This is a genomic window from Salinicola lusitanus (assembly GCF_003206045.1).
GTDB lineage: Bacteria > Pseudomonadota > Gammaproteobacteria > Pseudomonadales > Halomonadaceae > Salinicola > Salinicola lusitanus.
In genome coordinates this window covers 1-57,671 of sequence record NZ_PZJM01000006.1, presented here as the reverse complement: position 1 = coordinate 57,671, position 57,671 = coordinate 1, and the positions used below count along the sequence as shown (strand labels likewise).

The 57,671-nt window shown below is 65.3% G+C and carries 50 protein-coding genes (1 of these 50 running past the window's edge); 12 read left to right on the top strand and 38 right to left on the bottom strand.

Going from position 1 to position 57,671, the window contains the following annotated elements; translation table 11 throughout:
• From DOM45_RS11410 to DOM45_RS11360, 11 genes are all read right to left on the bottom strand, one after another.
• On the bottom strand, positions 1-768 hold the 5' portion of the coding sequence (locus tag DOM45_RS11410) for an adenylosuccinate synthase (protein ID WP_110600644.1). 525 nt of this gene lie to the left of the window's left edge; 768 of the gene's 1,293 nt are visible here — the first part of the coding sequence; it begins with the start codon at positions 766-768; the stop codon falls past the left edge of the window.
• An 88-nt stretch (positions 769-856) separates the two neighbouring features.
• Positions 857-2,038, bottom strand: a complete 1,182-nt coding sequence (locus DOM45_RS11405; RefSeq protein WP_110601108.1) for an ATP phosphoribosyltransferase regulatory subunit — start codon at positions 2,036-2,038, stop codon at positions 857-859.
• A gap of 275 nt (positions 2,039-2,313) precedes the next feature.
• Positions 2,314-3,279, bottom strand: a complete 966-nt coding sequence (gene hflC / locus DOM45_RS11400) for a protease modulator HflC (protein ID WP_110600643.1) — start codon at positions 3,277-3,279, stop codon at positions 2,314-2,316.
• Positions 3,279-4,511, bottom strand: a complete 1,233-nt coding sequence (gene hflK, locus DOM45_RS11395) for an FtsH protease activity modulator HflK (RefSeq protein WP_110600641.1) — start codon at positions 4,509-4,511, stop codon at positions 3,279-3,281. Before hflK ends, hflC begins: the two co-directional genes overlap by 1 nt.
• Before the next feature lie 194 nt (positions 4,512-4,705).
• Positions 4,706-6,028 (bottom strand): ribosome rescue GTPase HflX, encoded by a 1,323-nt coding sequence (gene hflX / locus DOM45_RS11390; protein WP_110600639.1) that lies wholly within the window; start codon positions 6,026-6,028, stop codon positions 4,706-4,708.
• 14 nt (positions 6,029-6,042) lie between these two features.
• Positions 6,043-6,294 (bottom strand): RNA chaperone Hfq, encoded by a 252-nt coding sequence (gene hfq / locus DOM45_RS11385; protein ID WP_110600638.1) that lies wholly within the window; start codon positions 6,292-6,294, stop codon positions 6,043-6,045.
• A gap of 127 nt (positions 6,295-6,421) precedes the next feature.
• Complete coding sequence (gene miaA / locus DOM45_RS11380) at positions 6,422-7,402, bottom strand: tRNA (adenosine(37)-N6)-dimethylallyltransferase MiaA (RefSeq protein ID WP_240612367.1); 981 nt, start codon at positions 7,400-7,402, stop codon at positions 6,422-6,424.
• Between the two features lie 4 nt (positions 7,403-7,406).
• Entirely contained in the window at positions 7,407-9,389 is a 1,983-nt protein-coding gene (mutL, locus tag DOM45_RS11375; RefSeq protein WP_110600634.1) for a DNA mismatch repair endonuclease MutL, read from the bottom strand.
• Positions 9,390-9,426: 37 nt separating this feature from the next.
• Positions 9,427-10,779 carry an N-acetylmuramoyl-L-alanine amidase gene (locus DOM45_RS11370; RefSeq protein WP_240612389.1) on the bottom strand — a complete coding sequence of 451 codons (1,353 nt, stop codon included), beginning with the start codon at positions 10,777-10,779 and terminating at the stop codon, positions 9,427-9,429.
• A gap of 269 nt (positions 10,780-11,048) precedes the next feature.
• On the bottom strand, positions 11,049-11,531 hold the full coding sequence (tsaE, locus tag DOM45_RS11365) for a tRNA (adenosine(37)-N6)-threonylcarbamoyltransferase complex ATPase subunit type 1 TsaE (protein ID WP_110600632.1): 483 nt from the start codon (positions 11,529-11,531) through the stop codon (positions 11,049-11,051).
• Positions 11,515-13,032, bottom strand: a complete 1,518-nt coding sequence (locus DOM45_RS11360; protein WP_110600630.1) for an NAD(P)H-hydrate dehydratase — start codon at positions 13,030-13,032, stop codon at positions 11,515-11,517. The genes tsaE and DOM45_RS11360 overlap by 17 nt, the downstream gene beginning before the upstream one ends.
• A gap of 167 nt (positions 13,033-13,199) precedes the next feature.
• On the opposite strand from DOM45_RS11360, the gene queG reads away from it, so the two are divergent.
• Positions 13,200-14,291, top strand: a complete 1,092-nt coding sequence (queG, locus tag DOM45_RS11355) for a tRNA epoxyqueuosine(34) reductase QueG (RefSeq protein WP_110600629.1) — start codon at positions 13,200-13,202, stop codon at positions 14,289-14,291.
• A 25-nt stretch (positions 14,292-14,316) separates the two neighbouring features.
• Here queG and orn read toward each other — a convergent pair whose 3' ends face one another.
• Positions 14,317-14,886, bottom strand: a complete 570-nt coding sequence (gene orn / locus DOM45_RS11350; RefSeq protein WP_110600627.1) for an oligoribonuclease — start codon at positions 14,884-14,886, stop codon at positions 14,317-14,319.
• A 168-nt stretch (positions 14,887-15,054) separates the two neighbouring features.
• Here orn and rsgA point away from each other — a divergent pair, with 168 nt between their 5' ends.
• Positions 15,055-16,098: a small ribosomal subunit biogenesis GTPase RsgA gene (rsgA, locus tag DOM45_RS11345; RefSeq protein ID WP_110600625.1), complete on the top strand. Its 1,044-nt coding sequence runs from the start codon at positions 15,055-15,057 to the stop codon at positions 16,096-16,098.
• Positions 16,099-16,483: 385 nt separating this feature from the next.
• Here the strand turns inward: rsgA and DOM45_RS11340 are convergent, their stop codons facing one another.
• Positions 16,484-17,812, bottom strand: coding sequence for an NCS2 family permease (locus DOM45_RS11340; protein WP_110600623.1), 1,329 nt, complete (start codon positions 17,810-17,812; stop codon positions 16,484-16,486).
• Positions 17,813-18,180: 368 nt separating this feature from the next.
• Here DOM45_RS11340 and DOM45_RS11335 point away from each other — a divergent pair, with 368 nt between their 5' ends.
• Both DOM45_RS11335 and asd read left to right on the top strand, forming a co-directional pair.
• Positions 18,181-19,011 carry a sulfurtransferase gene (locus DOM45_RS11335; RefSeq protein WP_110600621.1) on the top strand — a complete coding sequence of 277 codons (831 nt, stop codon included), beginning with the start codon at positions 18,181-18,183 and terminating at the stop codon, positions 19,009-19,011.
• A gap of 238 nt (positions 19,012-19,249) precedes the next feature.
• Complete coding sequence (gene asd / locus DOM45_RS11330; protein ID WP_425353334.1) at positions 19,250-20,095, top strand: archaetidylserine decarboxylase; 846 nt, start codon at positions 19,250-19,252, stop codon at positions 20,093-20,095.
• A gap of 15 nt (positions 20,096-20,110) precedes the next feature.
• Here asd and DOM45_RS11325 read toward each other — a convergent pair whose 3' ends face one another.
• Positions 20,111-20,713, bottom strand: coding sequence for a TetR/AcrR family transcriptional regulator (locus tag DOM45_RS11325; protein WP_162302620.1), 603 nt, complete (start codon positions 20,711-20,713; stop codon positions 20,111-20,113).
• Between the two features lie 190 nt (positions 20,714-20,903).
• On the opposite strand from DOM45_RS11325, the gene DOM45_RS11320 reads away from it, so the two are divergent.
• The 3 genes from DOM45_RS11320 to arfB are packed head-to-tail and all read left to right on the top strand — an operon-like array spanning position 20,904 to position 23,086.
• A complete protein-coding gene (locus tag DOM45_RS11320) occupies positions 20,904-22,181 on the top strand; it encodes an FAD-dependent oxidoreductase (protein WP_157958408.1) in 1,278 nt (425 codons plus the stop codon).
• Positions 22,181-22,627 (top strand): nucleotide triphosphate diphosphatase NUDT15, encoded by a 447-nt coding sequence (locus tag DOM45_RS11315; protein WP_110600614.1) that lies wholly within the window; start codon positions 22,181-22,183, stop codon positions 22,625-22,627. Before DOM45_RS11320 ends, DOM45_RS11315 begins: the two co-directional genes overlap by 1 nt.
• Before the next feature lie 42 nt (positions 22,628-22,669).
• Positions 22,670-23,086, top strand: coding sequence for an alternative ribosome rescue aminoacyl-tRNA hydrolase ArfB (gene arfB / locus DOM45_RS11310; protein WP_110600612.1), 417 nt, complete (start codon positions 22,670-22,672; stop codon positions 23,084-23,086).
• Positions 23,087-23,111: 25 nt separating this feature from the next.
• Here arfB and DOM45_RS11305 read toward each other — a convergent pair whose 3' ends face one another.
• The 7 genes from DOM45_RS11305 to DOM45_RS11275 form a co-directional block, all read right to left on the bottom strand.
• Positions 23,112-24,248, bottom strand: a complete 1,137-nt coding sequence (locus DOM45_RS11305) for a M20/M25/M40 family metallo-hydrolase (RefSeq protein ID WP_110600611.1) — start codon at positions 24,246-24,248, stop codon at positions 23,112-23,114.
• On the bottom strand, positions 24,245-25,441 hold the full coding sequence (locus tag DOM45_RS11300; protein WP_110600609.1) for a M20 aminoacylase family protein: 1,197 nt from the start codon (positions 25,439-25,441) through the stop codon (positions 24,245-24,247). Before DOM45_RS11300 ends, DOM45_RS11305 begins: the two co-directional genes overlap by 4 nt.
• Before the next feature lie 57 nt (positions 25,442-25,498).
• On the bottom strand, positions 25,499-27,019 hold the full coding sequence (locus tag DOM45_RS11295; RefSeq protein WP_110600607.1) for a M81 family metallopeptidase: 1,521 nt from the start codon (positions 27,017-27,019) through the stop codon (positions 25,499-25,501).
• Positions 27,020-27,083: 64 nt separating this feature from the next.
• Complete coding sequence (locus tag DOM45_RS11290; protein WP_110600606.1) at positions 27,084-28,808, bottom strand: dipeptide ABC transporter ATP-binding protein; 1,725 nt, start codon at positions 28,806-28,808, stop codon at positions 27,084-27,086.
• Positions 28,805-29,704: an ABC transporter permease gene (locus DOM45_RS11285; protein ID WP_110600604.1), complete on the bottom strand. Its 900-nt coding sequence runs from the start codon at positions 29,702-29,704 to the stop codon at positions 28,805-28,807. Before DOM45_RS11285 ends, DOM45_RS11290 begins: the two co-directional genes overlap by 4 nt.
• The gene (locus DOM45_RS11280) at positions 29,701-30,648 is read right to left on the bottom strand and encodes an ABC transporter permease (protein ID WP_110600602.1); all 948 of its coding nucleotides are present in this window, start codon (positions 30,646-30,648) and stop codon (positions 29,701-29,703) included. Before DOM45_RS11280 ends, DOM45_RS11285 begins: the two co-directional genes overlap by 4 nt.
• Positions 30,649-30,712: 64 nt before the next feature.
• Positions 30,713-32,350, bottom strand: a complete 1,638-nt coding sequence (locus DOM45_RS11275; protein WP_205909448.1) for an ABC transporter substrate-binding protein — start codon at positions 32,348-32,350, stop codon at positions 30,713-30,715.
• Positions 32,351-32,698: 348 nt separating this feature from the next.
• On the opposite strand from DOM45_RS11275, the gene DOM45_RS11270 reads away from it, so the two are divergent.
• Entirely contained in the window at positions 32,699-33,649 is a 951-nt protein-coding gene (locus DOM45_RS11270; protein WP_162302619.1) for a LysR family transcriptional regulator, read from the top strand.
• 15 nt (positions 33,650-33,664) lie between these two features.
• On the opposite strand, the gene epmA is transcribed toward DOM45_RS11270, so the two are convergent.
• From epmA to efp, 3 genes are all read right to left on the bottom strand, one after another.
• A complete protein-coding gene (gene epmA / locus DOM45_RS11265; RefSeq protein ID WP_110600599.1) occupies positions 33,665-34,642 on the bottom strand; it encodes an EF-P lysine aminoacylase EpmA in 978 nt (325 codons plus the stop codon).
• 2 nt (positions 34,643-34,644) lie between these two features.
• Positions 34,645-35,415: an SDR family oxidoreductase gene (locus DOM45_RS11260; protein ID WP_110600597.1), complete on the bottom strand. Its 771-nt coding sequence runs from the start codon at positions 35,413-35,415 to the stop codon at positions 34,645-34,647.
• Between the two features lie 169 nt (positions 35,416-35,584).
• Positions 35,585-36,151, bottom strand: a complete 567-nt coding sequence (gene efp, locus DOM45_RS11255) for an elongation factor P (protein ID WP_035469951.1) — start codon at positions 36,149-36,151, stop codon at positions 35,585-35,587.
• A gap of 89 nt (positions 36,152-36,240) precedes the next feature.
• Here efp and epmB point away from each other — a divergent pair, with 89 nt between their 5' ends.
• The gene (gene epmB / locus DOM45_RS11250; RefSeq protein WP_110600595.1) at positions 36,241-37,266 is read left to right on the top strand and encodes an EF-P beta-lysylation protein EpmB; all 1,026 of its coding nucleotides are present in this window, start codon (positions 36,241-36,243) and stop codon (positions 37,264-37,266) included.
• On the opposite strand, the gene DOM45_RS11245 is transcribed toward epmB, so the two are convergent.
• The 3 genes from DOM45_RS11245 to DOM45_RS11235 are packed head-to-tail and all read right to left on the bottom strand — an operon-like array spanning position 37,261 to position 39,706.
• The gene (locus DOM45_RS11245; RefSeq protein WP_110600593.1) at positions 37,261-37,599 is read right to left on the bottom strand and encodes a DUF2834 domain-containing protein; all 339 of its coding nucleotides are present in this window, start codon (positions 37,597-37,599) and stop codon (positions 37,261-37,263) included. The two genes, epmB and DOM45_RS11245, sit on opposite strands and share 6 nt — an antisense overlap.
• 50 nt (positions 37,600-37,649) lie before the next feature.
• Positions 37,650-39,047, bottom strand: coding sequence for an ATP-binding protein (locus DOM45_RS11240; protein WP_110600591.1), 1,398 nt, complete (start codon positions 39,045-39,047; stop codon positions 37,650-37,652).
• Positions 39,044-39,706, bottom strand: a complete 663-nt coding sequence (locus tag DOM45_RS11235) for a response regulator (protein WP_110600589.1) — start codon at positions 39,704-39,706, stop codon at positions 39,044-39,046. The genes DOM45_RS11240 and DOM45_RS11235 overlap by 4 nt, the downstream gene beginning before the upstream one ends.
• A gap of 258 nt (positions 39,707-39,964) precedes the next feature.
• Between DOM45_RS11235 and DOM45_RS11230 the strand changes: the two genes are divergently transcribed.
• On the top strand, positions 39,965-40,693 hold the full coding sequence (locus DOM45_RS11230; RefSeq protein WP_110600587.1) for a glycosyltransferase: 729 nt from the start codon (positions 39,965-39,967) through the stop codon (positions 40,691-40,693).
• Positions 40,694-40,764: 71 nt separating this feature from the next.
• Here DOM45_RS11230 and DOM45_RS11225 read toward each other — a convergent pair whose 3' ends face one another.
• The 9 genes from DOM45_RS11225 to pgi all read right to left on the bottom strand — a co-directional run bounded on the left by DOM45_RS11225 (position 40,765) and on the right by pgi (position 53,046).
• Entirely contained in the window at positions 40,765-41,247 is a 483-nt protein-coding gene (locus DOM45_RS11225) for a DUF3465 domain-containing protein (protein WP_110601102.1), read from the bottom strand.
• A 283-nt stretch (positions 41,248-41,530) separates the two neighbouring features.
• Complete coding sequence (locus tag DOM45_RS11220) at positions 41,531-41,884, bottom strand: protealysin inhibitor emfourin (protein WP_110600585.1); 354 nt, start codon at positions 41,882-41,884, stop codon at positions 41,531-41,533.
• Entirely contained in the window at positions 41,881-42,933 is a 1,053-nt protein-coding gene (locus DOM45_RS11215; RefSeq protein ID WP_240612366.1) for a M4 family metallopeptidase, read from the bottom strand. Before DOM45_RS11215 ends, DOM45_RS11220 begins: the two co-directional genes overlap by 4 nt.
• A gap of 186 nt (positions 42,934-43,119) precedes the next feature.
• Positions 43,120-44,868 (bottom strand): HD domain-containing phosphohydrolase, encoded by a 1,749-nt coding sequence (locus DOM45_RS11210; RefSeq protein WP_110600584.1) that lies wholly within the window; start codon positions 44,866-44,868, stop codon positions 43,120-43,122.
• A gap of 101 nt (positions 44,869-44,969) precedes the next feature.
• Positions 44,970-46,190, bottom strand: coding sequence for a phosphoserine phosphatase SerB (gene serB, locus DOM45_RS11205; RefSeq protein WP_110600582.1), 1,221 nt, complete (start codon positions 46,188-46,190; stop codon positions 44,970-44,972).
• A gap of 113 nt (positions 46,191-46,303) precedes the next feature.
• Positions 46,304-48,556: a DNA topoisomerase IV subunit A gene (parC, locus tag DOM45_RS11200; RefSeq protein WP_110600581.1), complete on the bottom strand. Its 2,253-nt coding sequence runs from the start codon at positions 48,554-48,556 to the stop codon at positions 46,304-46,306.
• A 170-nt stretch (positions 48,557-48,726) separates the two neighbouring features.
• Positions 48,727-50,607 carry a DNA topoisomerase IV subunit B gene (parE, locus tag DOM45_RS11195; protein ID WP_110600580.1) on the bottom strand — a complete coding sequence of 627 codons (1,881 nt, stop codon included), beginning with the start codon at positions 50,605-50,607 and terminating at the stop codon, positions 48,727-48,729.
• Between the two features lie 116 nt (positions 50,608-50,723).
• The gene (locus DOM45_RS11190; protein WP_110600578.1) at positions 50,724-51,371 is read right to left on the bottom strand and encodes a YqiA/YcfP family alpha/beta fold hydrolase; all 648 of its coding nucleotides are present in this window, start codon (positions 51,369-51,371) and stop codon (positions 50,724-50,726) included.
• 25 nt (positions 51,372-51,396) lie between these two features.
• Positions 51,397-53,046, bottom strand: coding sequence for a glucose-6-phosphate isomerase (gene pgi, locus DOM45_RS11185; RefSeq protein WP_110600576.1), 1,650 nt, complete (start codon positions 53,044-53,046; stop codon positions 51,397-51,399).
• A gap of 119 nt (positions 53,047-53,165) precedes the next feature.
• Here pgi and cmoA point away from each other — a divergent pair, with 119 nt between their 5' ends.
• A complete protein-coding gene (cmoA, locus tag DOM45_RS11180) occupies positions 53,166-53,948 on the top strand; it encodes a carboxy-S-adenosyl-L-methionine synthase CmoA (RefSeq protein WP_110600574.1) in 783 nt (260 codons plus the stop codon).
• Positions 53,941-54,954, top strand: a complete 1,014-nt coding sequence (gene cmoB / locus DOM45_RS11175; RefSeq protein ID WP_110600572.1) for a tRNA 5-methoxyuridine(34)/uridine 5-oxyacetic acid(34) synthase CmoB — start codon at positions 53,941-53,943, stop codon at positions 54,952-54,954. Before cmoA ends, cmoB begins: the two co-directional genes overlap by 8 nt.
• Positions 54,955-54,964: 10 nt before the next feature.
• Here the strand turns inward: cmoB and epsC are convergent, their stop codons facing one another.
• Together epsC and cysN are read right to left on the bottom strand one after the other, a co-directional pair.
• Complete coding sequence (gene epsC, locus DOM45_RS11170) at positions 54,965-55,876, bottom strand: serine O-acetyltransferase EpsC (protein WP_110600570.1); 912 nt, start codon at positions 55,874-55,876, stop codon at positions 54,965-54,967.
• Between the two features lie 124 nt (positions 55,877-56,000).
• A complete protein-coding gene (gene cysN, locus DOM45_RS11165) occupies positions 56,001-57,464 on the bottom strand; it encodes a sulfate adenylyltransferase subunit CysN (protein WP_110600568.1) in 1,464 nt (487 codons plus the stop codon).
• Positions 57,465-57,671: the final 207 nt, after the last annotated feature.

Genomic DNA, 57,671 nt, shown 5'->3' with positions numbered 1-57,671 from the left:
ACCCACACCGGAACCGGTCGCGGTGCCGCCGGCGGTGGTGTTGGAACTGGTGACGTACGGATAGGTACCGTGATCGATGTCCAGCAGCGAGCCCTGGGCCCCCTCGAACAGAATGTTCTCGCCGGACTTGCGGATATCGTGCACCAGAGAGACCGTGTCGCAGACCATTGGCCGCAGCTCTTCAGCGAAGGCCATCGCCTGATCCAGCACTTCCTGGAAATCGACCGCCGGCTCGCCGTGATACCGGGTGAGCACGAAGTTGTGGTAGTCGAGCACCTCGCCCAGTTTTGACGCGAAACGCTCGCGATGCAGCATGTCGCCGAGCCGCAGGCCACGTCGCGCGACCTTGTCCTCGTACGCCGGGCCGATGCCGCGACCGGTGGTGCCGATCTTGGCGATCCCGCGGGCCTTCTCGCGCGCCTGGTCGAGACGGACGTGGTACGGCAGGATCAGCGGGCAGGCAGGCGACAACCGCAGGCGCTTGCGCACCGGCACGCCCTTGGCCTCCAGTTCCTTGATCTCCTCGATCAACGCTTCCGGCGACAGAACCACGCCGTTGCCGATCACGCAGATCTTGTCGTCGCGCAACACGCCGGAGGGAATCAGGTGCAGAACCGTCTTCTGACCATCGATCACCAGCGTGTGGCCGGCGTTGTGTCCACCCTGGAACCGCACCACGGCACTGGCAGACTCGGTCAGCAGATCGACGACCTTGCCCTTGCCCTCATCGCCCCACTGAGTACCCAATACGACTACGTTCTTGCCCATTGCTCTCGTCTCTTGATCAACCCGTCGCGATCCCGTCGTTCGTCGCGATCCATTCGCTGTCACCTTGTCGGCATCTCGCCGTCATCGGTCAATCCAGCGGCTCGGTACGCCACTCTCCCTCCTGGAGCACCAAATGGCGATTGCATCGGTGTGCACCCGGACCGGTCCGCTGGTCGGGCAGTGCCTGGATCACGCGCTCTCCCTGTGCCCTCAGGCGATTGATGGCGTCGTTCAGCGCCGCATCCTCGCGGTTCGGCGCCCAGATGCCATCGGTTGGCGGCTCGCGCTCGGCCAGGGTCGCCAACTGTTTGAGATCCATGGAAAAACCGGTAGCTGGGCGAGCTCGACCGAAGGCCTTCCCGGTATCGTCGTAGCGCCCGCCCTTGCTCAGTGCCTGGCCGTAACCCGGCACGTAGGCGGCAAACACCATACCGGTGTGGTACTGATAGCCACGAAGCTCGGCCAGATCGAAGTAGAAAGAGACCTCGGGGTGCTCCGCCACCACGCCACGATGCAACCGCACCAACTGGTCGAGGGCTTCCCGCACGGCGTCCGGCGCATCGGCCAGTGCCAGCCTGGCGTGCTCGAGAATCTCCGCGCCGCCATGTAGCCTGGGCAGCTCGCCGAGCATCCGCGCCAGGCCCGGGTCCGCGACGTTCGCGGCGACCAGCTCGTCGATGACGACGTACGCCTTGCGCTCGATGGCGTCGAAAAACGCCCGCTCGACCTCTTCGTTCCAGCCGATGCCGCGCACCAGTTCGCGATAGATCGCGATGTGGCTCAGGGCCAGATGGATCTCGCTGGCGCCCGCCGCTTCCAGGCTGGAAAGCGCCAGCCTCAATACCTCCAAATCGGCGTCGAGACCGGCATGACCGAAGAGCTCGACGCCGACCTGCATCGGACTCCGCCCGCCCTGGTGCTTGTCGGCCTGAGCACGCAGCACGGTCGTGCAGTAACAGAGTCGAACCGGACCCTGGCGCTTCAGCGAATGGGCATCCATCCGCGCCACCTGCGGCGTGACGTCGGCACTGGCCCCCATCATCCGACCGGTCAACTGGTCGGTCAGCTTGAACGTCTGCAGATCCAGATCCGTGCCGGTGCCCGTCAGCAGCGAATCGAGAAACTCGACCGGCGGCGGCATGACGAGGTCGTAGCCCCAGCGGTCGTACAGGTCGAGCAGCGTCCGACGCAACTCCTCCATCCGGGTCGCCTGCGGCGGCAATATTTCATCCATGCCGTCGGGAAGCAACCAGCGGTCAGCGATCGTCATGAGCTTGTCCTGCCAAGCGGTGATTCGGTAGTGATCGGGTGCCAAGGCGAACTTGCCCACCCCGTGATAGTCGCGGCCGAGGCGCCATGGGGCGTGGCCCCGCGGCGCATCCCGGACTCGCGCCAGCGCCTGGCTCGGCGTCGCCGAGAGTGATGGCACCGATACAGGCCGCACAAAAAAGCCGGGCGAAACCCGGCTAGACGATGTTACCACGAAACGCCCGCGGAAAAATCCCGCGGGCGTCCGTTTTCCACACTATTCGCGGCTGATGCCACTCACGGCGCCGAGGTCCCGTCAGGGGTCGGATTCTTCAGGTAGCGGAAGAAGTCGCTGTTGTCGGGGCTCAACACCAGCAGATCCTTTCCTTCGCCACTGAAGCTGTCGCGGTAGGCCTGCATCGAGCGGTAGAAGGAGAAGAAATCCGGTGCCTGCTGATAGGCACTGGCGTAGATCTTCGCCGCCTGGGCATCGCCCTCACCTCGCGTGGTCTCCGCTTCCTGACGTCCATTCGCCAGAATTTCCTGGCGCTGACGGTCGGCATCGGCACGGATCGCCTCGGCCTGCTGAGAGCCCTCCGCACGATAGGTCCGTGCAGCGCGCTCGCGCTCCGAGTTCATCCGCTCGTAGACGGCCTGGGTCACTTCGGGCGGAAGCTCGATACGCTTGACGCGGATGTCGAGGATATGGACGCCAAGCTCGTCGCGCATGGCCTGATCGAGCTGTTGCACCGGCTCGACCATGAGCTCTTCCCGGGCACCCTCGACGGTATCGGCCCCCTTGTCCTCTCCCACCAGTTGCTGGTTGTCGCTCTCTGCCGCGATCCGCTCCTGGATGATGGATGACATCTCGGTCTGACCGAACTTGTTGCGCAGCGCCTCGTCGGTTCGCGGCGCGATCAGGTTCTCGGCGACCTGGATATTGCCCCGGGTCGCTTCGTAAAACTGCTGCGGATCGGCGATCTTCCATTTCACGAAGGAGTCGACGATCACCGCCTTGGAGTCGGCAGTCAGATAGCGCGTCGCACTGGAGTCCACCGTCTGCACGCGGACGTCGAAGATACGAACCGTGTTGAACACCGGCAGCTTGAAATGCAGGCCGGGGCCGATATCGTTTTCGATCACTTCACCAAAACGCAGCTTGATGGCGCGTTCGGTCTCGTTGACGACGTAGAAACTGGCGCTGGCGAACCATGCCAGCAAGGCCAGGATGATGACGCCAATCAGGGCGCGGTTATTAAACATTAGCGACCCTCCCGCAGGCTGGAACTACGCGTCGGCTGCTGCGAGCCACTGTTCATGTGATCGACTACCTGGCGTGATATCTGTTCGAGCTGCTGCATGCTCATCGACGATGAACCGCTTTTGCCACTGGCATTGCCACCCGCCTGCATCTGGTTGAGCGGCAGTACCGTCACGGCATTGCTGTCACCCAGGTCGACGAGCGCCTTCGGCGTATTGCTCAGCACCTGGCTGATGGTTTCCAGATAGAGGCGTTGCCGGGTCACGTCCGGTGCCTGGCGGTATTCGCCCAGCAGCGAGTTGAAGCGATTGGTCTGGCCGGTGGCATCCGACACGATGGCCGCCTTGTAGCCGTTGGCCTCCTCGACCAGCCGCTGTTTCTGACCCTTGGCCTCGAGCACGACGGCCTGGCTGTAGGCATTGGCCTGGTTGATCGAGCGTTGACGCTCCTCGCGGGCGCGGATGACGTCGTCGAAGGCATTCTGGACCTGGTCCGGTGGCGCCGTCGATTCGACGTTGACCGTCTGCAGGCGCAGGCCAGTGCCGTAGGCGTCCATGTAGGCGGTCAGGCGATCGAAGATGCGCTGCCCCAGCCGATCCCGGCCAGTGGTGAGAATCTCCTGCAGATGCATGTTGCCCACTTCCTGGCGCAGGGCAGAGTCCATCGCGTTCTGCAGCGTCATTTCCGGCTCGTTGACGTTGACCAGGAAGGCATGCGCATCGCTCACCACATACTGGGTCGACACGCTGACGCGAACGATATTCTCGTCGCTGGTCAGCATCGAGTCCGTCTGCGTGGCGGAGCGAATGCTGGTCACGTTGACGTTGTCCACCCGATCGATGATCGGCGGATTCCAGTGCAGGCCGGGATTCAAGGTGTCGGTGTACTTGCCGAGACGGAACACCACGCCGCGCTCGGACTGGTCGATCAGGTGGAAACCCGAACCGGCCCAGATCACGGCCGCAACGATCAGCACCAGGATCGGCAGCACGAACGGGTTGCGCTTGCCGCCACCGCCGCCAGCGCTATCCCCGCCCCCGGAGCCCGAACGCTTGCCGCGCCCGCCCAGCAGACGATTGATCTTGTCCTGAAATTTCTTCAGCGCTTCATCGAGGTCCGGCGGCCCCTGATTGCCGCCACCGTTGTTGCCACCATTACCACCCGGACGCCGGCCCCCTCCGCCGCCCCAGGGGTCCTGCTGGTTGTTGCCACCACCAGGCTCATTCCAAGCCATACCTAGTCTCCAATGATGCGATCAAAGCGTTGCGTCAGGCCGAAGCATTACGCATGGCATCGGGAGCGTGAGCCGCCGTGGCGTTGCACTCGCGTGCAAAGGGTTTGTTCGAACCGAGATCGAACCCTCGTTACCCTGCATCGTTCGGGTCCGGTTCCCGGACCACGAAGCTCCCCTGCGTCGTTTTTGTCACCTCAAACCCGTTGCCAATCGGCAACCGGTGTCTTTTCCGAGGTGGGTAAATAGTCGTCGGCGCGTTCGCCCAAGCGAGCCATCATCTGCATAAACTCCCGCCGGGGCAAGCGAATCTCCAGATTCGAATGTCCCTGTTCGTCGAACGCTTCGTTCTGCACCGCCTGCAAGTCGTGCAGCGCCGCTCGTAGTCGACCCTGCTCGGGTGTCAGCGTCAAGCGGATATCCAGGATATCCTCGGCCAGCCACTCGCCGAGCGCCTCGCGCAGCAGCTCGAGCCCCTCGCCGTCGCGGGCGGAGAGCCATACGACCTGGGGGAATCCATGCTCGTCGCGCTCGATGCGCGGCGACGTTCCCAGCAGGTCGATCTTGTTCATCACCAGCAGACGGGGTACTTCATCGGCGTCGATCTCCGACAGCACGCTGTCGACCTGGGCGACGTTGAGCTCGCGGTCCGGGTCGGCGGCGTCGATCACGTGGACGATCAGGCTCGCCTCCGTGGCCTCCTGCAGCGTGGCCTGGAACGCCTCGACCAGCTTGTGCGGCAGGTGCCGGATGAACCCGACCGTATCCGCCAGCACCACGTCGCCGACATCCGGCACGTCGAGCCGGCGCAGAGTCGGATCGAGCGTGGCGAACAGCTGATCGGCGGCGTACACCTCGGAGGCGGTGATCGAGTTGAACAGGGTCGATTTGCCAGCGTTGGTGTAACCCACCAGCGACACGCTGGGCACCTCCGCCCGCGCTCTGGCACGGCGGTTCTGATCGCGCTGCTTGCGTACCTTGTCGAGGCGCTTGTGGATCGACTTGATCCGGCCACGCAGCAGGCGACGGTCGGTCTCGAGCTGGGTCTCGCCGGGCCCGCGCAGACCGATACCGCCCTTCTGCCGCTCCAGGTGCGTCCACCCTCTCACCAGGCGCGTGGACATGTATTCGAGCTGGGCCAGCTCGACCTGGAGCTTGCCTTCGTGGGTTCGCGCGCGCTGCGCGAAGATATCGAGAATCAGGCCCGTTCTGTCGAGCACGCGACACTGGAGCGTACGCTCGAGGTTACGCTGCTGGGAGGGAGACAGGGCATGATTGAAAATGACCAGTTCGGCATGATGGGCCTCGAGCGCGGTCTTGACCTCGTCGAGTTTGCCACTGCCGATGAAGGAACGAGGATCGGGGCGGCGCCGACTGCCCTGAATCAGGGTAGCCGACTCCGCCCCGGCGGAGCGCACCAGTTCCAGGAGTTCACCCGGATCTTCGCGCTCCTGCTCGTCCTGAAAGTCCACATGGACCAGAATCGCCGTTTCGCCGGCGTCGGGACGTTCGAAAAACAATCACAACCTCTCGATTAGCTATCGAGTCCGGGTGCTGCGTTGGGATCCTGCGGCGGCAACCGGACGTTACGGGACGGCACGACCGTCGAAATGGCATGCTTGTAGACCATCTGACTGACGGTGTTGCGCAGCAGGATGACGAATTGATCGAAGGACTCGATCTGACCCTGCAACTTGATGCCGTTGACCAGAAAAATGGAAACCGGGATGCGCTCCTTGCGCAGAATATTCAGGTACGGATCCTGAAGGGACTGTCCTTTGGACATGTTGCTCTCCCTAATGCTGTTATGAATAGTGCTGTTTTAGTTGGGCGGCGATTCGTTCTGACTCGGCATCACACCGGCGGCATCGCTTGCCGCAAGTATAGGTCTGGACGAAGCCCGCCATTTTACGCTAACTGCCGTGCTCACGCACGATTTTCGCAATCTTCCCATCGACGTCCGGTGCGCAGCTGTCGACCCAGTGCAGATCGGGCCAGCGCCGCAACCAGGTCAACTGACGCTTGGCCAGTTGACGCGTGGCGGCGATGCCACGCTCACGCAGTGCGTCGCGATCATAGGCACCTTCGAGATGCTCCCAAGCCTGCCTGTAGCCGACGCTGCGCATCGATGGCAGATCCGCGTGGAGATCGCCCCGCTGTTTCAATGTAGCCACTTCCGCGACGAATCCACCAGCGAGCATGGCATCGAAACGCCGCGCGATGCGTTCGTGCAGCACGCTGCGCTCGGCAGGCGCGAGAGCTATGGACAACAGTCGCCAGGGAAAGTTTTCCGGCTGCTGGCGCCGCCAGTGCTCGGAGAGCGTCACGCCACTGAGCCGAAACACCTCGAGCGCCCGGATCAGGCGTTGCCGGTTGCGCGGATGGATCGCCTCGGCGGCCTGGGGATCGACTTGCGCAAGTTCCGCGTGGAGCGTCTCGAAGCCCTCGCGCTCGCCGCGCCGACGAAGTCGCTCGCGCAGCTGCGGGTCGGCGGCGGGCATGGCGGCCACCCCCTCGACGAGACGCTTGGCGTACATCATGGTCCCGCCCACCAGCAGCGGCATTTTGCCGCAGGCGCTGATCTTCTCCATCTCGATCAGGGCGTCGCGGCGAAAATCAGCGGCGGTGTAGATCTCCGCCGGATCGCGAATGTCGATCAGCCGGTGCGGCGCCCGCGCCAGCTCGGCCGGAGACGGCTTGGCCGTCCCGATATCCATGCCCCGGTAGACCATGGCGGAGTCGACGCTGATCAGTTCGGCCCCCAGCCGCTCGTGCAGCGCGATAGCGCTGTCGGTCTTGCCCGAGGCGGTCGGGCCGAGCAGCAGAATCGCCAGCGGTCGGTCGTCCCGGCGCGAATGCTCCGACGATGGCAAAGCGGACGAGGCGTCGTTCACGCGGTCACTGCCCCCGAAGAAACAGCTTGTCGAGCTGCGCCATCGACATCTCGGTCCAGGTGGGTCGACCGTGATTGCACTGCCCGCTGCGCTCGGTTCGCTCCATGTCCCGCAGCAGCGCGTTCATCTCCGGCAGGGTCAGCAGCCGGTTGGCGCGCACGCTGCCGTGGCAGGCCATGGTGCTGAGCAGCTCGTTGATGCGGGTCTCGAGACGGTCGGAGCGGCCAAACTTTTCGAGATCGCCGAGCATGTCCCGCACCAGCGGCTCGATGTCCGCGTCGGCCAGCAGTGCGGGAACCTGGCGGATCAGCAGTGTCTCCGGACCGGCAGCATCGAGCACGACCCCCAGCCGGGCGAACGCTTCGCGCTCCTGTTCCGCCACTTCTGCCTCACCCGCGCTGACCGCCATGGAGACCGGCACCAGTAGCGGCTGGGCATCGAGCGCGCCCGCGTGAATCTGCTGCTTCATGCGCTCGTAGACGATCCGTTCGTGGGCGGCATGCATGTCGACGATCACCATGCCGCGCTCGGTCTGCGCCAGGATATAGACGCCATGCAACTGCGCCACTGCGTACCCCAGCGGCGGTGCCTGGGTGTCGTCCGTCGCCGGCAGGGTGGTCACCGCTGCCGGCGAGCGCTCGTCCTGGGCGACGCTGGCCGCTTCGCCGCCGGGCGCGCCAGCGCCTGCTTCCCGCGGCGTGAGAAGCGTCGATTCATGATCCGGATGCAGCGCGTGATAACCGGCCATGAATTCGCGAATGCGCTGCGTCCCGGGCCGGCTCTGCCCCACTTGTGCCCCCGGCGAGTGCTGCCCGGCCAGCGCCATCCGCTGTTGCTGCCAGTCCGGGGAGTCGTCCCCGGCCAACGGGTGTGCCGGATTGCCCGGCCGTGGCGAGGCCGTGGCGACCGTCATGTCGGCGGCAGACTCGTGCGCGCCCTCCTCACCGCTTTCCGCCACCGCATCACTGGGCTTCACCGAGGCCAGCGCGCGGTGCAGGCTCGAGAACAGGAAATCGTGGACCAGGCGCCCGTCGCGGAAGCGCACCTCGTGCTTGGTCGGATGGACATTGACGTCCACCACCCGCGGATCGAGCTCCAGGTAGAGTACGAACACCGGGTGTCGGCCGTGAAACATCACGTCGCGATAGGCCTGACGAATGGCATGGGCGACCAGCCGGTCCCGGACGATGCGGCCGTTGACGAAGAAATACTGCTGATCGGCCTGGGCCCGCGAATGGGTCGGCTGGCCGACCCAGCCCCACAGGCGCAGCCCTGTGGCTTCCAGGTCGACGTGAAGCGCTTCATCGAGGAAACGTCTGCTCAGCAGGGAGCCGATTCGGCGCTCGCGCCCGGCCTGATCCGACGCCACGGCGGGCAGCTGATGCACCACCTTCTGGTTGTGCCGCAGCACCCAGGCAATATCGAAACGGGACAACGCCAGCCGCCGGAACGCCTCCTCGACGTGGCCGAACTCGGTCTTCTCGGTACGCAGGAACTTGCGCCGCGCGGGCGTGTTGAAGAACAGGTCGCGCACCAGCACCGAGGTACCCCTCGGGTGGGGCGCGGGGGTGACCCGGGGCTCCATCTGGCGCCCCTCGGCGACCACCCGCCAGCCTCCGGCGGGGTCGTCGGCGGCGTTGGAAATCAGTTCCAGCCGCGAGACCGAGCTGATCGAGGCCAGCGCCTCGCCACGAAACCCCAGGCTGGAGACGTCCTCGAGATCCTCGAGCGAGGCGATCTTGCTGGTCGCGTGGCGGGACAGCGCCAGCGGCAGATCCTCCTCGCCGATGCCGATGCCATCGTCGCGCACCCGGATCAGCCGGGAACCGCCCGCCTCGAGCTCCACCTCGATGCGCTGGCTGCCGGCATCGATGGCGTTCTCGACGATCTCCTTGACCACCGACGCCGGACGCTCGACGACCTCCCCCGCGGCGATCTGGTTGGCCAGGCGGGGGTCGAGTATGCGGATGCGTGACGACTCGCTCATCGACGGTCTCCTGCGGCTTTCGCTTCGATTGCCCTCATCATGGAATGGTCAACACCTGCCCTACCCGCAGGATATCGCTGTCCAGTCCATTGGCCTGCTTCAGCGCCTTCATGCTGATGTTGTGGCTCGCTGCCACCTGGGACAAGGAGTCGCCTCGCTGGACGCGGTATTCATTGCTGGCACCGCCACGCCCCTGATCCCGCTGCCACGCCAGCAGACTCGAGGGCGGCGGATGCTGGCGGAAGTGGGCCACGATCCCGTCGTAGATCGCCTGGGCCAGCTTGGCCTGGTGCGCGGAGGACTTGAGCTGGGCCTCCTCGCGCGGGTTCGAGATGAACCCGGTTTCCACCAGCAGCGACGGAATGTCGGGTGACTTCAGCACCACGAAACCGGCCTGCTCGACACTCGACTTGTGCAGCTTGTTGATTCGCCCGAGCTGGTCGATCACCTGCCCGCCGGTCGCCAGCGAGTCGTTCATCGTCGCGGTCATGGTCAGATCGAGCAGCACGCCGCGCAATACCTCGTCCTTGTCGTCCAGGCTCAAGTTGCCATCGACACCGCCGATCAGATCCGACTGGTTCTCGCTTGCCGCCAGCCACCGTGCGGTCTCCGAGGTCGCCCCCCCTTGAGAAAGCGCATAGACCGAGCTGCCGGATGGCTGGCTGCTGCGCACCGCATCGGCGTGCACCGAGACGAAGAAATCGGCTTTCTGCTGGCGCGCGATCAGGGTGCGCTGGCGCAGGCCGATGTAGTAGTCGCCATCTCGGGTCAGAAAGGCCTTGAATCCCGGCGTCTGATCGAAGCGCTGCTTGAGCTTGCGTGCGATATCCAGCACGACGTCTTTCTCCCGGGTACCGTGGGGACCGATCGCACCGGGGTCCTCGCCGCCATGACCGGGGTCCACGGCGATGATGATGTCCCGCTTGGGATGGGGCTGGGCCTCGACGGCGGATGCCACCACTTCGGCCTGCTCCGGATTGCCCTCGGCCACGGCCTCCTTCTGCGCCCGCTGCGCGGCGATCTCCTGATCCCGGATCATCGCCTCGATCGGATCGATGGGATTCTTGACCGCGCTGGCGCCGGGATAGTCGAGGTCGACCACCAGCCGAGCGCTGTACTGCTCGTTGGGCGGCAGCGTGAAACTCTTGGGTACCACGGCCCGATTGACGTCGAGCACGACCCGCAGCCCACCGCTCTCGCGTACACCGGTGCGCACCTTGGAGATGGCGCTGTCGTCCAGATCCAGCTTGTCGACATCGAAATCCAGGTCGGTGCTGTCGAGATCGATCACGACACGGTCCGGGCCGTCGAGCGTGAAGACGTTAGCGTTGACCGGCCCCGACATGTCGAATACCAGTCTGACGTGATCGGGCGCCGACCACAGCCGCATGTTGTGGACTTCCACCGCCTGCGCCTGCACGGCCGTGCCCAGGCAGCAGAGAGACACCAGCGCCGTCACCGCTGCCCGCCCATACCTCCCGAGACGATCTATCCGGCTTCCGACGAAACGGTTCATGGCCGACCCGGCCAACCTCACTGACATGGCCAGCGAGCAGATCCACACCAGTAGCAGTAGCGCATACCCGATCCCACCGGCGATTCGTGACGGGACCTCGCGACGGACGGTCACGACCGCGGCCGACATCTCTCGAGCGTCTTTCAGCATTCATCTTCCTTGTGACTCAAGCTCGCCGGCATTGCCGCCAAGACGGCTCTTCCCTGTTGACTGTAAGCAGTTCCCGACACCCGCCGGCCACCACCGGAGACCAGTTGCAGATGAATCTCCAGATCCGGGGCCGGCAACCAGCCCGCGCCACGGCTCGGCCACTCGATCAGGCACAGTGCGTCGCTGCCCAGCATGTCGCGAGCGCCCATGAACTCCAGCTCTTCGGGGTCACCGAGGCGATAGAGGTCGAAATGAAAGATTCGGGCCGACGCGGTCTCGTAGGGCTCGACGAGCGTATAGGTCGGACTCTTGACCGCACCCCCATGGCCATAGGCCCGGAGTATGCCCCGCGCCAGCGTGGTCTTGCCGGCGCCAAGCTCACCGATCAGATGAACCTGACCACGACCGGCCAGGGCCCGGCCCAGCGTTTCACCAAAGGCCACCTGGGCGGCTTCGTCGTTAAGCGTGATCGGCATGACTCGAGACAGGTTGAGGGTTGACCAAAGTTCGCGCATAGGATGCCAGATCAGTCGCCAGCAAACCACGCTCGCCGGCATCCAGCGCCGCCGCGTCCGCCGCGAGGGCATGGACCAGCACGCCGATCCGTGCAGCCTCCTCGAGCGATCCGAGCTGGCCGGCCAGCCCGGCGATGATGCCGGTCAGCGCATCGCCCATCCCGCCGCTGGCCATGCCGGGATTGCCGAACGGACAGAGCGTGAGCCGCTCGCCGTCGTAGACCAGCGTACCCGCGCCCTTGAGCACGATCGTGCCACCCCAGCGCCGTTGCAGGGCGATCACGGCTGCCGGCCGATCCCGCTCCACCTCGGCGGTGGACATTCCCAGCAGTCGTCCTGCCTCCCCGGGATGCGGCGTCAGCACCCAGTCGTCGCAGTGGCCGCCGCTCTCCTCCCGAGCCAGCAGGTTGAGCGCATCGGCGTCGACCACGCAGGGCTTGTCGGCGTCGAGCACGCTCTGAAGTGCCGCCTGCCCCCAGGCACCGCTACCGATGCCCGGACCGATGGCCACCGTGTCGGCGGAGTCGATCATCGTGGCCAGATCCGGCGCGCCACGCACGCCTCGCGCCATGATCTCGGGGAACCGGGTCAGGCTGGCCGAGACATGAGCGGCGTCGGTGGCCAGACTGACCTTGCCGGCACCGACGCGTGCCGCCATCTCGCTGGTCATCAGCGCCGCCCCGCCCATTCCCGGTGCGCCGGCCACGACCAGTACGTGGCCGTAATTCCCCTTGTGGCCGCTGGGCTTCCGCGGTGGCAGGGCCCGGGCCAGATCCTCACGCGTCTGCAGCCAGGCGACCGGTGTGATATCGCCATGTGACTGGGGATCGACGCCCAGCGAGGCGCAGATCACATCGCCGACCACGTCCAGCGCCGCGCCGGTGTGCAGTCCCAGCTTGTCGCCGATGAAGGTGACCGTCAGCGTCGCCACCACCGCTTCCGTCTCGACGTGACCGGTATCGACATCGACTCCCGACGGTACATCCAGTGCCATCACCGGGCAGCCGCTGGCATTGACCTCGGCGATCGCCGCGGCATAAGGCGCGCGCGGTGCGCCTTGGGCACCGGTCCCCAGCATCGCGTCGACCATCAGCTCCCCGTCCAGCGTCAGCTCGTCATTCCACGCCACCGGCACGACGCCCGCTTCCGCCGCCAACTCGGCGGCTCGCCGCGCATCGCCCTCGAGCTCGGCCACCGGCTTCAGCGCCACCAGTTCGACCGCTACACCATCGGCGGCAGCCAGCGCGGCGACCATATAGCCATCGCCCCCATTGTTGCCTCCGCCGCAGAGCACACAGAGGCGACGGATACCCGGCCACCGGGCACATAACGCCTCGTAGGTCGATTCGCCGGCGCGCCGCATCAAGGCGAAGCCCTCGCCCTCGGCCTCGATGGTGCGGCGATCCAGTTCACGGACCTGACCGGCGAGATAGAGCGGGCGCTGAGAAGAGGAGGCGGACATGGAGGCTCCTGTCGTGTTCCGAAAGATGGCGAACAATCCTGGTGTGGCTATCGATGAACGACGCCGCCAAACGCCGTGACCGGCATCCGGCGGACGTTCGACCGGCTGGTGCTGGTGGTGTAGGGTAGCGCACCCGACACTCCCACCTCTGCGTGCACTCCTGCGCTATGTCACAGCCATCCAGCGTCGATTTCAACGATCTCGCCTCACGCGTCAAGCAGTGGGGACGAGAACTCGGCTTCCAGGCGATCGGTATCACCGATACCGATCTACAGACCCATGAGCGCTATCTGCAGCGCTGGCTGGAGGCCGGACACCATGGCGAGATGGACTACATGGCCAAGCACGGGACCAAGCGAACACGGCCCGAGGAGCTGGTTCCCGGAACGCTGCGCGTGATCAGCGCGCGCCTGGATTATCTGCCGCCCGAGGTCGAGACCACCCGGGTACTGGGACAACCGCACAAGGCGTACGTTTCACGCTATGCCCTGGGGCGCGACTATCACAAACTGATCCGCAAGCGTCTCGACCAGCTGGCGCGCAGGATCGAGCAGGAGGTCGGCCGGATCGGCTATCGCGCCTTCGTCGACTCCGCCCCGGTCATGGAGCGCGCCCTGGCCCAGAAGGCCGGCCTGGGCTGGTTCGGCAAGAACGCCATGCTGTTGAATCCCCAGGCCGGCTCGCTGTTCTTCCTCGGGGAGCTCTACACCGACCTGCCGCTGCCGGTGGACCCGCCGTTCGAGCGCGAGCACTGCGGCTCCTGCAACAGTTGCCAGACCGCCTGCCCGACCGGGGCGATCATCGACGACAAGGTGATCGATGCGCGGCGCTGCATCTCCTACCTGACCATCGAGCTCCACGGCAGCATTCCGCTCGAATTTCGCCGTGCCATGGGCAACCGCGTCTACGGTTGCGACGACTGCCAGCTGTTCTGTCCTTTCACCCGCTTCACCCGCGTCAGCGCCGAGCCGGATTTCGCCCCGCGCCACGATCTCGACCGCGCGGAACTGATCGACCTGTTCGCCTGGAGCGAGAGCGAATTCCTCAAGCGCACCGAAGGCAGTCCGATCCGGCGCATCGGTTACCCGCGCTGGCTGCGCAACCTGGCCGTCGGCCTGGGCAATGCGCCCTGGAGCGAGCGCGTCGAGCACGCCCTGCGAGCTCGTCTGGCCTACCCCTCCGACCTGGTACGCGAGCACGTGCGCTGGGCACTGGAGGAGCAGCGGCACAAGCGTGAGGCGCGCATCGCCAGCGGCTGAGCGAGCCGCGCGGTTGAGGCGGCGATCAGCCGGGCAGCTTCAGAAACGTCTCGCGGTAGTGCTTGAGTTCCGCCAGCGACTCGCGAATATCGTCCAGGGCCTGATGGGTGTTCTGCTTGGTGAAGCCGTTGGCCGCCGCCGGATTCCAGCGCTTGGCCAGCTCCTTCAGCGTCGAGACGTCCAGGTTGCGATAGTGGAAGAAGTTGTTGAGCGTCGGCATCTCGCGCTCCAGGAAGCGCCGGTCCTGGTGGACGCTGTTGCCGCAGACTGGAGAGGTGCCGGGCACGACGTAGGTGGCCAGGAACGCCAGCGTGCGCCGCTCCGCCTCCGAGGTGTCGATGGTGCTCTCACGTACCCGCCGAACCAGTCCGGACTCGCCGTGCGTCTTCTGGTTCCATTCGTCCATCCCCTCGAGCAGTGCATCCGGCTGGTGCACTGCCAGTACCGGGCCTTCGGCGATCAGATTGAGCTCGCCGTCGGTGATCAGGGTCGCCACTTCGATGATGCGCTCCCGATCCGGGTCGAGACCGGTCATTTCCAGATCGATCCAGATCAGCAGATCGCGGCGGGCGCCAGCGGCGGATGGTTCAGACATGAACAACTCCAGAGTCGGTGTCCCCGGCCACACGGACGCGAGCGGACACGGCAGGTCGGTAACGGCTACAATGCCGCCATTCTACCCCCGTGACACGAGGAAGGGGCAAACGCCTGAGGTGAGCTTTCCCTCTCCTGAGCTGCAGACAACCGTGAGTCGACGCCAACCATGAGCCGCCGCAAACTGACCCGCCAGCAGCGCTGGCGGGTCGAGAAGATCCAGGCCGAGCGTGCCGAGCGCGCCTCGAAGAAGGACGAGCGCGACGGCGAGCGCCTCGATGCCGGCGAGTACAGCGCCGAGCGCCCGGGGCGTGTCGCCGCCCATTTCGGCCGCTCGCTGGAGGTCGAATTCGTCGAGGGCAACAGCATCAGTCGGCACCGCTGCCATCTGCGTGCCAATCTGGAGGGACTGGTCACCGGCGATGCCGTGATCTGGCGGGAAGCGAGCGATGGCAGCGGCGTCGTCGTCGCTCGCGGCGAACGCACCAGCGTGCTGGAGCGCCCGGATCTTCATGGCCAGTTGCGTCCGGTGGCCGCCAATATCGACCAGATCCTGATCGTGGTCGCGACGGAACCGGAGCCACATCCGAACCTGATCGATCGCTATCTGGTGGCTGCCGAGAATACCGGCATACCACCGGCGCTGATCCTCAACAAGAGTGACCTGCTGCCAGCCGAGGGGGGTCCGTTACGTACCATGCTGGCACGCTATCTTGAGCTAGGGTATCCGCTGATCGAAGCCTCGGCGCGGGGTGATAACGGTCTCGACGCGCTGCACGCGCAGTTGACGGACCGCACCTCCGTCTTCGTCGGTCAGAGCGGGGTCGGCAAGTCGTCGCTGATCGACAAGCTGCTACCGGAGGAGACACTGCGCATCGGCGCTCTGTCGGCGGACACCCGCAAGGGTAGGCACACCACCACCACCGCCCGGCTCTACCCGCTACCCGAGGGCGGTATTGCGGGGCGCCCCCGCGAGGGGGACCTGATCGACTCGCCCGGCATTCGCGAGTTCGGGCTGTGGCACCTCGACGAGCGCGAGCTGGCCGACGGTTTCATCGAGTTCCGCCCCTTTCTCGGCCACTGCCGTTTTCGCGACTGTCGCCACCGTCAGGAGCCCGGCTGCGCGTTGCTGGAGGCCGTCGAGCGTGGCGAGATCCATCCTGAGCGCTTCGCCAGCTTCCAGCGCATCAGAGACGACATCACCGCGTCCTGAGAGTCACCAAGGTTTATCGAAGCCGCCGCCCCAGGCGCCTTGCAAGACGATACTGAGCGGCTCCCGTTGAGCCGGGTCTTGTGGCACGGATGCCACAAGAGGCGCGCCGGGACAGGGATATCCTTGTGCGCGGACCCAGGCGCAAGCGGAGAGTCGTTCAGGGTTTCGTCGTCTTGTGGCGCAAAATAGAGGGGGAGCGACGATGGGGCGAGCGTCAAGCCCCCTCGTCACGGTGAGCCATAGGCTGGATTGGACTCGGCAGTCGTCGTCCCACTGCAGAGGACACGTCACCCGGCAGAACTCCAACGACCATGAGGATCGTCGTGTTCTGAGACGCCGCGAAGATTTGCGAGGCGCTCGAAATCATCGAGCGCCTGGCTAAGTATCAGCCCTCGAACAGCATCAGGATCGACAGCAGGAACAGCACCCACATCGCCGGGCGCACTTCCTTCGCCTTGCCCACGCCGACCTTGACCACGACGAACGTGAGGAACCCGAACACCACGCCATGGGTGATCGAGTAGGTCAGCGGAATCAGCATCATCGCCACGAACGCCGGGATGGCATCGTCGTACTGCTGCCAGTCGATGGTGCGAATCGGCGAGAGCATGAATACCCCGACCATGATCAGCGCTGGCGCGGTGGCGATCGCCGGCACCAGCGCCAGCAAGGGCGACAGGAACAGGAACGGCAGGAACAGCAGCCCGGCGACTACGGCGACGAGGCCCGAACGCCCGCCCTGGCTGATACCGGCGGCGGACTCGACATAGGCGTTGGCCGGGCTGGTACCCAGCGGCGCCGAGATCAGCGCGGAAGCCGCATCGACCATCATCGAGCGGCGAATGTTGCGCGGCTCGCCGTCTTCGTCGAGCAGGTTCCCCGCCTGGCAAACCCCGATGAAGGTCGACATCGCATCGAAGAAGGTGGTGAACAGGATCACGAAGATGAACGGCCAGTAGGCCACCGCCAGCGCGCCGCTGAAATCGACCTGACCCATGGCGCTGAAGTCCGGCCAGGCGAAGATACCCTGGAAGTTGACCAGCGTCGGGGTGCCGGCCGGCGATACCGCGCTGGCATCGCCCCACAGGCGACCGATCGGGATCGCCAGCAACGTGGTGACGACGATGCCCAGGATCAGCGCCCCCTGGACGCGCCGCGCGACCAGTACCGCGGTGATGCCGAGTCCGATCAGAAACGTGACGAGCGCCGGGGTCATTTCGCCCAGCCCGACCACCGTGGCCGGATTGGACACCAGCATGCCGGCGTTGACCAGCCCGATCACGGTAATGAACAGACCAATCCCGCAGGCAATGGCGTGACGCAGCGTGGCGGGAATGGCATCGACCACGTAGCGGCGAACGTTGAACAGCGCCAGGATCCCGAACAGCACCCCGGACCAGAACACGCAGCCAAGCGCCGTCTGCCAGGGAATACCGGCCCCCATCACCATGGTGTAGGTGAACAGCGCGTTGATCCCCATCCCGGGGGCGACCAGAATCGGATTACGCGCGTAGAGCCCCATCATCACGCTGCCGAAGAAGCTGATCAGCACAGTGGCGGTCAGCGCCCCGGCGAAAGGCACGCCGGCGGCGGAGAGAATCGAGGGATTGACCACGATGATGTACATCGCCGCCAGGAACGTGGCGACGCCGGCCAACACCTCGGTTTTTGGCGTCGTCTCCAGTGAACGGAGGGAAAACAGTTTTTCTAGCACGCGACTATCTCCTGGGCGGTACTGTCATTGTTGTTGGCGGTGTCGTCGGCGGCGTCTCGGCATCCCCACGTACAGCGTTGCCGGGCCTGCAAGATCCGCGACGACGGGCGACACCCCCGCCAGCGAGGGCGTTGCATCGTCATTTTGTATACAAGAATGAAGGCAATGAAAAGCCAAAAGTTGACCAACCTGTCAACTTTTACTCCCAGGCGCCACCGCCGATCGCCAAGCGCGGCGTAGTATAACGAAAGCCTATCCGGTCCGGCAGGCCGTCCAGCTACCGGGCCGACGGCGGGCTATGTCATCATCGCCGGTGTGCCGCCTGTGAATCCGCTTCAGACGTGATATCGATCCCAAGGAGAAAGCCCATGAGTTCCGAAACGCCGCAACTGCCGCTGATTCTGGATCCGGCCACGCTGTCACGACATCTCGAGGACCCGCACCTGCTGATCATCGACGTGCCGCTGAAGGCGGACAGTTACCCAGCCGGCCACGTGCCCGGGGCGATCTTCCTCGACTCCCGCCGTCTGCTGGCGGGCTCCGGCGAGGTACCCAACGACGTGCCAACCGAAGCCGCGCTGAGCACGCTGTTCTCGGAACTCGGGCTAACGCCGGAAACCCACGTCGTCGCCTACGACGATGAAGGCGGCGGCTGGGCCGGGCGCCTGCTGTGGACGCTGGAGCTGATCGGACACCGCCGCTACTCCTACCTCAACGGCGGCATTCATGCCTGGCGCGCCGACGGCTACCCGCTCTCCACCACCCCGTCCACGCCGACCCCGAGCGATTATGAAGCCGCCTATCTCAATCCGGCACTACAGATTCGTCGCGAAGAGCTGATCGAGCGCCTCGACGATCCGCAGCTCGCGATCTGGGACGCCCGCTCCGCGGAAGAGTATCGCGGCACCAAGGGCGACAACCGGAAACTTGGCCATATCCCCGGCGCGGTCAATTTCGACTGGCTCGACGTCATGGACAAGCATAATGATCTGCGCCTGCGCGACTACGCCGAACTGATCACCGAGCTGGAAGCCCGCGGCCTGACGCCGGACAAGGAGATCGTCACCCACTGCCAGAGCCACCATCGCAGCGGACTGACCTGGCTCGCCGCCAAGGCGCTCGGCTACGACAACGTGCGTGCCTATCCCGGCTCGTGGAAGGAGTGGGGAAATCGCGACGACACGCCGGTGGAGAAATAAGAGCTGGAAGCTGGAAGCTGGAAGCTGGAAGCTGGAAGCTGGAAGCTGGAAGCTGGAAGCCAAGATAGAACCACCTCCACCTGTCAAGTGAAACCGTTTTGGTTTTGGGTTTTGACCTTTCTTCCAGCTTCAAGCTGATGACTTACCGCTCCGAGCGAAGCTCGGTTGCACCGGCCGGGCAGTCTCGCTACCTTGTCCGCCTTCCGTCAGTCCCTCTTCTTTCACCGGGGTCGTTATCGTGGATCGCCAGGAACTCTTCGCCCGAATTCAGTACCCGCTCCCCCACCACGCGATCTCGCGACTGATCGGCCGGATCGCCGATAGTCGGATCCCCTGGGTCAAGGATCTGTTCATTCGTCGCTTTATCGATACCTACGGCGTCGACATGAGCCAGGCCCTGCAGCCGGATCCGAGCGCCTACGCCTGCTTCAACGACTTCTTCACCCGGGCGCTGAAGCCGGACGCCCGCCCCCTCGGCGAGGGGCTGCTCTCGCCGGCGGACGGCGTGCTCTCGCGTTACGGGCGTATCGAGCATGGCACCCTGATCCAGGCCAAGGGCCAGACCTACTCGCTCTGTGCCCTGCTGGGCGGCGATGTCGCCCGAGCGGCGCCGTTCCGTCAGGGCAGCTTCGCCACGGTCTACCTGTCGCCGAAGGACTATCACCGCGTACACATGCCGATGACCGGGACCTTGCGCGAGATGACCTACGTGCCGGGCCGGCTGTTCTCGGTCAACAGCGCCACCGCCAACCATGTGCCGGGACTGTTCGCCCGCAACGAGCGACTGGTCTGTCTCTTCGACACCGAGCATGGACCGCTGGCCATGGTGCTGGTTGGCGCGATGATCGTGGCCGCCATCGAGACCACCTGGGCCGGACAGGTCACACCGTTGAGCGGTCGGGTGCAGACCACCCGTTTCGATGAACCCATCGTGATCGAGAGAGGCCAGGAGATGGGCCGCTTCAAGCTCGGCTCCACCGTGGTGATGTGCCTGGGGAGAGAGACGGCGTTCGGCGACTTCGATCCCGAGGGCAGCCCGATCAGCATGGGCCAGACGATGGGAGCACTGCCAGGGCCAGCGTGAACCGGCTGGCACCGGCTATGCGTCGGGGCGGTCCCGTACGTAGGGCCCCAGCGCCCGGTCGATGACGGCTTCGACGAAATCCTGGTCGATCTCCGAAAAGGAGACCGACAGCCGGTAGTAGACGGCACCGTAGATCAGATCCATGCTCAGGTCCGGATCGATCTCCGGCCTGAGCTCGCCTCGCTCGACGGCGCCGACAATGGCTTGTCGACCCATCTGGCGGCGCGGCCCGATCCAACGTTCGACGAAGGCACGGCTCAACACGGGGTCGGATTGGGCCGCGCCCAGAAGATGCTGCAGCAAGCGTCCATGAGGGCCGTTGAGAATCTCGGCCAGCGCCAGCACGCTGCGACGGAAGCTGGCAACGACGGGCAGTTCGTCATCGTAGGCGATACTCGGCCCGACCGCGTCCAGAAAGGCATCCATGACGATGGCAACCGCATTTGGCCAACGACGATAGATGGTCGACTTGGCCACGCCGGAGACGCTGACTATCCGCTCGACAGTGGCATGGTGAATTCCTCCTTCCAGCGCCAGTTCCATGGCTGTTCGCATCACCTCGGTCGAAGCCGTGGCGCTGCGCGGCCGACCTGGGCGTGCAGGAGAAACGACGGGCATGGAAGACATCCTTGTCAAAAACAGCTCCTGACAGATACGATAATATAAGATACGCAGCGTATCGTATCATTTTTTAGTAAGAAACTGTTACTCCTGCCGCGACCCAGATCCCGCCGACCCCGGTTGTCACGGGCATCCCATCGTCGTTCGACACGCATTACTGCTCGAGGCCTCATCATGGAGAGTTATGATGGAGAGTTATGACGTCACCATCGTCGGAGCCGGCCCCGCCGGACTGGCTGCCGCCCGAAGACTCTCCGGTCGGGGACATCGGGTGCTTATCGTCGATCGGGGTCCGGATATCTCGAGGCGCGACAGAAACGACGAAGCGAATCTGACTCAAGGCCAGGGTGGTGCCGGACTCTACTCGGACGGCAAGTTCTCGTTCTTCCCATCCGCAACGCGGATATGGCAATTGCCGGAACGCGAGGCCTTGCATCGCGCCTACGCCTGGACCTGTGAGCTGCTCGAATCCTACGGTATGCAGACGCCACCGTTCCCGAACAGAACCGACGTCTACACGCCGGAGGAGGGCCGCTGGAACCTGAAGGACTACCCCTCCCGCTACCTGCCACTGCAGGCGCGGGAGGAGATGGTTTTCGGTCTGGTCAACGGCGTCGATAGCGACATCCTGACCGGGACCTGCGTGACCTCCCACCGCTACGACGTCGACGAACAGCGCCATCACCTGCAGCTGGAGGGTCCCGACGCAGCGCCCCGCGCGCTTGTCAGCCGGACATTGATCTGGGCCACCGGACGTTTCGGCGCACTGGACATGGGCGACATCGAGAAGGTCTTCCGCCGCCTGGAAGTCGGGTTCCGTATCGACCAGCCCAGCGAGCAGGCCTTCTTTCAGGCGTTCACCAATCTCGACCCCAAGCTGACGCTGCAGACGGCCGAAGACGGTATCGAGTGGCGCACTTTCTGCGCCTGTCGCAACGGCACCACCGTGCTGACCCGAACGCAAGGCCTGTGGACGGTATCGGGACACTCGGACGGCCCACCCACGGCGCGCTCCAATGTCGGCTTCAATACGCGCATTCTCGACGAGTCGATGGCACGGGAGGCGATCTCGACATTACAGAACGCCATGGCCGAGCGGGACGCCTACTTCGAAATCCCCCTGTCGGCATGGCTGGAAGGGGACGCCGAGACCACCGCCCGGATGCGGCGGATCTACGGCGACACCCTGGCGTGTGCGATGCTGCAGGGGCTGCGCCAGCTCGTCGACAGCTTCCCCCGGATCGAACATGAGGCGACACGTCTGATCGGCCCGACCCTCGAGGGTGTCGGCTGGTACCCCGGCGTCGACGACCAATTACGCCTGCCCGGACAACCGACCTGGGTGGTCGGCGACGCCTGCGGGCTGTTCCGAGGCATCGTGGCCGCCTTCATCAGCGGCCACTATGCGGCCAGCGCAGTACTGTCGACCTTGTCGAAAGCGCCACTGCAGGAGGAAACGCTCTGATGGCTGCGCCCGTTTCCCGCGTGGGTGTCGGCGTCATCGTCACCCGCCCCGGCGGCGACCTGCTGCTCGGCTACCGTATCAAGGCCGGAGAGACACCCACCTGGTGTCTTCCCGGCGGGCACGTCGAACCCGGGGAGACCTTCGAGGCCGCGGCACTGAGGGAACTACACGAGGAGGCTGGCATCATCACTCGACAGCCGGTCGAGATATTCGCCTTCCTGCAACAGCTGGGCAGCGACCGCACCGCGATCACCGGCGCGGCGTTGATTTCACTCGGCGACGAAACCGCCGAACCGCAAGTGACCGAACCGGATGTCTTCGCCCGCTGGGCGTGGTTTCCGCAAGATGAGCTCCCCACGCCGCTGTTTGCGGCCAGCGACGCCATGCTCAGCCTGTGGCAGGATAGGCCCTGCCCCGACGGCTGGCGTGTCTATCGCGTCGACTGAGCGAGGCATTCCCTTCATTTTCGAACACTCAGGGAGCAGCCGATGCCACTGGAAATCTCCCGCAACGTCTCGATTCCCGACAACGAGATCGAACTCATCGCCGTGCGCGCCCAGGGCGCCGGCGGCCAGAACGTCAACAAGGTCTCCTCGGCGATCCACCTGCGCTTCGACATCCGCGCCTCCAGTCTGCATCCCGGGTTCAAGGAGAAGCTGCTGGCCCTGAGTGACAAACGCATCACCCGCGACGGCATCGTCGTGATCAAGTCGCAGGAGCATCGCACCCAGGAACTCAACCGGGAGGCGGCCCTCGTCCGGCTGAAGCAGCTGATCAAACCCGTGCTCTATGGCGAGAAGCCACGGCAGGCCACCAAACCGAGCCGCAGCGCCAAACGCAAGCGCGTCGATCAGAAGACGAAACACGGCCAGAAGAAACGCCTGCGCGGGCGTATCGACGACTAGACCGAGCGGCCCCGCCCCCTCGCGATCAGCGTAGCGCGGCCATCAACCCGGCCATCAGTCTCGACCGCTCGACCAGGCTGTCGACCTCGATATGTTCGGCCAGGGTGTGGACGCCCGCGCCGCGAACGCCCAGTCCGTCGAGCGTCGCCAGCCCCATGGCGCCGGTGAAGTTGCCGTCGGAGCCGCCACCGCTGCTGGCGTGTGGGAGCGGCATCTTCAGCTCGTCGGCAATCGCCTTGGCCTGGGCGTAGAGCGATAGCGTCGCCTCGCCCGCTTCCCACACCGGCCGGACCACGCCGAGCTCGACCTCGAAGCCGATCCCGTCGGCATCGCGCTGGGTGAACGCCAGCATGCGTTCGATACCGCGATCCAGGTCGGCTTGACGCTTGGCCATGCTCAACGCCTCGCCCCGACAGCTCGTCGACACACAGTTGACCCACTGGCCGCCCTGCACCACGCCGACGCTGAAGGTGCAGTCATCGTCGGTCATCGACTCGATCTCGGGAATTCGCGCCACCATCTCGCGAATCGCGGAATGGCCATCCGCCAGCGCCGCGCCGGCGTGGCTAGGCCGACCGTGAGCGAGCAGCTCGAAACGGGCGATCGCATAGCGCCCGGTGACCACGCCATTGCCTGCGCGCGCCGGTTCCGGAACCAGGATATAGCGATGCCTTGCCGCTTCCCGCTCGATCAGCTCGCGGGTGCCGGGGCTGCCGATCTCCTCGTCGCAGGTCAGCAGCACATGAATCGGCAGCGCCGTATCGACCCGCGCCTGCCGGAGTGCGGCCACCGCGCACAGCGCTGCATAGGTGCCGCCCTTCATATCGCAGATCCCGGGCCCATAACAGCGTCCCCCCTCACGCCGAAACGGCAACGTCGCCAGGGTGCCGACCGGATGGACGGTGTCCAGATGCGCCATGATCAGGATGCCACCTTCGGCCTGACGGGGGTGCGGGAAACTCGCCTTGACGCAGTCGCCCAGCCCCGCAGGCCCGGCTACGCGTTCGACGCTCGCCCCCATCGCCACGAGATCGTCCGCGGCCAGCGTCATCATGCGATTGACGGCAGCACTGTCGAAGGTCGGACTCTCGCACTCGACCCAGCGCTGCAGTCCGGCCAGCATCTCGTCGAGATCGAACTCCAGAGTGGCGGCGAGGCTCATGCGTTCACCGCCCGGGCAGTGCTCGCCGCCGCCAGTTCGTTGAGACGACGTTCGGCGACCCGCGCCAGCAGGCTGGCCCCGATCGGCAGAATCCCGTCGTCGAGCACGAACGCCGGATTGTGCACCGGGACATCGCTGGCATGGCCAACCCAGCAGTAGGAGCCCGGTATCCTCTTCAGCATGTCGGCGAAATCCTCGCTGCCCATCACCGGACGACCGAGATCGGCGACGTTGGCATCGCCGACGATCTCCCGGGCCGCAGCCGCCAAAGCCTCGGTCTGGCTCGGATGATTCTCCAGTACCGAGAAGATATTGCGGATATCGACCTCGATCTCGACGCCGTAGGCGCTGGCCAGGCCGGCTGCCAGCGCCCGGATGCGCTGATGGATCAGCGCGGCGACGTCGTCGTCGAAGGTGCGAATGGTGCCGGAGAGCGTGGCCGACTGCGGAATCACGTTGTAGGCGGAGCCGGAATGCAGCTGGGTGATCGACACCACCGCCGCGTCCAGGGGATTGGTGTTGCGGCTGACGATGCTCTGCATGGCCTGGGAGAGCTGCGTCGCGACCACGATCGGGTCGCGGGCGTGGTTGGGCTGCGCGCCATGGCTTCCCCGGCCGCGGATGACGATGTCGAAGAACTCGGCACCGGCCATCGCCTTGCCGCTCATCACGCGGATCTGGCCATGATCGAGATGCGGGGCGTTGTGCAGCGCATAGATCTCGTCGCAGGGGAAGCGCTCGAACAGCGCCTCGGCGATCATTGTCCGGGCGCCGCCCAGCCCCTCCTCCGCCGGCTGGAAGATCAACACCACCCGGCCGGCGAAATCACGCGTCTCGGCGAGATAGCGCGCCGCGCCCAGCAGCATGGTGGTGTGGCCATCGTGACCGCAGCCGTGGAAGCGGCCGGGGTGCTTCGAGGCGAACGCCAGCCCCGTCTCCTCGTCCATCGGCAGCGCATCCATATCGGCACGCAGGCCGAGCGTCTGCCCCGGACCCCGCTTGCCATCGATGAGACCGACGACGCCGGTCTTGCCCACGCCGGTATGCACGTCGATGCCCAGTTCATGCAGATACGCGGCAACGATGGCGGCGGTGCGCTGCTCATCGAAGCCGATTTCCGGATGGGCGTGGATATCGTGGCGAATCGCGATCAGTTCATCGGTAAAGGCATCGATACGCGGCAAGGTGGTCATGGGAACTCCTGGGCAAGGGAAACCTAAGGGAAACGTCGAGCTGGGCGACCGTCGGGTTCAGGCAGGTTCGGCGGCAGGGACGAAGGGCCTGCCGAGAGGTGATGTCCGGATGCCGGGGCGCAGGCGTCGCCACGGCAGGTCGGCCGGATCGACGGCCATCGGTCCGGGCGCGGCGCAGACCAGAATGGTCTCCGCGATCGGGGCGAAGTCGGCGCGGAAATGGACCGAGCTCTTGTTGACCAGAATGGCCTGTTCGAGCGGTTCGATGCCCACCGAGCGATACATCGCCAGGTCGGCCATCTGCGCCTTGCGGCTGACCACCACGATCCGTATGCCGTCGATGCGCAGACACGCTGACGGCCCCATGTCGAGGCGGCCGCCGCCATAGTAGGGGCCCGGGGCCACGAACTGACCGTCGGAGAGCGCCTCGACCGTGAATGCCGCCTCCAGCGGAGCGTCTCCCGGTACCCCGGAGTGGCCACCGAGCGCCACCCGGACCACCGCGCCGACACCCGCTTCATGGGCAACCTGCGCCGCCGCCGGATCGAACACATTGCCGAGCGCCGCTCGGGTTGCCCGGCAGGCGATCAGCGCCTTGAGCATGCCCATGGTGTCAGAGTTGCCACCGGCGCCCGGGTTGTCCTGGGTATCGGCGATCACCACGGGCCTGGTGGCGCCTGTCGCCAAGCGCATCGCCTCGCGCACCCCCGCCTCGGGATCGAATACACGCCCCACGAAAGCGGGCTCCTGGGCGGCGATACGCGCGCTCAATGCGTCGGCGGCGCCGTCGGCACTGACCTGATCGACCCCGTAGACGATGACGCTGGGACCGCAGTCGGCGAAATCCGCCGCCGGGAATCCGGTCAAGAACGACACCGCGGGCAGCGTGTCGCGCTCCATCGCCGCGACTTCGGCGTAGAGCGAGCGGCACGGCTCTTCCGCCGTGCACTGCCAGGCGATCGGCATCAGAAAGTCGAGCTGGCGAAATGCCTTGGCCGGTCGCTGGTCACTGGCCAGCAGCCTGGCCAGCGCGGTGGCACAGCGGGCGCCGGTCTCCGCCATGTCGACGTGGGGATAGGTCCGATAAGCGATCAGCATATCGGCCTGCTCGACCATCGTCGGCGTCACGTTGCCATGCAAGTCCAGCGAGACGACGATCGGGACCGCGTCCCCCACCAGGGCCCGCACCCGGCGCAGCAACTCGCCTTCGCCATCGTCGAACTGCTGGGTGACCATGGCGCCGTGGAGATCGAGATAGACCCCGTCGAGCGGTGCCGCAGCGCGGATGCCGCCCAGGAGGCGCTCGGTGATACGCTCGAAGGCCTCATGGGTGACGTGCGCCGATGGGCTCGCCGCGGTCCAGAGGGTCGGTACCAGGGTCCATGCCCGGGCTTCGGGAGCCCCCAGGAAGCCGCACAGGCCAATGTTGCTCGCCGCCACCGCATCGAACAGCGCAGCGCCCTCGCTCAGCGGCGGGGCTCCGCCCCCCCGCCGGAAATCCTCGTAGGTCGCCGGGCTGGGCGCAAAGGTGTTGGTTTCGTGGAGAAAGCCACCGACGGCAATCCGAGGCTGTGACATGACGCGGTCCTTGAATCCGAGAGAGCGTGAAAAAGAGGCGGTTCGACCGAGTGATCCCGGCCCTTCATGGGTGGACGACAGCGTCCGACGCGGAGGTCGGGGCCTCCTCGAGGACGTGCTCTAGCGGCCGAAACTGCGAAAAGTCCCAGTGCCGTCCGGGTGCGGCCAGCATCAGCGAGCGGGTGTAGGGGTGCTCCGGCGCGCCCAGCACGCGGCTCGCCGGGCCGTACTCCACGACCACGCCCTGCTGCATCACCATCACCTCGTCGCAGATCTGGGCAGCGACGCGCAGATCGTGAGTGATGAACAGCACCGCCACGCCGAGCCGGCGCTGAATGTCATCGAGCAGCGCGAGCACCTGGGCCTGGACCGAGACATCCAGCGCCGACACCGCTTCGTCGGCGACCAGCACGTCCGGCTCCATCGCCAAGGCGCGGGCGATGGCGATACGCTGGCGCTGACCGCCGGAGAACTGATGGGGATAGCGCGCCAGCGCGTCTTTCGGCAATCCCACCAGCGCCAGCAGCTCGGCAGCGCGCGCCAGCGCCTCCCCGCGCGGCGTGCCATAGTTGACCGGTCCTTCGATCAGGCTGGCACCGATGGTCAGCCGCGGGTTCAGTGATCGGAACGGATCCTGGAAGATCATCTGGATCCGTTTGCGGTGCGGCCTCAGCGCGGCTCTGCCGAGGCTGGCGATATCCTTGCCCATGACCCGCACGCCACCCGCGGTCGGCTCGATCATCCGCATCACGCAGCGCGCCACGGTCGATTTGCCGGAACCGCTCTCGCCGACGATGCCCAGGGTGCGCCCCCGGGTCAGCGCGAAATTGACCTCGCTCGCCGCCAGCGTCTGGGCGGAGGCCCTGCCGCTGAGCCGGGCCCATCGAGAGGTCTGCCCATAGCGCTTTTCGAGCTCGATCGCCTCCAGCACGACCTCGCGGTCGGTCACCTCCCGCGCCGCCCGAGGCCGCAGGCTCGGCACCGCCGTCAGCAACTGGCGGGTATAGTCGGTCTGCGGCCGCCGCAGCAGCGCCGCGATCGGCTGGGTCTCGACCACCGCGCCGTGACGCATGACGCACACCCGATCGGCAATGTCCGCCACCACCCCCATGTCATGGGTAATGAACAGCACCGACGTGCCGTGGCGCTCCTGCAACTGCTTGATCAGTTTGAGAATCTGCTTCTGTGTGGTCACGTCCAGCGCCGTCGTGGGCTCGTCGGCGATCAGCAGCTTGGGCTCCAGGACCAGCGCCATGGCGATCATGATGCGCTGGCGCTGGCCGCCGGAGAGCTGGTGCGGCCAACTGGCGTAGACCCGCTCGATATCCGGCAGCTGGACCTGATCGAGCATCTCGAGCACGCGCTCCCGGCGCTGCGCCGAGGAGAGCCCCTTCCGGTGCATGACCAGCACCTCCTCGATCTGCTCTCCCACCCGCATCAACGGATTGAGGGCGGTCATCGGCTCCTGGAAGATCATCGCCATACGGCTGGCGCGCAGCTCGCGCAGTCGCCTTGGGGAGGTATCGAGCAGGGCGTCCCCCTCCAGCGCGATACGACCGCCGGTCACGGTGAGGCTTCCCTTGGGCAGCAGCCCCATCACCGCCAGCGAGGTCACCGACTTGCCGGAGCCCGACTCGCCCACCAGGCAGAGCGTCTCGCCCGGCGCGATCGAGAAGTCGATGCCCTCGAGGATGGGCTTGGCCGGCGAGGCGTGCGTCGTGACTTTCAGCCCACGAATCTCCAGCACCGGCGCCGTGGCGAGCTCGGCGTGAGTGGCGTCATCGCTCATTGCGCACCTCCTCGTTTCTGCAGCCGGGGATCGAGGCGGTCACGCGCGGCATCGCCGAGCAGGTTGATCGACAGGATGCAGATCGACAGCATGATGCCCGGCCAGAAGATCAACGAAGGCTTGATCAGGAAGTAGGTTCGACCCTCCGACATGATGTTGCCCCAGGTCGGGGTCTCGGTCCCGATGCCGGCCCCGAGAAAGGAGAGGATGGCCTCGGTCAGGATGGCCGAGGCGCAGATGTAGGTACTCATCACGATCAACGGGGCCAGCGTGTTGGGCATCAGGTGACGCCACATCACCGTGGTCAGGCTGCTGCCCAGCGAGACCGCGGCTTCGACATAGGGTTCCTCCCGCGCGGAGAGCACCACCGAGCGCACCAGGCGCACCACCCTGGGAATCTCGGGGATGGTGATCGCGGCCATCACGGTCCACAGGTTGGCGCTGATCAGCGAGACGATGGCGATCGCCAGCAGCACGCTGGGAATCGCCATCAGGCCATCCATGACGCGCATGATCAGCGAATCCAGCCCGCGGAAGAAACCGGCGAGGATGCCCAGCGGCAAGCCGATGACCACGCTGATCAGCGCACTGCCGATACCCACGATCAGCGAGACCCGAGCGCCATAGAGCACACGCGACAGCAGATCGCGGCCATAGGCGTCGCTGCCCAGCCAGTACTCCGCACCGGGGGGCTTGAGGCGATTCGCCGGAGACATCTCGAGCGGATCGTGGGGAGCGAGCCATGGCGCCAGGATGGCGGCGATCACGATCAGGGCCAGGCAGACGCCGGCGATCATCACCGTCCAACCGGGGCGCCGGCGCGGCCAGAAGCGTAGCCGTCGCGGCACCGGGGCGCCGGCGACATCGGAGGCGGCGTGAGGGGGTGACAGGCTCATTGGTAACGTATCCTCGGGTCGAGCAGCGCATAGGAGAGATCGATGGCCAGATTGATCAGCACGTAGACGCCGCTGGTCACCAGAATCAGCCCCTGGATCACCGGATAGTCACGCGAGAGGATGGCATCCACCGTCAGCCGACCGAGCCCCGGGATGTTGAATACGCTCTCGGTGACGACCACCCCGGTGATCATCAAGGCGAAGCCGGTACCGATCACTTCGAGAATCGGCACGCCGGCGTTGCGCAACGCATGCTTGAACAGCACCCGTCTCTCGCTGGCGCCCTTGGCGTGTGCGGTCCGCACGAAATCCTCCCCCAGCACGTCCAGCATGCTGGCCCGGGTCATCCGCGCGATCAGCGCGATATAGATCGTCGACAGCATCAGTGCCGGCAGAATGGCGTGTCTGATGAAGGGCACGAACCCCGCCTCAGAGATCCGCTTGAAGCCCTGAACCGGCAGCCAGCCGAGATCGATGGCGAAAATCTTGATCAGGAGGTAGCCGATCACGAACACCGGCACCGAAAAGCCCAGCACCGAGACCGACATCACCGCGTTGTCGATCAGGCTGCCGTGCTTCCAGGCTGCGATGACGCCCATCGGCACCGCCACCACCACCGAAAGCACGATGCTGAGCAGGGCCAGGCTGACGGTGGGTTCCAGGCGCTGGGCCATCAGCTGTGTCACTGGCAGGTTGGACATCAGGGAGGTGCCGAAATCGCCCCGCAGCAGCTCCCCGGCCCAGTGGAAGAATTGCAGATAGATCGGCTGGTTCAGCCCCAGGGTCTCGCGGATCCGATCCAGTTGCGCCGGAGTGGCCATGTCACCGGCGATGATCGCCGCGGGGTCGCCCGGCGAGAGCCGGAGCAGCAGAAAGACGAACAGCGCCACCACCACCATGACCGGCACTGCCGCCAGCGTTCGACGCAGACAGTAGCTGAACATGAACGTACTCCGTTGCAGTTCGTCGCAGGCCCGGAGCGCGATGTCGATCGCGCTCCAGCGCCCGTTACTCGAACTTGGTGATGTTCCAGAACACCGGCACCGGCGAGTGCAGAATGCCGGAGAGATCGTTGTTCCAGGCCGCCGGAATCGAGTATTCGCCCAGCGGGATATAGGTCACCTGTTCAAAGGCGTGACGCTGAATACGCTCGGCGATCGCCTTGCGGTCGGCATCGCTTTCGGCCTGGGCGAACTGGTTGCGCATCGATTCGAGCTCGGGGTCGTCCGGCCAGCCGAACCAGCCGCCATCCTTGCCGCGGCCATTGAGCATCGGGTTGACCAGCGGATTCCACACTTCCGGGATGTACCAGTTGGTGAAGAACATGTTCCAGCCGCCGGCCGAAGGAGGTTGCTGGCTGGCACGACGGGTGACCAGGGTCTGCCAGTCCATCGGCTGCAGATCGACCGTGAAGCCGGCCTGGCGCAACAACTGGGCGGCGATCACCGGCTGCGGGCTGACCGTCGGCGCGTCGGTGGGCTGCATCATGACGACGGGCGTGCCATCGTAGCCGGCGTCTGCCAGCATCTGCTTCGCCGCCTCCGTCCCGCCGCCGGTCGCCAGCGTCTCCGGCGCACCGGCGTCGGTGGCGAGCGGCGTCTGACAGCCGTACATCGAGTCACAGGTGGTGTAGAACTCGGGATTGCCGATCAGGGATGCCAGCACGTCGGTCTGGTTCATCGCCGTCAGCGCGGCGCGGCGAATCTCGGGGTTGTCGAACGGAGGATAGAGAAAATTGAAGCGCCCGATGGTCTGGCTGCCCAGCTCGTTGAGCTTCTCGACCGTCAGCTCGGGATTGGCCTGGAGCACCGGCAGCAGATCGACGGAGGGCGACTCGAGGAAATCGATCTCCCCCGAATTGAGCGCGTTGAGCGCCGTCTGGGCGTCGCTCATGTTGATCCACTCGACACGATCGACGTTGACGACCTTGCCGCCGGCAGTCCAGCTGGCCGCCTCGTCGCGGGGCACGTAATCCGCGAATTTCTCGTAGACGACGCGGTTGCCGGGGTCATACTCGTCGGCAACGAACGTGAATGGCCCGGAGCCGATCTGATCCTCCACCGTCAGCGTCTCGCCGGGAGACTTGCTCGCGATACGCTCCGGCATCACGAACAGCGGCACCGACGAGGGCTTCGCCATCAGTTCGAGCACGTAAGCGAACGGCGACGACAGTGTCAGCGTCACCGTTGCGGGATCCGTCGCCTCGACACTCGCGACATGATCCATCAACATCTGGCCACCACCATCGCGGGCGGCCCAGCGCTTGAACGACGCCACCACATCCTTGGCGGTCACCTGGCCGCCGTCGTGCCAGGTCAACCCGTCGCGCAGGGTAAAGGTGTAGGTCATGCCGTCATCGGAGACCGCCCAGTCGGCCATCTGTGGCTGTGGCTGGAACTTGTCGTCCATGCCCAGCAGCGTGTCCCAGATCATGTAGCCATGATCCCGGGTGATATGAGCCGTGGTGGTGATGGGATCGAGCACGCGCAGACCGGAGTGCATGACCGCGCGAATCGTGTTCGCTTCCGCCGGTGCAGCGGCCAGCGACGAGATCGCACCGCACGTGGAGAGCAGCGCCACCATCGTCATGCCACCCAACAGGCGGCGACGCACAGCGGAAAAACGACGCGAGAAAGGAGTCGTCATGAGGGACCTCGTTATCGATCTTATGATGGTCTTTGGCGATAGGGACGGAGGCTGTTGTTATGGATTCAGGAAGCGCTGAAGCCATCGGCGCGCGGAATGAATCGCAAGACGCATGGAACTGGGGTCGGGCGCGGGTCGATCGGACTGGCCCCCCAGTACCCCGTAACGCAGCGATTCGCTCGCGCAGGCATTCACGCAGTGCTTCCTTCATGGCCGCCCGGCACCTGTCGCTCCTACCGAGAGTAGATCCCGCCGGGAGGAAAACAATACTTTCGTCGACAGGTCAGTGTTGCCTGAAAGGCAACGCTCGAAGCATGCTTCGTGATTCCAACCCTGTGGACTCTCCCCGTGGCGCATGACAACGACAAGTTCCCGGCCCATCTGAACAGCCGCTGGCTCTACTACCTCTCGCAGGCGCTCGAGGCCGGCTCGATCCGCACCGCATCGGACCGACTGGATGTGGAACCCTCCGTCATCAGCCGGCAGATCCGGCAGCTCGAGCAGGCGCTCGGTCTGACCCTGGTCGAGCGCCATGGCCGCGGTGTTCGGGCCACCGAGGCCGGCGGCATCCTGCTCGACTTCTATCGCGAGCGGGATGTCGCCGAGCAGACGTTGTTCGGACAGCTGGCCGAGCTGGACGGCCTGCAGCGCGGCCATATCAGCCTGTCGATCAGCGAGGGGTACAGCGATCGGCTGATGAGCGGGGTGATGAACGACTTCTGCGCCCGCCATCCGCAGTTGACGATCGAGATGACCCTGGCCAGCGTCAATGAGGTGGTGCGCCAGGTCTACGAGGGCCAGGCACATATCGGCGTTGCCTATGCGCCTCGGCTGATCCCCGGCGTCGAGTCGGTGGCCGCCGTCCGCCAGCCGCTCTGCGCCATCGTCCACCCCGCGCATCCGCTCACCCGGTTGCCCCAGCCGCTCGCGCTGGACGCCATCCTCGAGTGGCCCCTGGGCCTGGTGGGTCACGGCTACGGCATCCGCCAGTTGATCGATGCCGTGGAAATCCTCAGCAAGCGACATTTCCATGCCAGCCTGGTCAGCAACTCCCTGGCGACGCTGAAGCAGTACGTCAGCTCCGGCAACGGCGTCACCTTCATCGGCAGTGTGGCGCTGCTGCACGAACTGCGGCGCGGCCAACTGGTGGCGCTGGAGGTCGATCATCCGGTGTTCCGGGAAGCCGAATCCCATGTCATCGTGCGCCGTCAGCGGCCGCTGTCGCCGGCCGCCAAGCAACTGCTCGGCGAGATCGTGACGCTATGGCCCTTCGGTGAAAGACGGCGGGTGGCGTGGTAGCAGCGCCATGGCCGGTCAGCAGCGTGGCGTCGGGAACGCCATGACCTCGGCAACCGACGCCTTGCCCAGCGCCAGCTGGATCAGGCGGTCGATACCCAGCGCCACCCCGCTGCCCGCGGGCATGCCGTGTGCCAGGGCGGCGATCAGCCGGCGGTCGACATCCACGACCGGCTTGCGAAGCGCCGCGCGTTGGCGATTGTCATCCTCGAAGCGGGCGGCCTGCTCCCGGGCGTCGGTCAGCTCATCGTAGCCGTTGGCGAGTTCGAGGCCCTGCAGATAGATCTCGAAGCGAGACGCCACCTCGTCGCCCTCCTCGTCGACCCGCTTGCGCGCCAGTGCCGCCTGGCTGGCGGGATAGTCGACCACCACGTCGATGCCGTCCTGCCCCAGCGTCGGCTCGATGACCAGGCTCATCAGCAGGTCGAGACAGCCATCGCGATCGCTATCGGCCATGTCGAGCCCGCCGCGTTCGCCCGCCACCCGCTGCAGCTCGGCCAGTGGCGCGGTGAAGGGGTCGAGCGCCAGCGCCTCGCGAAACAGCTCGCGATAGCGTCGCCGACGTGCCGGACCGGCCGCCGGTATCAGCGTGCGGATCAGCGCCTCGCACTCGTCGATCAGCGCCGCCAGCGAGAAGCCCGGGCGGTACCACTCGAGCATGGTGAACTCGATATTGTGACGCCGCCCCACTTCGCCATCGCGGAAGCTGCGGGCGAGCTGAAAGATTGGCCCGCTGCCCGCCGCCAGCAGCCGCTTCATATGGAACTCCGGCGAGGTCTGCAGCCACAGCGTCTCGCGTCCGGCGGGGGTGGTCGCGCGCAGCGACAGCGAGTCGAGGTGCGGGTCGGTACTCCCGGCGTGGCCGAGAATCGGGGTCTCCACCTCGAGCACGTCGCGGGCAGCGAAGAAAGCACGCACCGCCGCCAGCAGCCGCGCCCGCTGGCGCAGCGTCTCGATCGTCGCCGAGGGCTGCCAGTCGTCTGGGCTAGACGTCATCGTCACGTGTGATAGACCTGGCTGCGGCCACCGTCGATCAGGATATCGGTGGCATTGATGAAACGCGCCTCGTCGCTGGCCAGGAACAGGGCGGTGTTGGCCACCTCCTCCGCCTCGCCGATACGCTGGCACGGCAGCAGCGCAATCTGGCGCTGGCGCTGGGTGTCGTCGAGGCCATCCAGCCACGCCTGGGCCGAGGGGGTACGGATCAGCCCCGGCGAGATCGAGTTGAAGCGCAGCCCGCGGGCGGCGTACTCGATACCGAGCGCGCGGGTCAGCCCGATCAGGCCATGCTTGGCCACCGGATAGGGAAAGGCACCGGGAATGATCTTGTGACCGTGCACCGAGGCGATATTGACCACGTGGCCATAGCCGCGTGCCAGCATCTCCGGGAGCAGCGCCTGGATCACATGCCAGGCCCCCTCCAGATTGATCGCCAGGCAGCGCCGCCAGCTCGCCTCGTCGGTGGTCAGCGGATCGCTGAAGACGTTGACCCCGGCGGCATTGACCAGCAGTTCGAGCGGCCCCAGCGCCGCCGCGGCCTCGGCCACCGCGCGGGTGACGCTGTCAGCCTCGGCGACATCGGCCTCGACGCTCACCACCCGGCGGCCGCTCTCCTGCTCGACACGCTCGCAGGCGCGCGTCAGCGCCGCCCGGTCGCGGTCGAGCAGCGCCAGATCCGCACCCTCGGCGGCAAAGCGCCGCGCCGTGGCCAGACCGATACCGCTGGCCGCGCCGGTGATCAGGGCGGTCCGCCCCGTCAGTCTGCCCATCCCGATCGCCTCCAATGGCGCCGCAGCGCTAGACGGCGCGAGCACGCCGACAATTCGCCCCGCCGGCCGCGGCCGGCGGGAGAACGCAGAAGGCCACGCCGAAGCGTGGCCAATCTGGCTGAGACCCGACCTGCACCAGCGCGGCTTCGAAGCCAGCGCGGCGCCAGCATCAAGCGCGGGAGACGTACTCGCCGCTGCGCGTATCGATCCTGAGCACTTCGCCCTGGTTGATGAACAGCGGGACACGAACCACCGCACCGGAGGAGAGCGTCGCCGGCTTGGAGCCGCCCTGGGCGGTGTCACCCTTGAGACCCGGGTCGGTCTCGACCACTTCGAGCTCGAGGAAGTTGGGCGGGCTGACGGCAATGGCGTTGTCGTTCCACAGGGTGACGGTGTAGACCGCCTGCTCCTTGAGCCACTTCTCGACGTCGCCGATGGCTTTCTTGTCCACCGCGTACTGCTCGAACGAGCCGTCGGTCTTCATGAAGTGCCACATGTCACCGTCGGTGTAGAGATACTCCATGTCGAGATCCATGACATCGGCGCCCTCGAGCGACTCGCCCGACTTGAAGGTACGCTCCCAGACCCGACCGGTGATCAGGTTGCGCAGCTTGACGCGGTTGAACGCCTGTCCCTTGCCGGGTTTGACGAATTCGTTCTCGAGAATGTTGCACGGGTCGCCATCCAGCATGACTTTCAGGCCGCCCTTGAATTCGTTGGTAGAATAGTTCGCCATGTTTCCTCACTAATGAACGATCGCGGGGCGTCCGCGACGAGAATTCCGTAACAGCGCTGCCAGGGCGCGTTCTAACTCAGGTGGTCCGCATGATAACCCGAACCCCGATCGCCGTGCATCGTGAAGCCGAACCGCGCGCGCCTGCCGCGTGGCAGCGTCAGCTGCAAGAGGTGATTCGCGACCCGCGGGTGCTGTGCCAGCGCCTCGGCCTCGACCCGGCGCTGCTGCCCGGCGCCAGCGCGGGCCATGCGCTGTTCCCGGTGCGGGTGCCCGAAGCCTACCTGGCGCGTATTCGCCACGCCGACCCCGACGACCCGCTGCTGCGTCAGGTACTGCCGCTGGCGGCGGAGCAGGATGCGGTCGGCGGCTTCGTCGCCGACCCGCTGGCCGAACGCGAACACACCCCGCGCCCCGGGCTGATCCACAAATACGCCGGGCGGGTACTGCTGATCGCCAGCCCGACCTGCGCGATCAACTGCCGCTACTGCTTCCGGCGCCACTTTCCCTACGCCGAGCACGCCCCCTCGATGCGCGAGTGGGACGCCAGCCTCGACTATCTGCGCGAGGATGCCTCGATCCGCGAGGTGATCCTCTCCGGCGGCGATCCGCTGGCGTCACCGGACCGGCGCCTTGCCGAACTGGTCGCCCGGCTGGAGACGATCCCCCACCTTCAGCGCCTGCGCATCCACACTCGTCTGCCGGTGGTGATTCCCGACCGGGTCGATGCCGCCCTGCTCGACTGGCTAGGTGGCACACGCCTGCAGAGGGTGATGGTGCTGCACATCAATCACGCCCAGGAGATCGACGCCGCGGTGGTCGACGCCTGCCGACGTCTGGCGGCCGCCGGCGTCACCCTGCTCAACCAGAGCGTGCTGCTGCGCGGTATCAACGATCAGGTGGATACCCTGGCCGAGCTGTCGGAACGGCTGTTCGCCGCCGGTGTGCTGCCCTACTACCTGCACGTGCTCGATCCGGTCAGCGGCGCGGCCCACTTCGATGTCGACGACGACAGCGCGCGGGCGCTGGTGGCATCGCTGCGCCAACGCCTGCCCGGCTTTCTGATGCCGCGGCTGGTGCGCGAGCTCCCCGGCGAGGCGAGCAAGACCCCGCTATGAGGACGAGGACGTGCGCCTCGGCGCGGCGCGCCAGTCACGCCAGCCGCGCAGGGTGAGATAGGCCAGCGGCCCGGCCGAGCCGAAGCAGAAGGTGATGACGTAGAACACCAGCAGATAACCCAGCCCGTGCCCACGGCGCCGAGCATCGAAGAACATCCAGGTGGCGATCATCAGCAGCGCCAGATAGACATCGAACACCACCAGCGCCGTGGTCGGCTTGCGCATCAGCTCGCTGGCGAAAGCGCCCAGGCTCTGGTCGCTGGTCGCGATGGCGAAGACCGTGTAACCCATGAACAGGACCAAGGCCAGGAGGGGGATCAGAAAGCGAAGCATCGGCAAACTCCTGTTGACGGTCGACGATTGGACACCAGACGGCGGCAACCTCACTCCAGCGGCAGCGTGACGTGAACACTCAGCCCACTCTCGACCGGCAGCGACGTCTGGTCTAGCCGGATCTCCCCGCCGAGCCTCTCGGCCAGTTCCTGCACGATCGACAGGCCCAGCCCGGATCCACTGGTCTGCTGCCCCGCCAGGCGTACGAATCGCTCGAAGACACGCTCACGTTCGGCGACCGCTATCCCCGGGCCGCTATCGGCGATCTCGATATGCAGTCGGTCCCCAGTCTGCCACATCCGCAATCTCACCTCGCCCTCTTCGGGGGTGTAACGCAAGGCGTTGTCGAGCAGATTGCGCAGCAGCACGTAGAGGCCGTTCTCGTAGCTGCGAATCTGGAGTGCGTCGGGAATTTCCTGCGTGAAGTGGATGCCTCGCCGCTCGACCAGCGGCTGCATGTCCCGCTGCAGCTCCCGCCCCAGCCGGTTCAGGCCCACCATCTGCCGGTTCATGCCCTCGCCGCTCTCGAGGCGGGAGAGCGTCAGCAGCTGTTCGACGACTCGCGTCATGCGGTCGACGCCATTGATGATGGAGCGCGCGCCGCGCTGCGAGCGCTCCTCGGCGGTATCGCTGGCCAGGTTCTGGGCGTGGACCTTGATCGCGGCCAGCGGGGTGCGCAACTCATGGGCGGCATTGGCGGTGAAACGGCGCTCCTTCTCCAGCGTTTCAGCCAGGCGACCAAACAGCCCGTTCAGCGCCTCGACCATACCCCGAATCTCCTCGGGGGCCTCGCTGCCATCGATCGGCTCCAGATAGCTCGGCCGGCGCGCCGTGATCTGACGACTGATACGCAACAGGGGAGAGAAGCCGCGGGCGATGACGAAAGGGATCAGCAGGGCGATCAACAGCACTCCGATCACCGGCGGCATCAGATTGCGCAGCGCGATCTGCCAGGTCAGCTCGTCGCGCACGTCGTCGCGCTGGGCGGCACTGGCCCACACGCCGTGAACCTCGTCGTACAGCGTGAACGTGCGCCAGTCGTGATGATCACCCGCAGTCTGCGCGTAACCCGGCACGGGGATCAGCGTATCCAGCACGCCCGGCGTCCTCATGCCCAACAGGGCGTGGCCGTCGTCGTCCCAGATCTGGAATCCCAACTTTTTCTCGTACGGATGGCCTAGCGGCGTCGGCGCGTCGGTGGCGTTGTCGGGGACCATCACCGGCTGCATCTGTAGATCGGCGATCAGGTCATCGCTGGTTCGACCCTGATCACCGCGATACTCGAAATAGAGCGCCACCATGGTGCGCGTGGTCTGCGCCAGTTCGGCATCGAACAGTTCGTTGATCTGATCCCGCGTGTCGTGATAGCTCCAGAGCGCCGCGATCGCGGTGATCAGGGTCACCGAAAACAGCAGAACACGCCTGAGGTAGCGGCGAATCGAGATCAATCCATCGCCCCCAGTCGATAGCCGACGTTACGCACTGTCGCCACCACGTCGCTCCCGAACTTGCGCCGCAGATGGTGGACATGGACCTCGATGACGTTGCTCTCGACCTCGGCGTCCCAGCCGTAAAGCACTTCCACCAACTGGTCGCGGGTAAACACCTGCCCGGGATGCGTCATCAGATGGGCAAGCAGGTCATGTTCCCGACGCCCCAGCGCCACGACGACCCGATCGAAGCGTATTTCATGGGCAGCCGGATCCAGCGACAGCCGGCCACACGTCACCACCGGAGACGCACGTCCCGCGCTGCGTCGGACCAACGCCCTCAAACGGGCCAGCAGCTCGCCATTGTCGAAAGGCTTGACGAGATAGTCATCCGCGCCGCTGTCGAGACCGCGGATACGATCGACCACCTCGTCCCGCGCCGTCAGCACCAGCACGGGAATCTGGCTCTGCCCCTCCCGCAACTGCCTGAGGATCTCGAAGCCGTCGATGTCGGGCAGTCCCAGATCCAGTATCAGCGCGTCGAAGTTGGAACCCTCCAGCGCTTCGCAGACGCCACGCCCTTCGGTCAGCCACTCGGGCACCATTTGTTCGCGTTGAAGGACATCGACGACCCCCTCCCCAAGCAACGGATCGTCCTCAACCAGCATTACCCTCATGGCGTTCTCTCTCACGGCCGCTGCCTGCGGCGACACTCGGCTCTGTCAATTCGGCTCTATCAATACCACGGCAACACGCCATTGGTTCCCGCTTCCCTCTGCCTGACCTTCCACTGTCACGAACCTGTTGGAAAATAAGCAGCGCATCCGATGGAGGCTTGGTGATTCACTAAGCCGATTTTAAGAATAGGCTGCCATAGTGCGGGTTCCGAACACGACGAGCAAAGTCGACGCTTTGGAAACCTACAGGATTTCATCATGCTCGAGCTGCCCAAGCTATCACTTGTCATCATCGTCCACGACGCTTCTCACCGCGTCGAACACGTGGTCGCGGAGGCATCCAGTGCGCTTCGGCACGCTACCGCCCTGGAGTTCGTGATCATCGACGACGCCTCGGGCGGGAGCGACCACGATCGCTTGGCACGCCTGGCCGCTACCGATGACCGGATCAGGCTCTATCGCCACTCCACGCCCACCGGCAGCGACGCCGCGTCGTGGCGAGCCGGCAATCTGGCGCGGGGCGAGTGGATCGCGACGCTGGCCGCCGATGGCCGGGATGACCCCCACGACATCCCCGACATGCTCTGCGAGGCAGAGCACCAGGGGTTGACGCTGGTCGAGGGGATTCCCCTCGACCCTCGCTGTCGCTGGAAGCGAGCCCTCTTCCGCGTCTTCAGAAGCGCTGGCATCGAACTCGCCGATGGCGACGGCTGCGGTCTGCGCCTGGTCAAGCGGGAAGCGCTGGTGGCACTGCCATCCGTCGACAAGCTGCAGCGATTCCTCCCGCTGCTGATTCGTCGCCGTGGCGGCCAGACTGGCAGCTACCGGGTCAACCTCCGGGCGCCCTCGGCCCACGCCTCTCCCTGGCGATTGGCTGCCGGATCGTTGGGGCACGCCCGGGACTGGCTCGGCATGTGGTGGCTGTCCCGCCGCTGGCACTCCAGCCACCGGCCCGCCAAACGCCGGATGCGGGTCTACGCTCGCTGATATCGGACAGCAGCCCCACTCCGTGGACGGCGTCATGGCAGTGAACGAGCGCCGTCAACTCGCGGGCGAGCCTAGCGATAGCGCCTGCCCCGATACTCCAGCCATCCACCCACCCTGTCGCCACCGGGATCGTGATGGGTCCAGTGGATGACGCCGCCCCGGGCATTCCAGACATATTCGCCCCGAAAACCTAGACGACTGCCCGGTTCGAGAGATTCGATCCGCGGGGCCAGGTCGATATTGTGGGCAATCAACAAGGTCTGGCCAGTGTCGAGCGCGACGATGATCCGCTGGTGGCGACTCCCGTCGAGATCGTCCGGCAGCACCCGCAAGACCCGCCCCGAGGCCTCGATCCAGAAGTCATCTCTTCGCGCCTCGAAGGCGTGCTGCAACCGCGCCTCGGCCGTAACGGACGTCTGGTCACCGGGCGAATGAGACGAGAGCCCAAGCGTCCCCTTCCCGCCTAACCCGGCTGTCAGCAGCAGGGTCAGGAGCGCCACCAGCAGACAGGCGCCTGCCCAACGCCATAACCGCGGCGGGATTCGCTGACGCATAAGCTCCCCCATACCTCTGCCCGACCTGCCGCCGCCCATGCTCAGGACAACGAGGTTTCAGGATCGACAGGCACAAAAAAACGAGCCAGGCCGGCTCGCCATAGGATAGGTATTATCGACGCCGAGGCCAAAGAAGTGGGCGACGTTAGACAAAAAAGAAGCCGGACCCAATTCAGGCCCGGCCTACGCTGTGCGCCCGTCCTGGGCTACTAGATCAGAGTGCGATAGCGCGATGGAGTTCCTCGAAAAATCAAAAAAACTCCCATACCCTTCGCTTCCGCGGTTAGTCGGCACTCTCGTCCAGCTCCTCGACGCCGCGTTTCCATAGCCCAATCAATGACCTGGGTGCTGCACTCTCGTCCAGTTCCCATTCACGCCGGGGACACCCTGCCGACACCTCCAGCGTGACCCGAAAGGAACGCCGGTCGGCTCCCGCCGAGGCCGACTCGCCGCCATGCCGATCGAGTTCCTCGAGCACCGCCTGGAGTCGGCGTCGCTGATGCTCGTTCAGTTGCCTGCACTCGATCTTGCGCGGCGCCGACAGTCCAGGCGTCACGACGAATCCCCCTTCACGGGTGACGATGATCACGCTGGTCGGTTCGAGGAGGTCATTGCCGCTCGATCCGTTGCCGGTCATGACAGGACGCCCACATCGACCCACGCCTGGTTGACGGCCCGCATGGCAGCGCTGTCGCTACCGAAGCGCTTGGCGGCACAATCGACCGTCAACCGGGCAAATTGGACAAAATCGCCATCGCGTTGCAGACGTGAATCGGTCAGCGCATCGAACCAGACCGGCCCCGCCTGCTCCCAGGCAAACCCGCCCAGGCTGGTAGCCGCCAGGTAGAATGCCCGGTTGGGAATACCCGAATTGATATGTACCCCACCATTGTCCGATGACGTTCGCACGAAGTCGTCCATATGCCCCGGCTGAGGATCCTTGCCCAGTACCGGGTCGTCATAGGCGGTTCCCGGCTTGGCCATCGAGCGCAGCGCCCGACCATTGACCCGGTCGGTCAAGAGTCCCTCGCCGATCAGCCAGTCCGCCTCCTCGACGTTCTGCTCGAAGTGGTGCTGCTTGACCATGACGCCAAAGACATCCGCCAGGGATTCGTTCAGGGCGCCGGACTGATCCGCGTAGACGAGACCGGCCTCGCGCTCGATGACGCCATGGGTCAACTCGTGAGCGACCACATCCAGCGCCGCCGTGAAGCGGTTGAACAGCTCGCCGTCGCCGTCGCCGAACACCATCTGGGCGCCATTCCAGAAGGCGTTGTCATAATCCTCGCCATAGTGAACCGTGCCCAGCAACGCCATCCCGTCACCATCGATGGAGTCGCGCTCGAAGACCTGCCAGTAGAACAGATGCGTGGCACCCAGCCACTGATACGCCTCGTCCACGGCGACATCCCCGCTTTCCGGTGCCCCCTCCTCCCGTACCAGATTGCCGGGTAGGGTCTGCTGGTTACCGGCGGAGTAGATATATCGCGCGGCCTGGCCCGGCCGGCCGCTGTCCGCCGGGCGAGCCATGGGCGCGGCAGCGTTGCGCAGCCGGAACTGGGCGTCGGCCTGCAGCGTCATCCGCGCGCATTGCTGAAGCCTCGTGTTGCCGTGAGACATGATGCGTTCGAGAACGTGGGGCGGCATGAAGCCCGCGAGCGCCCTGGAGCCGTGCATTTCGACCATGCGATTACCTCCTGTGCCATGAAGCTCGAGGTTTTCAGTGTGGTCCAATCTGCGCCATGTCTCCGCTGTGCCAATGTTCCTTTTTGTCAACGAGGCGGCCAATGGCCAAGCCCCTGGCCACTCCCGGCCAGGGTCGCCCCTCCGACGATCTCGGCGCGCCACTGGAGAGCGCGGCAGACGATAGCGCTACTCGCGAACGGCCGAGCGCAAGCCGCTATTGGCCAGCGACAAGCCGTAGGTTGCGGGCTGAACAGCGCCTTCCAGACGCCCCAACTGGTCGAGATCCCGCTGCGCCAGCACTAGATCCAGCCGGCGCCGCGGACTGTTGGCATTGAGCACCATGTGAACCTGCGATGGACGGGCTTGCGCATCCAGACGTTGCACCCAGGCCAGGGCCCCGCTGGAATAACGGGCCAGCGATCCCACCGGCGTGACCCCGAACAGCCGCACGTAGCGCCGGGCCCATCTGTTATCGAAAGCCGTCGCCTCGCCCAGCACATGGCGGTAAGCCTCGACCAGCGACCAGGCAGCGCGGTCGGCACGTGGTCGCGTCAAGGCATCGATGACGTCCACCACCGCGATCATCCGGCCGAGCTCGCCGATGGCGGCACCATGGAGCCCGAGCGGATAGCCGCTGCCGTCGAGCCTCTCGTTGACCTGCCCGACCACCTGCGCGGCGATCTCTGGCGACAGCCAGCGGCAATCGGCCACACGTTCGCTTATCCGATGAACGTGGCCCGGCAGCAGTGCCCGCTGCGCCTCGGTCAGTCCATCGCGACTCTCCAGCAGATCGCTCGGCAACGACGCCTTGCCCAGGTCGTGCACCAGGGCGCTGGCCGCGACCGCCTTCAAGGTTTCGCTGTCGAATCCTTGCTGGCGCGCCAGATCGACGGCCCGGATCGCCACGACCAACGCATGTTGCACGGCCACGGGCTCCGCATCGAGATAGCCCATGGCGTAAAGCAGCGACTCACGCCCCGGCCCGCCGAGAGCGATGATCGTATCCGCATGACGCGACAGCAGCGTGGACGATATCGTGCCGCCGTTCTGGAGCTGCAGGCTCTGCGCATTGAGATAGTCCGCGACCCGCTGCAACTGCCGAGCGACCGTATTGCCGACCGTAGCCGCAGGCTTCTCCGCGGCGATTCCGGAAGGGGGCTGCGGAAGCCGACGCCCGCTCGGGGTCAGGAACAGCCCCGAGGGTTCCAGGGGCTTCTCGCTACTCTGTGCCCGCCTGGCATCTTCACGCTCGATCTCCTTGACACAAAACCAGAGCATGCGCTCGCTATCGATCGGAAGTTCGTCGAACTCGCAGCCGACCAGTGCCCTTGTCCATTCATCGTTGGTGCGGATGTGTCGGACGTGCCCCTTGAGTTCGAGACGCTGCTGATTGGGAAAATGCAGTTCCAGGGAAAAGATGGGCTGGTCGGGTGTCAGCGCCACCGCATCGGCCAGCCGCATCGACAGCAGGCACCCGCCGAGCGACAGGTTGCAGAGGTCGGCATCCACGACGGGCGCACCCTCCGCGAGGGTGAGGCGGGTACCGACGCCCATCTCGGCACGCAGCGGCGCGCGAAACGTGCCGCGGCGATGGATGGTGCTCAGGTAGTCGGGATAGGTACAACGAAACCGGACGCGTGACGTATCCTCCAACCGCTCCATCACGGCCAGCGGAGACGTTCGAACCAGTGCTCCCATGACATGGCCCACAAGGTGGAATGAATCCCCCTTCTCCAGAGGATCCGCCAGCGCCGGCACGGCCGACACGTCGATGACGAGCGCCTCGTCGACGGTGACATCGTCCAGCAGCACCGGCCAGGACGCGCTGCCTGCGTGGTTGAACGCGAGATTGACGCCGCCCTGCAGGCAGAGCGGCTCCAGCCACTCCCACTTGGCCTTGGCTTGATGGATGTCCGTCGAGGCAGAGTCAGACATGGAAGCTCCGATAACGAAAAGCAGTCACAAAAGCATAAATGTAAAGCTATGTAAGCTATCGTTATCGGCCATCGCGCCTTGAACTTAACGTCCGACGCGCGTCACTCGCCCCGCGATAGTTCTTCCAGTTCGGCGGCAGAGTAGCCGAGCAGGTAGAGCAAGCCGTCCAGCCCCAGGGTAGAGACCGACTGCCGTGCCTGACGGCGCACCAGCGGCTTGGCGTGAAAGGCCACGCCGAGCCCAGCCGTCGCCAGCATCTCGAGGTCGTTGGCGCCATCGCCCACGGCCACGGTCTGGGCCAGGTCCCACCCCTCGCGCTCGGCGATCTGCCTGAGCATCATCGCCTTGCGCCCGGCATCGACGATCGGCTCGGCGACCTCGCCGGTCACCTTGCCGTCGCGGATCACCAGCTCGTTGGCGTGGATCTCGTCGAAACCGAGGCGCTGCTGCAGGTGACAAGCGAAATAGGTGAACCCACCGGAGAGGATCGCGGTCCGGTAACCCAGACGCTTGAGATAGCGCATCAGTCGCTCCAGCCCCGGCATCAGCGGCAATGACTCGGCGACCTCCGCCAACACCGACTCATCCAGGCCCTCGAGCTTGCTCATGCGTTCACGGAAGCTCTGCTGGAAGTCGAGTTCGCCACGCATGGCGCGCTCGGTCACGCTGGCGACCTCCTCGTAGACGCCATGTCGGCGCGCCAGCTCGTCGATGACCTCGGCCTGGATCAGCGTCGAATCCATATCGAAACAAATCAGCCGACGATGTCGGCGCCAGGCATTCGATCGCTGCAACGCCACGTCGACCCCGAAGCGCTCGCTCAACGCCAGGATCTTTTCGCGCAGTGACACCGCATCTTCTATCGCGCCGCCGAGCCGCCACTCCAGGCAAGCGCCGGCGCCGGCCGGCGAGGCGTCCATGTCGAGCTGGCCCGCGGCGGACAACCGTTTGACACGCTCGATGATCAACCCGTGCTCGGCGGTCAACGCGCCGACTTCCGCCATGACCTCGGCGGACAACCGGGGGGCCATCAGGGTCAGCACCCAGCGAGCGTCCTTGGCCACGTCCGCCCATAGCGCTTCACTCTCGGCAGATACCTTCTCGACCCGGCAGTCCAGCCCGAACACGTCGCCGGCCGTCGGCAGCATGGCCCCGAGATCGTCGGCGGTTTCGACCAGTGCCTCCAGTGTCACCTCGCCGAAAGCGACGTGCTGGCTCAAGTCCAGTAGGCGGCAGTTGGCGCTGACCAGCGCCGTACCCAGTGCAGCCGTCTGACCTGGTCGCGCCGGGCCGGTGGCTCGCACCACAAAACGTTGTGACATCTTTTCCCCACGAGGCGCCCGAGGCGCCCTCTCTTTATAGATTCAACCGACCGTCAGCCATGGCAGAGGCGTTGTCGACGCTCGTCGCTGATGACGAGACCCAACGATGCCCCTCAGGACTCGACCTCGAGCCGATCCACTTTCTGGAAGCCACGCGCCAGCTTGCTGCCTCGACGGCCACGCTCGCCGGAATAGTAGTCGAGATCGCCCGCTTTCAGCGTCTGCTTGCGCCGGCCGGCGTGTACGATCAGCGCCGCACCCTCCGGCAGCAGCACCAGGTCGCGCACGAACTCCTCGCGATTGGCGGCCCGCTGACCGGGGATCGAGATCATCTTGTTACCCTTGCCCTTGGCCATCTCCGGCAACTGGGAAAGGTCGAACACCAGCAGCCGACCCTCGTTGGACACCACCGCCACCCGAATGTTGTCGCCCGCGGGAATCGCCTGCGGCGGTATCACGTTGCAGCCGGCGGGCACCGACAGCACCGCCTTGCCCGCCTTGTTCTTGCCGAGCAGATCCTCGAGCTTGACCACGAAACCGTAGCCGGCATCGGAGGCGAGCAGATAGCGTGCGTCGGGCACGTCGAGCATCAGCCCGATCATCGACGATCCGGCCGGCGGATTGATTCGCCCGGTCACCGGCTCCCCCTGCCCCCGCGCCGAAGGCAGGTTGTGCGCGGAGAGGGTGTAACTGCGACCGCTGTCATCGAGCAGTACGAGCGGCTGATTGGTCTTGCCGCGGGTGGCGAGATGGAACTTGTCGCCCGCCTTGTAGGAGAGCCCGGCGGGATCGATATCGTGACCGCGGGCGGCCCGAATCCAGCCTTTCTCGGAGAGCACCACGGTGACCGGGTCGGCACCGACCAGCTCGACCTCGGAGAGCGCCCTGGCCTCGGCCCGCTCGACCAGCGGCGAACGACGGGCATCGCCGTAGGTTTCAGCCGCCTCACGCAGCTCCCTCTCGATCAGGTCGGTCATTGCCGTTTCGCTGCCCAGCAGCTTCTTCAGACGCTTGCGCTCGGCCTCGAGTTCGTCCTGCTCGCCACGGATCTTCATCTCCTCGAGCTTGGCGAGGTGACGCAGGCGCAGTTCCAGAATCGCCTCGGCCTGGCGATCGCTGAGGCCGAAGGCGCTCATCAGTGCCGGCTTGGGCACGTCCTCCTCGCGAATGATGCGAATCACTTCGTCGATATTGAGGTAGGCGACCAGCAGGCCCTCGAGGATATGCAGGCGATCCTCGACCTTGCCGAGGCGATGCTCCAGACGCCGGCGCACGGTAGTACGCCGGAACATCAGCCATTCGCCGAGCATCTCGTTCAGCGGCATCACCCGCGGCCGGCCGTCGAGAGCGATCACGTTGAGATTGACGCGGATGTTCTTCTCGAGATCGGTGGTGGCGAACAGGTGCGCCATCAGCCCCTCGACATCGATACGGTTGGAGCGCGGCTCGATCACCAGCCGGGTCGGCGTCTCGTGGGTCGACTCGTCGCGCAGATCCGCCACCATCGGCAGTTTCTTGGCCTGCATCTGTGCGGCGATCTGCTCCAGCACCTTGGCCCCGCTGACCTGGTACGGTACCGCGGTGATGACGATATTGCCGTCCTCGCGCTCGTAGCGGGCACGCAGCTTGACCGAGCCGCGACCGGTTTCGTAGAGCTTGCGTAGATCGCTGGCCGGCGAAATGATCTCGGCATCCGTCGGGAAGTCCGGTGCCGGCAGATGCGTCATCAGATCGGCGACGCTGGCCTCGGGCTGGCGCAGCAGGTGGCAGGTCGCCTCGACCACTTCCACCACGTTGTGGGGTGGGATATCGGTCGCCATGCCGACGGCGATGCCGGTACCGCCATTGAGCAGCACGTGGGGAAGTCGCGACGGCAGCACCGCCGGTTCGTTCATGGTGCCGTCGAAATTGGGCGTCCAGTCGACGGTGCCCTGGCCCAGCTCCGTCAGCAGCGTCTCGGAGAAGCGCGACAGCCGCGCTTCGGTATAGCGCATGGCGGCGAAGGACTTGGGATCGTCCGGGCTCCCCCAGTTGCCCTGGCCGTCGACCAGCGGGTAGCGGTAACTGAACGACTGCGCCATCAGCACCATCGCCTCGTAGCAGGCGCTGTCACCATGAGGGTGGAATTTACCCAATACGTCGCCGACGGTACGCGCCGACTTCTTGTACTTGGCATTGGCATTCAGCGCCAGCTCGCGCATGGCGTAAACGATGCGCCGCTGCACCGGTTTCATGCCGTCGCCGATGTGCGGCAACGCCCGGTCGAGGATCACGTACATCGAATAATCGAGATACGCCTTCTCGGTGTACTCCTTGAGCGAGAGGCGCTCGACGTCGCCCTCCGCCACCTGGATATCCATGGTCATTTATCGATTCCTATTCAACGATTCGATCTCCCGATCGTTGCCTCTCGACATCCCTCGAGGGCATCGCCGAGCGTGTCTCAGACAAGGCGAACGATGAGCGACGAAGCGGAGTTGACTGGGAGCATTCGGCGCTCAGCGTTCAACGCCGTATGAGCCACGCGCAGGCATGCTCAGACTTCGATCTCCGCCAGATTGCCGTAATCTTCCAGCCAGCTCTTGCGATCCCCCGCCCGCTTGCGCGCCAGCAGCATGTCCATCATCTCCAGCGTGCCGTCGTTGAGTTCCCGGGTCAGTTGGACCAGCCGCCGGGTATCGACCGCCATGGTGGTCTCGCGCAGCTGTAGCGGACTCATCTCGCCCAGGCCCTTGAAACGCTGCACGTTGGGCGTGCCCCGCTTGCCCTCCAGACGCTTGAGCGTCGCCGCCTTCTCGCTCTCGTCGAGGGCATAGAAGACCTCCTTGCCCAGATCGATTCGGTAGAGCGGCGGCATGGCGACGAAGACGTGACCGGCATCGACCAGCGCCGGGAAGTGGCGCACGAACAGCGCGCACAGCAGTGTGGCGATATGGAGACCATCGGAGTCGGCATCGGCGAGAATGCAGACCTTGTGGTAACGCAGCTTGGAGAGGTCGTCGCTACCCGGATCGAGGCCGATCGCCACGGCGATGTCATGAACTTCCTGCGAGCTGTAGATATCGGCGGATTCGACTTCCCAGGTGTTGAGGATCTTGCCGCGCAGCGGGAGGATCGCCTGGGTCTCCCGGTTGCGCGCCTGCTTGGCGCTGCCCCCTGCGGAGTCCCCCTCGACCAGGAACAGCTCGCTCGAGACCGGATCCTGACCGGAGCAGTCGGCCAGCTTGCCGGGCAAGGCGGGTCCTGAGGTGATCTTCTTGCGCGCCACCTTCTTGGCGCTCTTCTGGCGTCGCTGGGCGGCGTTGATCACCAGTTCGGCCAGCTGCTCCGCCTGGTCGACATGGTGGTTGAGCCACAGCGAGAAGGCATCCTTGACCACACCGGAGACGAACCCCGCCACCGTGCGCGACGACAGACGCTCCTTGGTCTGACCGGCGAACTGCGGGTCGAGCATCTTGATCGAGAGGACGAACGACACCTTCTCCCACAGGTCCTCCGGGCTCAGCTTGACGCCGCGCGGCAGCAGGCTGCGGTACTCGCAGAACTCGCGCACCGCCTCGAGCAGACCACTGCGAAAACCGTTGACGTGAGTACCGCCGAGCGGCGTGGGGATCAGGTTGACGTAGGACTCCAGCACCGGCTCGCCGCCCTCCGGCAGCCACTGGATCGCCCAGTCGACACCCTGCTCGTCGTCCTCGAAATGGCCGGTGAACGGCGACGCCGGCAGTACCTTGAAACCGTCCACCGCCTGGGCCAGATAGTCGCGTAGACCGTCTTCGTACTGCCAGACGTTCTCGGCGCCGTCGGACTCCTTGAGCACCACCTTGAGGCCCGGACAGAGCACGGCCTTGGCGCGCAGCAGGTGCTTCAACTTCGGCAGCGACAGTCTGGGACTGTCGAAGTATTCGACTTCCGGCCAGAAGCGCACGACCGTACCCGTGGCCCGCTTGGCACAGCTGCCGATGACCGAGAGCTCCTCGGCCTTCTCGCCCTTCTCGAAGGCGATGCCGTAGCGATTGCCCTCGCGACACACCTCGACTTCGAGGCGCGTCGACAGCGCATTGACCACCGAGACGCCAACCCCGTGCAGCCCCCCGGAAAAGCGGTAGCTCGACTGGGAGAATTTGCCGCCGGCGTGGAGCCGCGTCAGGATCAGTTCCACCCCGGTCACGCCGTGCTCGGGATGCACGTCGATCGGCATGCCCCGCCCGTCGTCGGAAACCTCGATCCCGCCATCCGCCAGCAGCACGACGCGGATCTCGCGCGCATGCCCCGCGAGCGCCTCGTCGACGCTGTTGTCGATGACTTCCTGCACCAGGTGGTTGGGACGGGAGGTGTCGGTATACATACCCGGTCGTTTACGAACCGGATCGAGGCCGGAGAGTACCTCGATGGAGCTAGCACTGTATTGCGTCATGCAGGGTCTCGCCGTATTGACTGGATCAATGTTCACGGGGTCAGCGTCGCGACGATCATACACGACTGGTCAAATATCCAGTATCGGTTTCGCCACTCGCCGTCGGCTGGCCAGGATCATGATATCGAGAACGGGGTCGGCACCTGCCAGCCGCCGTGGGCGAACAGTACCGGCAGATAGTCGTGCAGCACCTCGAAGCCGTGATCGCCACCGGGATGGATCAACGTGCGACTGCCAGCATAGGCGCGTACCGCGTCACGGCAATCCAGCGTCTCGTCGTCACTGCCCAGCAGCAGCAGATAGCGCGACGGCTGCACGATGCGGTCCCACTGCTGTGAGGTCAATTGATCGAAATAGCTATTGTCGATCGTGAAACGCTCGCCGGACGCCTCGTTGACCAGCGTCTGTCCCAGGTAATCGGCCACGAAGCGGGCCGGCCTGACCGCCGGATTGATCAGCACGGCGCGCAGGCCATGGCGCTCCGCCAGCAGCGTGGCCAGAAAGCCGCCCATGGAACTGCCGACCACCAGCGTGTTCTCGCGCCCCAGGACCTCGAGGGCCGACTCCGCCTGCGCCAGGGCCAGATCCGGGCGGTGCGACAGGTCCGGCGTCAGGCAGGCGAAAGGACGCTCATGGTGACGCGCCAACGCTTCGCAGGCCGCCTTGACCAGCCGGGCCTTGGGAGAAGCGCTGCTGCTGTTGAAGCCGTGCAGGTAGAGCAGCGCCCTGACGGGCTGCACGGCCGGGGTCGGCTCGGCTAGCACCGGCCGCCCCTGAGCTTCCGCGACGTCACCGCGACGTCTGCCCTCTCCAGATCGCCTCGATCAGGCCACGACTGGAGTCGTCGAGACTATCCAGACCGCTCTGCTTGGCAATGATCTCCTCGGTTTCGGTGGCGATCTTCTTGCCCAGCTCGACGCCCCACTGGTCGAACGAATCGATGTCCCAGATCACGCCCTGCACGAACACCTTGTGCTCATAGAGAGCGATCAGAGCACCCAGCGTGGCCGGATTGAGACTGTCGAACATCAACGTGGAGGATGGCTGGTTGCCACGGTAGCGCATGTAGCTGGGCGGCGTACTCTCGGACTTCACGGCATCGTCGCCCAGCATCAGCACCCGGGACTGCGCGAAGCAGTTGGCCAGTGCCAGCCGGTGCTGAGCCATCAAGTCGTCACGAAAGCGCTCGTCCTCGACATCGTTGTAGCGATTGACCGGCGCGATGAAATCGCACGCCACCGGCTGCGTCCCCTGGTGCAGCAACTGATAGAACGCGTGCTGGCCGTTGGGCCCGATCTCGCCCCAGATCACCGGGCAGGTGGAGTAGTCGACCACGGCGTCGCCATTGGTCACCGACTTGCCGTTGGACTCCATCTCCAACTGCTGGAAATAGCCCGGCAGGTGCTTGAGCCGGCCGTCGTAGGGCAGTACCGCATGGGAGCGGATATCCAGGAAGTTGACGTTCCAGATGCCGATCAGCCCCAGCTGTACCGGCAGGTTCTCCGCCAGGTCGGCGGTGCGGAAATGCTCGTCCATGGCATGGGCCCCCGCCAGCAGCTGGCGGAAGTTGTCCATGCCGACACGAATGGCGATCGGCAGGCCGATGGCGCTCCACAGCGAGTAGCGACCACCGACCCAGTCCCAGAACAGCAGCTGGTTGGCGGGGTCGATGCCCCACTCGGTCATCTTCTCGGGCTTGGTGGAGACGCCGACGAAATGGAAGCGCTTGATCAGCGCTTCGTCGCCGCCCAGGCGCGTCGAGATCCAGTCCAGCGCAGTGGACGCGTTGGAAAGCGTGTCGATGGTGCCGAAGGACTTGGACGACAGGATGAACAGGGTCGTCTCGGGATTGAGCCAGCTCAGGAAGTCCGCCAGCTGGGAGCCGTCCATGGTGGAGGCGAAGTGCGTCGATACCTCGAACACGTCGTCGGGCTCGAAGTCGGTGAGCGCAGAGGTGACCATCAGCGGCCCCAGGTCCGAACCGCCGACGCCGAGGTTGACCACGTCGGTGATCGGCTTGCCGGTGGCACCACGCCACTGCCCGTTGAGCAGCTTGTTGACCAGCGTCTCCATCTTGTCGAGGGTGGCATGGACCTCGCCGACCACGTCGACACCCTCGACCTCGAGCTGGGCCTCGCGTGGCAGACGCAGCGCCGTGTGCAGCGCGGGTCGGTCCTCGGTCCGGTTGACCCGTTCGCCCGACAGCAGGCGCTGGATCGCGTCAGGCACGCCGGCATCCCGTGCCAACGAGAGCAACCCTTCCCGGACTTCCGTCGTCCAGCGCTGCTTGGAAAGGTCCATCTGGATCCCGGCGGCTTCCAGGTAGAACGTTTCGAAACGTGGTGACTGCTGGAACAGGGTCTTCAGATGAATATCCCGCATGCCACCCTCGAGCTGCTGCTCGAGCGCTTTCCATGCCTGGGTTTCGCGAATCGACATCTATGGCTCTCCTTGTCACGTGCAGCGAAGAGACGCAAAACGTACACTATGGCCGCAGCGGGCATGCCACAGTCGCTTCGCTCGCTTCACGCTCTCCCAATTAAGAATATCTTCCGGCAATGACTGACGCATCTTACCGTGACGCCATCTTTTCGACACCCCTCGATCGCGTGGCGAGCTTTTCCTTCGACGAGCGGGTCGTGGCCTGCTTTCCGGATATGGTCCGACGCTCGATACCCGGCTATGGCCAGATTCTCGGCATGTTCGGCGTCATCGCCGAACGCCACCTGCGTCACGGCGCTCACGTCTACGATCTGGGTTGCTCGCTGGGGGCGGTCGGTCTGGCGCTGGCCGGAAGGCTGCCCGCCGATGCCTTCGAACTGACCGGCGTCGATCTCTCCCCGACGATGATCGGCCGCGCCCGTGAGATCGCCGCCGTCGAGAGCCCCGACCACCGGATGCAGTTCGTCGAGGGTGACATCCGCCGGCTGGACTATCGGGCCAGCGGCATGATCGTGCTCAACTTCACCCTGCAGTTTCTGCCACCGGCGGATCGCGATGCCGTCATTGCCAAGCTGTTCGCGGCGCTGGAGCCCGGTGGCATCCTGGTGCTCTCCGAGAAGATCGTTGCGGAGGACGAACAGGAGAACGCCTGGCTGGTGGAGCGCTACCACGATTTCAAGCGAGCCAACGGCTACAGCGAGATGGAGATCAGCCAGAAGCGCACCGCGCTGGAGAACGTGCTGGTGCCGGATACGCTGGCCACGCACCACGAACGGCTGACGCAGGCCGGATTCTCGCGGGTGACGACCTGGTTCCAGTATCTCAACTTCGCCTCTCTCATCGCCTTCAAGGACAAGGACGCGCTCACCGGGACCAAGGCGGCCACCCAGAATGCCTGACCCGAGTCCCCGCACGCTCGCGGAAGCCGAGCGCCGTCTCTATCTGGCCTTTCTCGATCAGGGTCTGACTCGCTGGCTGGCCGCCCTGCCCGAGCAGCTCGCCCGCGGGCTCGACCGCCAGCGCCACGGTGATCTGCCGGCGTGGGAGAAGGCGGTGGCCAAGCTGCCTGCGCTCCCTGCGATGCGCGATGTCGGCCTGACTGACGACACCGTGGCGGTGGACGTCGAACTGAGCGACGCCGATCGCCGCCGCTGCGACAACCTGCTGCGTATTCTGATGCCGTGGCGCAAGGGCCCCTACCGGCTCGGCAGTGTCGAGATCGACACCGAGTGGCGCTCGGACTGGAAGTGGCAGCGCGTGGCTCCGCACCTCTCTCCGCTTGCCGGCCGCCGGGTGCTCGACGTCGGCGGCGGCAACGGCTACCACGCCTGGCGCATGGCCGGCGCCGGTGCCGCCTTCGTACTGGTGATCGACCCCTCGCCGCGCTTCTATTACCAGTTCCAGGCGGTGCGTCACTTCGTCGGCGACGCGGATGACTATCGCACCCATTTCCTGCCGGTGGGCATCGAGGACGTGCCGGAAAAGCTCGCCGCCTTCGATACCGTGTTCTCGATGGGCGTGCTCTATCACCGCGCCTCGCCGCTGGAGCATCTCCTCCAACTCAAGGATGCCCTCGCCCCCGGCGGCGAACTGGTGCTGGAGACCCTGGTGGTCGAAGGCGACGAACAGACCGTTTTCATGCCCGGTGAGCGCTACGCCAGCATGCCCAACGTCTACTTCCTGCCGTCGTCGCGGGCGCTGGCACACTGGCTCCAACGCTGCGGCTTCGAGGCGATCCGCTGCGTCGACGAGACCGTCACCAGTCTCGACGAGCAGCGCGCCACGGAGTGGATGACCTTCCATTCGCTGGCCGATTTTCTGGCCCCGGACGACCGCTCGAAGACGATCGAAGGCCACCCCGCGCCGCGCCGCGCCACGCTCATCGCACGCAAGCCCATGGGTTAGGTCGCGCTGCCTAGGGACAGGGCCCCGACTGGGTGTTGGCCTGGGTGATATTGCTCTTGGGGGGCACGCTGCAGATCAGCCAGACGTTACCGCCGATGACCGACCCCTTGCCGACCGTGATGCGACCCAGGATGGTCGCACCGGCATAGATGACCACGTCATCCTCGACGATGGGGTGGCGCGGCAGGCCCTTCTCCAGATGCCCTTTCTCATCCGCCGGAAAACGCTTGGCGCCCAGCGTGACCGCCTGGTAGAGACGCACGCGATTGCCGATGATCGCAGTCTCGCCAATCACCACGCCGGTGCCGTGATCGATGAAGAACCCCTCACCGATCTGCGCGCCGGGATGAATGTCGATACCGGTATCGGAGTGGGCCAGCTCGGCGATGATCCGCGCCACCAGCCCGGCCCCCGCCTGATAGAAGTAGTGCGCGATGCGATGGTAGATCACCGCATGAACGCCGGGATAGCAGAGCAGGACTTCATCGACGCTGCGCGCCGCCGGATCGCCGTAGAAAGCCGCCATGACATCGTCGTCGAGGCGACGACGCAGGCTCGGCAGGCTATCCGCGAAACCCTGGATGATCTGCGTTGCCGTGGCCGTATGCTCGGAAGCCTTGTCACCGCCGAGCCGCGCCATGTAGCGCAGTTCGAGCAGCACCTCCTCGTGCAGCGCGTTGAGCGCACGGTCCAGGGTATGGCCGACGTAGAAATCCTCGCTCTCCTTGCGCAGGTCGGAGGGTCCCAGGCGCATGGGGAAGATGGCCCCGCTCAGGAACTCCAGCGTCTCGCGGATGCGATGCCGCGACGGCAATTCCCGGCAGCCCTTCTCCTTCTCGCGACCGTTCTGGGCGCGCCACTGCTCGCGCGTGGCGCGGAGCTGGGACACGATGCCATCGAGCTGCCAGTTGACGTGCTGCATGAGGATTTCCTTTCAATCGCGGACGCAAGCGTCGGGCCGGAGCGACATGATACACCCCGCAGCCCCGGGACCAAACGCCACCGGAGGGCCGGGTCGGCGGCGATACGGCATGGGTTTCTGGCCCTTAGCGCCCCTCGCGTCCGACATCTTTCAGCAGCGCGCGCATGTCCTTCGCCTCCCAGTGTGGAAAGTGCTTGCGGATCAGCGCGTTGAATTCAACCTCGAACGCCCGCCAGTCGACGCTGCCAGCGACCTCGTCGGCCGCCCCTTCGACGGCACCGCGGATCAGTCCGGCCCCGACGGTGATATTGGTCAGCCGATCGATCACCACGAAGCTGCCGGTTCCCGGGCTCTTGCGGTAGTCGTCCAGCGGCACGCTCGCGGTCAGCTCGACCCGGCAGCGGCCGATGGCGTTGAGCGGCAGCGTTTCGGTCGCGTGGTGGCGAAGCGTATTGACGTCGATCTGATAATCGATGGCAGCGAACTTGCCGGCGATCTCCTGCGTACCGATCTTGAAATCGTAGAGACGACCCGGTTCGAGCGCGGTGTCATGCATCCAGACGATATCGGCGGTCAGCGCGCTGGACTGTGCCACCTCGGCGTTAGCCGCCACCAGCCAGTCGCCGCGGGAGATGTCGATCTCGTCCTGCAGCGTCACGGTAATCGCCTGGCCGGGATAGGCCTCCTCCAGATCGCCATCGAAGGTCACGATGCGCTCGACGGTGGAGCGCTTGCCCGATGGCAGCACCTTGACCGCCTGGCCGGGGCGCAGGATCCCGGCCTCTAGCGTGCCGCAGTAGCCGCGAAAATCGAGATTCGGGCGGTTGACGTACTGCACCGGCAGACGCAGATCGGAGAGATTCGAGTCGTGGGCGACCTCGACGCTCTCCAGTAGCTCGAGCATCGCAGGCCCGGGCCTGCCGTCGACCTGGTACCAGTCCATCTTCTCGCTGCGATTGACGACATTGTCACCGTCGAGGGCCGACATGGGGACGAAGCGAATGTCCGTGGCGTTCAGCTTTTCGGCGAACTCGCGATAGTCGGCGACGATCTCGTCGAAACGCGCCTCGGAATACTCGACCAGATCCATCTTGTTGACCGCGATCACCAGATGCTGGATGCCCAGCAGGTCGGCAATGAAGCTGTGACGCCGGGTCTGCACCTGCACGCCGTGGCGGGCATCGATCAGGATCACCGCAAGACTGGCGGTGGAGGCGCCGGTGGCCATGTTGCGGGTGTACTGCTCGTGGCCCGGCGTGTCGGCGATGATGAACTTGCGCTTGTCGGTGGAGAAGAAACGGTAGGCGACGTCGATGGTGATGCCCTGCTCCCGCTCCGACTGCAGGCCATCCACCAGCAGCGCCAGATCGACCTTGTCGCCGGTCGTTCCGCTGGTCTTCGACGCCAGGGTGATCGCCGCCAGCTGGTCCTCGTAGATCATCTTGGAGTCGTGCAGCAGCCGACCGATCAGGGTCGACTTGCCGTCGTCGACGCTGCCGCAGGTGATGAAGCGCAGCAGGTCTTTCTGCTCGTGCTCCTTCAAATAGGCATCGATGTTCTCTGAAATCTTTGGTGAAGCATGTGACATGGTTTCCTCCTGGACACGAGCGCTGCGAGCCACGAACTTCGGGCTACGAGCAGGCCGTGCTCTCCTCATGTTTGGCGGGTATGGTCAATGACTAGTGCTTCTGGCGAGTGCCACGAGTCTCGATAACCAGCTCGATGCTCGTAGCTCGTAGCTCAGAAGTACCCCTCCCGCTTCTTCTTCTCCATCGAGCCCACCTGGTCCCGGTCG

Bases quoted from the DNA above. Each gene is read 5' to 3' on its own strand.
- DOM45_RS11405 (WP_110601108.1), bottom strand. From the start codon at position 2,038: ATGACGATCGCTGACCGCTGGTTGCTTCCCGACGGCATGGATGAAATA.
- hflC (WP_110600643.1), bottom strand. From the start codon at position 3,279: ATGTTTAATAACCGCGCCCTGATTGGCGTCATCATCCTGGCCTTGCTG.
- hflK (WP_110600641.1), bottom strand. From the start codon at position 4,511: ATGGCTTGGAATGAGCCTGGTGGTGGCAACAACCAGCAGGACCCCTGG.
- hfq (WP_110600638.1), bottom strand. From the start codon at position 6,294: ATGTCCAAAGGACAGTCCCTTCAGGATCCGTACCTGAATATTCTGCGC.
- mutL (WP_110600634.1), bottom strand. From the start codon at position 9,389: ATGAGCGAGTCGTCACGCATCCGCATACTCGACCCCCGCCTGGCCAAC.
- DOM45_RS11370 (WP_240612389.1), bottom strand. From the start codon at position 10,779: ATGCGGCTGTGGTCGGCGCCCGATCACGTCAGACTGGTATTCGACATG.
- tsaE (WP_110600632.1), bottom strand. From the start codon at position 11,531: ATGCCGATCACGCTTAACGACGAAGCCGCCCAGGTGGCCTTTGGTGAA.
- DOM45_RS11360 (WP_110600630.1), bottom strand. From the start codon at position 13,032: ATGTCCGCCTCCTCTTCTCAGCGCCCGCTCTATCTCGCCGGTCAGGTC.
- queG (WP_110600629.1), top strand. From the start codon at position 13,200: ATGTCACAGCCATCCAGCGTCGATTTCAACGATCTCGCCTCACGCGTC.
- orn (WP_110600627.1), bottom strand. From the start codon at position 14,886: ATGTCTGAACCATCCGCCGCTGGCGCCCGCCGCGATCTGCTGATCTGG.
- rsgA (WP_110600625.1), top strand. From the start codon at position 15,055: ATGAGCCGCCGCAAACTGACCCGCCAGCAGCGCTGGCGGGTCGAGAAG.
- DOM45_RS11335 (WP_110600621.1), top strand. From the start codon at position 18,181: ATGAGTTCCGAAACGCCGCAACTGCCGCTGATTCTGGATCCGGCCACG.
- DOM45_RS11325 (WP_162302620.1), bottom strand. From the start codon at position 20,713: ATGCCCGTCGTTTCTCCTGCACGCCCAGGTCGGCCGCGCAGCGCCACG.
- DOM45_RS11320 (WP_157958408.1), top strand. From the start codon at position 20,904: ATGGAGAGTTATGACGTCACCATCGTCGGAGCCGGCCCCGCCGGACTG.
- DOM45_RS11315 (WP_110600614.1), top strand. From the start codon at position 22,181: ATGGCTGCGCCCGTTTCCCGCGTGGGTGTCGGCGTCATCGTCACCCGC.
- arfB (WP_110600612.1), top strand. From the start codon at position 22,670: ATGCCACTGGAAATCTCCCGCAACGTCTCGATTCCCGACAACGAGATC.
- DOM45_RS11305 (WP_110600611.1), bottom strand. From the start codon at position 24,248: ATGAGCCTCGCCGCCACTCTGGAGTTCGATCTCGACGAGATGCTGGCC.
- DOM45_RS11300 (WP_110600609.1), bottom strand. From the start codon at position 25,441: ATGACCACCTTGCCGCGTATCGATGCCTTTACCGATGAACTGATCGCG.
- DOM45_RS11295 (WP_110600607.1), bottom strand. From the start codon at position 27,019: ATGTCACAGCCTCGGATTGCCGTCGGTGGCTTTCTCCACGAAACCAAC.
- DOM45_RS11290 (WP_110600606.1), bottom strand. From the start codon at position 28,808: ATGAGCGATGACGCCACTCACGCCGAGCTCGCCACGGCGCCGGTGCTG.
- DOM45_RS11285 (WP_110600604.1), bottom strand. From the start codon at position 29,704: ATGAGCCTGTCACCCCCTCACGCCGCCTCCGATGTCGCCGGCGCCCCG.
- DOM45_RS11280 (WP_110600602.1), bottom strand. From the start codon at position 30,648: ATGTTCAGCTACTGTCTGCGTCGAACGCTGGCGGCAGTGCCGGTCATG.
- DOM45_RS11275 (WP_205909448.1), bottom strand. From the start codon at position 32,350: ATGACGACTCCTTTCTCGCGTCGTTTTTCCGCTGTGCGTCGCCGCCTG.
- epmA (WP_110600599.1), bottom strand. From the start codon at position 34,642: ATGACGTCTAGCCCAGACGACTGGCAGCCCTCGGCGACGATCGAGACG.
- DOM45_RS11260 (WP_110600597.1), bottom strand. From the start codon at position 35,415: ATGGGCAGACTGACGGGGCGGACCGCCCTGATCACCGGCGCGGCCAGC.
- efp (WP_035469951.1), bottom strand. From the start codon at position 36,151: ATGGCGAACTATTCTACCAACGAATTCAAGGGCGGCCTGAAAGTCATG.
- epmB (WP_110600595.1), top strand. From the start codon at position 36,241: ATGATAACCCGAACCCCGATCGCCGTGCATCGTGAAGCCGAACCGCGC.
- DOM45_RS11245 (WP_110600593.1), bottom strand. From the start codon at position 37,599: ATGCTTCGCTTTCTGATCCCCCTCCTGGCCTTGGTCCTGTTCATGGGT.
- DOM45_RS11235 (WP_110600589.1), bottom strand. From the start codon at position 39,706: ATGAGGGTAATGCTGGTTGAGGACGATCCGTTGCTTGGGGAGGGGGTC.
- DOM45_RS11230 (WP_110600587.1), top strand. From the start codon at position 39,965: ATGCTCGAGCTGCCCAAGCTATCACTTGTCATCATCGTCCACGACGCT.
- DOM45_RS11225 (WP_110601102.1), bottom strand. From the start codon at position 41,247: ATGCGTCAGCGAATCCCGCCGCGGTTATGGCGTTGGGCAGGCGCCTGT.
- DOM45_RS11220 (WP_110600585.1), bottom strand. From the start codon at position 41,884: ATGACCGGCAACGGATCGAGCGGCAATGACCTCCTCGAACCGACCAGC.
- DOM45_RS11215 (WP_240612366.1), bottom strand. From the start codon at position 42,933: ATGGTCGAAATGCACGGCTCCAGGGCGCTCGCGGGCTTCATGCCGCCC.
- DOM45_RS11210 (WP_110600584.1), bottom strand. From the start codon at position 44,868: ATGTCTGACTCTGCCTCGACGGACATCCATCAAGCCAAGGCCAAGTGG.
- serB (WP_110600582.1), bottom strand. From the start codon at position 46,190: ATGTCACAACGTTTTGTGGTGCGAGCCACCGGCCCGGCGCGACCAGGT.
- parC (WP_110600581.1), bottom strand. From the start codon at position 48,556: ATGACCATGGATATCCAGGTGGCGGAGGGCGACGTCGAGCGCCTCTCG.
- parE (WP_110600580.1), bottom strand. From the start codon at position 50,607: ATGACGCAATACAGTGCTAGCTCCATCGAGGTACTCTCCGGCCTCGAT.
- pgi (WP_110600576.1), bottom strand. From the start codon at position 53,046: ATGTCGATTCGCGAAACCCAGGCATGGAAAGCGCTCGAGCAGCAGCTC.
- cmoA (WP_110600574.1), top strand. From the start codon at position 53,166: ATGACTGACGCATCTTACCGTGACGCCATCTTTTCGACACCCCTCGAT.
- cmoB (WP_110600572.1), top strand. From the start codon at position 53,941: ATGCCTGACCCGAGTCCCCGCACGCTCGCGGAAGCCGAGCGCCGTCTC.
- epsC (WP_110600570.1), bottom strand. From the start codon at position 55,876: ATGCAGCACGTCAACTGGCAGCTCGATGGCATCGTGTCCCAGCTCCGC.
- cysN (WP_110600568.1), bottom strand. From the start codon at position 57,464: ATGTCACATGCTTCACCAAAGATTTCAGAGAACATCGATGCCTATTTG.